Raw genomic sequence first — 40,481 nt, 5'->3', positions numbered from 1 at the left:
CGCTCAATGTGGCAGTTACTGAAAAAGGTCCGCCATTTTATGGAAACCGCCAGCCCATTCCCCGGAGGAAAACATGGCCAGGCAAAAGTGTAGCGGTATTAGGCGCAGCTATTTAATCTTCGCGAATATGACTATTCGTCACAGCGTTAAATTAAACATTTCAATTAATGAAAAATACCTGCAAATCCTTTTAATGCTCCTGGCTAATTCTTATTGGGATCCAGGAAAAGTCTGGGTAAAAATGAGGTAAAGACACCATAATCAGACGTAACAGACTGGTTTACGGTGCATTAACCTTGAAAACACCAAGGTGATGAGTTGTTTCATTGACGTTAAATTTAATTAGCATGATCATGAGTTATGTGAACGGTCTCAGCGTCTGAACCGACCCTGCCCGCTGACCGCGTTCCCCGCAATCGCACGTAAAAACGCAAACGAAAACTGACAGCACGTTCTGCTTCTGACAAAATAGTGACATCCCCTTCGATTTAACGTAACAGACGGAATCCTCTCTCTGATGGCAGCAAAGATTATTGACGGTAAAACGATTGCGCAGCAGGTGCGCTCTGAGGTTGCTCAAAAAGTTCAGGCGCGTTTAGCGGCTGGATTACGCGCCCCAGGCCTGGCTGTTGTGCTGGTAGGTAGCAACCCGGCTTCGCAGATTTATGTCGCGAGTAAACGCAAAGCCTGTGATGAAGTGGGGTTTGTCTCCCGCTCTTATGACCTGCCTGAAACCACCAGCGAGGCGGAGCTTCTTGAGCTGATCGATACGCTCAATGCAGATACCACCATCGACGGTATCCTGGTACAACTGCCATTACCGGCAGGTATCGACAACGTTAAAGTGCTGGAGCGTATTGCACCGGATAAAGACGTAGACGGTTTCCACCCGTATAACGTTGGTCGTCTGTGTCAACGCGCGCCGCGTCTGCGTCCATGTACTCCGCGCGGGATTGTCACTCTGCTTGAGCGTTATAACATCGATACCTATGGTCTGAATGCCGTAGTGATTGGCGCCTCAAATATTGTCGGACGCCCGATGAGCATGGAGCTGCTGCTGGCTGGCTGCACCACCACGGTCACCCACCGATTCACCAAAGATCTGCGTCGCCACGTAGAACATGCGGACCTGCTGATTGTTGCTGTCGGCAAACCGGGCTTTATTCCCGGCGAGTGGATCAAAGAAGGTGCGATTGTGATTGATGTCGGCATCAACCGTCTGGAGAATGGTAAGGTTGTTGGCGATGTGGTCTTTGAAGATGCTGCCGCGCGTGCGTCATATATCACGCCGGTACCGGGCGGCGTAGGCCCAATGACTGTCGCCACACTTATCGAAAACACGCTACAGGCGTGTGTTGAATATCATGATGTAAAGGACGTTTAAGATGGCCACATTTTCACTGGGTAAACACCCTCACGTTGAACTCTGCGATTTGCTGAAGCTGGAAGGCTGGAGCGAAAGCGGCGCCCAGGCAAAGATTGCTATTGGCGAAGGTTTAGTGAAGGTCGATGGCGCTGTTGAAACGCGCAAACGCTGTAAAATCGTTGCCGGACAGACCGTCAGCTTTGAAGGCCACAGCATTAACGTCGTGGCGTGATCCCGAGTGCCGGATGAGGTTAACGACGCATCCGGCCTACCGATCATTCCATCGTAGGCCGGATAAGGCGTTAGACGCCATCCGGCAATAGAGAGTTACTTACGACGCCAGGTGGTGCCCTGCGGGCCATCTTCCAACACGATGCCCATCTCGTTGAGACGGTCACGCGCGGCGTCAGCTGCCGCCCAGTCTTTGGCCTTACGCGCGTCCAGACGCTGCTGAATTAACGCTTCAATTTCGGCGACTTCACCGTCATCCGCCTGCGCGCCGCTTTGCAGGAACGCTTCCGGATCCTGTTCCAGCAGGCCCAGCACGCTGGAGAGCTTGCGCAGATGCGCAGCCATACCGTTAGCCGCCACCATATCTTCACCCTTCAGGCGGTTAACTTCACGCGCCATATCAAACAGCACGGAGTAAGCTTCCGGCGTGTTGAAGTCATCGTCCATCGCTTCAATGAAACGCGCTTCAAAGTCCTTGCCACCCGCAGGGGCAACGGATTTGTCGGTACCACGCAGCGCGGTGTACAGACGTTCCAGCGCGGAACGCGCTTGTTTCAGGTTCTCTTCGCTGTAGTTCAACTGGCTACGGTAATGACCCGACATCAGGAAGTAGCGAATGGTTTCGGCGTCGTAGTATTTCAGCACGTCGCGTACGGTAAAGAAGTTGCCCAGCGATTTGGACATTTTCTCGCGATCAACCATCACCATCCCGGAGTGCATCCAGTAGTTCACGTATTCGCCATCGTGCGCACAGGTGGACTGCGCGATTTCGTTTTCATGGTGCGGGAACATCAGGTCCGAGCCACCGCCATGAATATCGAAATGATTGCCCAGCTGTTTGCAGTTCATCGCCGAACACTCGATGTGCCAACCCGGACGACCTGCGCCCCATGGAGACGGCCAGCTCGGTTCGCCCTCTTTGGACATTTTCCACAGCACGAAGTCCATCGGGTTGCGCTTCACGTCAACCACGTCAACGCGAGCGCCCGCCTGCAGCTGATCCAGATCCTGGCGTGACAGCTGACCGTAGTTCGGGTCAGTCGGAACGTCGAACATCACGTCGCCGTTATCGGCAACATAAGCGTGACCTTTGGCAATCAGCTGTTCGGTGATCTCAATAATCTCGGCGATATGGTGCGTAGCGCGAGGTTCCAGATCCGGGCGCAGAATATTCAGCGCATCGAAATCGCTATGCATTTCCGCAATCATACGATCAACCAACGCGACAAAGCTCTCGCCGTTTTCATTTGCGCGCTTGATGATTTTGTCGTCGATATCGGTAATGTTACGCACATATTTCAGCTTATAGCCGAGGAAGCGCAGATAACGCGCAACGACATCGAAAGAAACGAAAGTACGTCCGTGGCCAATATGACAGAGATCGTAAACGGTAATACCACACACGTACATGCCGACTTCCCCGGCATGAATAGGTTTGAATTCCTCTTTTTGGCGCGTCAGTGTATTAAAGATTTTTAACATCGAAGATTCCGTGTAGACGTGTGTGGATAGTAAAGTCTGTATAATACCCATAATTTAGACCGGAAGCAGCACACTTTGCGAGGTGATCGCAGCTTGCGGTTATGCTATAACACACCCCTAACTCTGACCCTTGACAGGGTCGAAGCACCAATCTATCGGAACAGGATGCAAAAATGGTTACTTTCCACACTAATCACGGCGATATCGTAATCAAAACGTTTGATGATAAAGCGCCTGAAACAGTTAAAAACTTCCTGGACTACTGCCGCGAAGGTTTTTATAACAACACCATTTTCCACCGTGTTATTAACGGTTTCATGATCCAGGGCGGTGGTTTCGAGCCAGGCATGAAGCAAAAAGCCACGAAAGAAGCGATCAAAAACGAAGCGAACAACGGTCTGAAAAACACCCGCGGTACGCTGGCAATGGCGCGTACTCAGGCTCCGCACTCCGCAACCGCACAGTTCTTCATCAACGTTGCTGACAATGACTTCCTGAACTTCTCCGGCGAAAGCATGCAGGGTTGGGGTTACTGCGTGTTTGCTGAAGTTGTTGAAGGCATGGACGTGGTTGATAAAATCAAAGGCGTTTCCACTGGTCGCAGCGGTATGCATCAGGATGTGCCTAAAGAAGACGTCATCATCGAAAACGTGACCGTCAGCGAGTAATCGTGGCGACACTGTTTATTGCAGATCTTCACCTCTGCACAGAAGAACCGGCGATCACCGCCGGTTTTCTGCGTTTTTTAGCCGGTGATGCGCGACAAGCCGATGCGCTGTACATTCTCGGCGACCTGTTCGAAGCCTGGATTGGCGACGACGGCCCTAATCCGCTGCATCATCAAATAGCCGCAGCGATAAAAGCACTGGTTGATTCCGGCGTTCCCTGCTTTTTTATTCACGGCAACCGTGATTTTCTGCTCGGCAAACGTTTTGCCCGTGAGAGCGGCATGACCTTACTGCCCGAAGAGAAAGTGCTCGACCTGTATGGTCGCAAGGTACTGATCATGCATGGCGACACGTTATGCACCGATGACGCCGGCTATCAGGCGTTTCGCGCAAAAGTGCATCAATCCTGGTTACAAAAACTATTCCTCGCCCTGCCATTATTCATTCGCCAACGTATTGCCGCGAAAATGCGCGCCAACAGCAAAGCAGCCAACAGCAGTAAGTCGCTGGAGATCATGGATGTGAATCAGCAGGCCGTTATTGCCGAGCTGGAAAATCATCAGGTCCAGTGGTTAATTCACGGTCATACCCACCGTCCGGCAGTACACGAACTTACGGCCAATGGGCAACCCGCCTTCCGCGTAGTATTAGGCGCCTGGCACAGCGAAGGTTCGATGATCAAAGTCACACCACACGACGTTGAACTGATCGCATTTCCATTTTAACTCCCCCGTCAAAACGCTTGCTACACAGGCTACGCAATCGTTTTCCTTGACGGTGAATTATGCTATTCTCTGTGGCCTCAAAAGTCGAGTGTAGTGCACCACAGGAGTTTTCAGACGCATGTCTTCCCGCAATAATCCGGCGCGTGTCGCCATCGTGATGGGGTCCAAAAGCGACTGGGCTACCATGCAGTTCGCCGCCGAAATCTTCGAAATGCTGGACGTTCCACATCATGTTGAGGTCGTCTCTGCTCACCGTACCCCAGACAAACTGTTCAGTTTCGCCGAAGGCGCTGAAGAGAACGGTTATCAGGTGATTATCGCCGGTGCCGGTGGTGCTGCACATTTGCCTGGTATGATTGCGGCGAAAACGCTGGTGCCTGTTTTAGGCGTTCCGGTACAAAGCGCAGCGTTGAGCGGCGTAGACAGTCTCTACTCCATCGTACAGATGCCTCGCGGTATTCCGGTGGGCACGTTGGCGATCGGCAAAGCGGGCGCGGCCAATGCGGCCCTGCTGGCCGCGCAAATTCTGGCAACACACGACAAAGAATTGCATCAGCGTCTGGCTGAGTGGCGTAAAGCGCAAACCGACGAGGTGCTGGAGAACCCGGACCCGCGAGGTGTCGCATGAAGCAGGTCTGCGTACTCGGCAATGGTCAGCTAGGACGCATGTTGCGTCAGGCCGGTGAGCCGCTGGGGATTGCGGTCTGGCCCGTCGGGCTGGACGCCGAACCCGCTGCCGTTCCTTTTCAACAAAGCGTGATCACCGCTGAGATTGAGCGCTGGCCGGAAACGGCGCTCACCCGCGAACTGGCGCGTCATCCGGCGTTTGTTAACCGCGACGTCTTCCCGATTATTGCTGACCGTCTGACGCAAAAACAGCTTTTTGACAAACTCAACCTGGCGACTGCGCCATGGCAACTGCTGGCGGATAAAAGCGAATGGTCTGCGGTGTTCGACAAACTCGGCGAGTTGGCGATTGTGAAGCGTCGCGTCGGCGGCTACGACGGTCGTGGACAGTGGCGTTTACGCGCAAATGAAACCGCACAACTGCCAGACGACTGCTACGGCGAGTGCATTGTCGAGCGAGGAATCAACTTCTCCGGTGAAGTCTCGCTGGTTGGCGCGCGTGCGCACGACGGCAGCACCGTCTTCTATCCGTTGACCCATAACCTGCATCAGGACGGCATTCTGCGCACCAGCGTGGTATTTCCGCAGGCTAACGCTAAACAACAGGCGCAGGCCGAAGCGATGCTCTCTGCCATCATGCAGGAGCTGGGCTATGTCGGTGTGATGGCGATGGAGTGTTTCATCACCCCGGAAGGTCTGCTGATTAATGAACTGGCTCCGCGCGTGCACAACAGCGGGCACTGGACGCAAAACGGCGCCAGCATCAGCCAGTTTGAACTGCATCTGCGCGCCATTACCGGCCTGCCGCTGCCGACGCCGGTGGTGAACAATTCTTCGGTGATGGTAAACCTGATCGGCAGCGACCTGAACTACGACTGGCTGAAGCTGCCGCTGGTGCATCTGCACTGGTATGACAAAGAGGTACGCGAAGGGCGTAAGGTGGGACACCTGAACCTGAGCGACAGCGATACCGCGCGCCTTAGCGCCACGCTGGAAGCGCTCATTCCCCTGCTGCCGCCGGAATATGCCAGCGGTATCATCTGGGCGCAGTCAAAGCTGAAATAAGCCATTAATGCCGGGGAGTTGATTTTATCCTTCCCCGGCCCCTCTTCTGGCGCGTAAAATCCCCTCCATTGCTGTTTTGTATTCTCAGGATCAAATATGAACGATGGAACGGACTATCGCGCGATTCTGCTCGCCGGTACGCCTATTATCGATGTACGCGCCCCCGTCGAATTTCAACAAGGCGCGATGCCGGGCGCAGTCAATCTCCCCTTAATGAACGATGACGAACGCGCCGCCGTCGGTACCTGTTATAAACGTCAGGGGCCTGAGGCTGCCCTGGAATTGGGCCATCAACTGGTCTCGGGTGAAACCCGCCAACAGCGCATGTACGCCTGGCAGGATGCCTGTCGTCAACACCCAAAAGGATATTTATGCTGCGCGCGCGGCGGTCAGCGTTCGCATATTGTGCAGCAGTGGCTGCACGAGTCCGGCATTGACTATCCGCTGATACAGGGCGGTTATAAGGCTCTGCGCCAGGCGGTCATACGGATAACGGAAGAATTGGTGCAAAAACCGATCGTCTTAATTGGCGGCTGTACCGGGAACGGTAAAACGCAATTGGTACAACAGCAGCCGAACGGTGTGGATCTCGAAGGACTGGCGCACCATCGTGGTTCCTCGTTTGGACGTACCGTGGAACCGCAGCTGAGCCAGGCGAGTTTTGAAAACCTGCTGGCGGTCGAAATGCTCAAAACGGACAGCCGACAGGATTTGCGCCAGTGGGTGCTGGAAGATGAAGGCCGGATGATCGGTGCTAACCATCTGCCCGAATGCCTGCGCGAGCGCATGACCGAGGCATCCATTGCGGTAGTGGACGATCCTTTTGAGCTGCGTCTGGAGCGCCTGCGCGAGGAATATTTCGTGCGCATGCACCACGATTTTACCCACGCTTATGGTGAGAGCCAGGGCTGGCAGGAATACAGTGAGTATCTGCACCACGGCCTGTTCGCTATTCGCCGTCGTCTGGGGTTACAGCGTTTTGCCGAGCTGACCGCCCTGCTTGACGTGGCTCTGCGCGAACAGCAGTCGACGGGCTGTACCGACGCTCACATGGGCTGGCTGGTGCCGTTACTCAACGAGTATTATGACCCGATGTATCGCTATCAACTGGAAAAGAAAGCCGCGAAAATCGTCTTTCGCGGCACATGGCAGGACGTGGCCGGATGGCTTAACGCGCAGTGATCAGTGTCTGTCGCGCTTATCCGCGCGTTTTGCCAGCCAGTCGCCCAGCACCTGGACAACCTGCACCAGAATAATCAGCGCGACAACGGTGACGATCATGACCTGGGTTTCATAGCGGTAATAACCAAAGCGAATCGCCAGGTCACCTACCCCGCCGCCGCCGACAATCCCGGCCATCGCCGAGTAACCGATCAGGCTCACCAGCGTGATCGTCAGCCCACGCAGCAGTCCCGCGCTCGCCTCAGGTAACAGAACGGTGCAAATGATGCGCATCGGGCTGGCACCAAAAGCTTCCGCCGCCTCAATAATGCCTTTATCCACTTCACGTAGCGCGCTATCCACCAGCCGGGCATAAAAAGCAATCGCCGCCACCGACAGCGGGACCGATGCCGCAATCGGCCCGATGGTGTTCCCGAGCAAAAACTGGGTGAGCGGTAGCAGCAGCACCAGCAGGATCACAAACGGTACCGAGCGGATAATATTCACCAGCACGGAGCTGAGCAGATACACAAAACGGTTCTGCCAGAATAAATGCCGGTCGGTGACGAAAATAAGAAAACCGAGCGGCAAACCGCCAATAATCGCCAGCACCGTTGAGATGCTCAACATCTGGAAGGTTTCATTAAACGCCAGCGTCAAATCAGGCAATAAATCATCCACGAATCACCTCCACTTGAGCAGTACGTTGACGAATATGTTCCACGGCGACATCCACCGCAGAAGGGTTATGCGGCGCGGTCAGTTGCACCACCAGAATCCCCAGCGCGCGTTCGCCGATATATTCAATTTTGCCGTGCAGAATGTTCACCGCCACGCCAAATTTAACGGCAACTTCTGACAGCACAGGCTGTTCCGCCGAATCGCCGATAAAAAGAATTTTTAGCAACTGGCCGGGAAGATGCTGGCGCAGACGTTCAGGTAACGTCAGATTGAGGGTATGCGACACCAGTTGCTGGGTGAAGGCATGCTGCGGGTGAGCAAAAACGTCAAACACCTCACCGGACTCCACCACCTTGCCGCCTGACATCACCGCCACGCGATCGCAAATCGATTTGATCACGTTCATCTCGTGAGTGATCAGCACGATCGTGATCCCCAACTGTTGGTTGATCTGCTTAAGCAACGCCAGAATCGTGGCCGAGGTTTCGAGATCTAACGCGGAAGTGGGTTCATCACACAGTAACACATCCGGGTGATTGGCAATCGCACGGGCAATGCCCACGCGCTGCTTCTGACCACCGCTGAGCTGAACCGGAAAACGGTTCGCCTTATCAGACAGTCCGACCAGCGCCAGAATCTCCGTGACGCGTGGAGCAATCTTGCTGCGTTCCCATCCGGCAGCCTTCAGGCTAAAGGCAACGTTTTGCGCCACGGTGCGAGTATGCATCAGATTAAAGTGCTGAAAAATCATGCCAATGCGCTGACGCGCTTTACGTAACTGCGTTCCTTCCAGCGCAGAAATTTCTACGCCGTTTACCTTCACGCTTCCCTGGCTCGGACGCGTTAAAGCGTTCAAGGTGCGTAGTAGCGTACTTTTCCCCGCGCCGCTGGTTCCGACAATACCAAATATCTCGCCCGCGCCAATGTGCAAGCTGACATCATCAACCGCCCGGGTTGAGGGTCCACGGCCTGCGGTAAAATCCACGCAAACCTTTTCTATCTCAATCATATCCACCTCAGAAATGCGAAAAGGGCAGTCGCCGCTGCCCCTGTTAACCCTTGCATGCAGCGATTATTGGGCTGCCGACATCCATTCCGGTTTCTGGAAGGCGCTGTAGATGTTTTGCGGATCGTCGATCACCGCGCGATACGCCGGGGACTTCACCGCTTCAACAATATCTTTCGCGAACGGTTTATCCGCATCTTCACTGCGTACCGCAATGATATTTTTCAGATTTTCGTCCAGATGCTCTTGCTTGATGGCGCTGGAAAGATCCAGTTTTGCCGCCACGGCAAAGTTACCGTTGACCAGCGCGCCGGTCACACCGTCCAAAGTGCGCGGTAGTTGTGCCGCTTCCAGGGGTTTAAACACCAGCCCTTTCGGGTTGCTGGCGATATCACGCTCGGAGGCTTTCGTGGGATCGATATTGTCTTTGATGGTGATAAGACCAATGGATTGCAGGAAACGCAGACCGCGGGCCAGGTTGGTCGGATCGTTGGACAGCGTGATCACATCCCCTTTTTTTAACTCATCCAGGCTTTTGATTTTGTGCGAGTAAAACCCCATCCCAGCCGTCGGGACCACAATCAGCTTGCTCAGCTTTAGCCCTTTATCGGCGGTGAATTTGTCAAAATAGAGCGAGTGCTGGAACAGGTTGGCATCAATGCTGCCGTTGGAAAGCGCCATATTCGGCTGCACGTAGTCGCTGAATTCGCGCACCACCACCTTGTAACCTTTCTCTTTCAGCGTAGGGGCAATGGCCTGTTTCACCATATCGCCGTACGGCCCAGGCGCGACGCCAAACACGATGGTATGCGGGTCACTGTTCGCATGAGCAAATTGTAAGCCGCAGGCCAGTAACAGCGCCCCGGTCGCGACGCGTAAACTCTGACGCAATCCCATATTTTCTCCATTTTAACGTTGTGGTGTCATGTCTCACGCCGTTCATGCGGCGTTGTTCTCGTTGGCCTGATAACAGGCAGATTTCTAACATGACACAGATCACAACCCGCTGTCCTTGAAATTATTTCATGATGTTGCGAAGTATGTCGTTGAATGTGCAAGGAAGGTGCTTATGCGTTTTTCGGCAAGGGAGAGTAAAAAACCGGATAACGCCCTGGTTACCCGGCTTTGGAAGGAAAATTGACTTAGAAGTCGTAACGCAAACGCACCAGGTTCATATCGCCCAGGTTGTCGGTGCTGGAGGTAAAGACGTGTTCGTAATCCACACGGAAACCGTAATCCAGCTGGAAGCTGATACCCACACCGTTGTCGGTACGCAGATAGTTACGACCATTCACGTACTCGATACGATCGCCCATAAAGTAAGGCTGAACAGATTTCAGCGCATACTGACCAACCGGGAAGGTGTAACCTGCGAAGTATTCCAGACCCCATGCATCACCGGCAAAGTAGTCGTTAACCGAAACTTTTTTGGTGGTCATGAAGTTTTGATACCAGCCGCCGCCCATTGAGAAGGTCCAGTTGTCCGGTTTCCAGCTCAGTGCGGTACCGACGATGTTTTGATCGTAGGTTTTGTTGCCGTCGCCGCGCATTTCCGCACGGGTATAGTTCCACGCGGTGCCCCAGGTCAGGTCATCGGTGATGTGATAATCCACACCCAACGAGCCGCCGCCTTTACGCTTGTAGCGCAGGCCGTTGTTCGGGTTGTAATCATCGCTGAACAAATAAGATGCATAGAGATCAACATCACCCACCGTTTTCTTATACTTCAGCGATTTACGTGTACGATAGGAACCGTCATAGTCGCCATTGATACCGTTACCTGGCGCCTGACCGATCATATCGTAGTCCCAGATATCCGTTTTCGCCCCGACCACGTCATAGTAAATGCTGTTCTGTTGACCGAAGGTCAGCGTACCCCAGGTCGCGCTCTTCAGACCGGTGTACAGCATACGACGCGTGGTGTCGTTGGCGCCGTCAGCGTAGTGATTATCCCAGTTGAACATGGCCGGGAAGTTAACGCCCAGCTCGTAGTAGCTCACCCAACTGATGTCATCAAACAGATAGTAGTCTGCGGCGAAGCGGAAACGGGTCCCGCCGTCGAAACCATTACGTTTGTAGCCATTCTTACCATCGTCACCGGCCATATTCTGGAACTGCGGACGAATACTACCGCCGACGGTGAAGTTAAGACGGCTTAGCGGATCGCCCGCCTGCGGATCTTGTTTCAGGACCGTGATTTCCGCCTGGGAAGCGAAAGTCGTTAATGCCACTGCTGCGCCGATCGATACCGCCAGCGCCGTTTTTTTTATAGTCATTATTTGTACCTTGATAGATAGCCTGCCAATTATTCAGCATACAAATATTAACGTTTATTAATACACTCGTGTTGTCGGGTTTTTATTGTTCTGTGCTGTTAAATATCAAGGAGTTATCAATTTGTGCTACATAGATAAAAAAACGCACCGATTTAAAAACCGGTGCGTAATCATCACTGACAGGAATTAACTACTGAACTGACGGAACAGCGCTTTACCTTTTAGCAGACGTGAACCGAGCCATCCGCCGCATAGAGAGAGGAGCAATGCCCCACAAAGCGGCAACACAACCCACAGCCGCCAGTCTGGCTCCCACGGGAAATCAAATACGCGGGTTTGCAATACCGCCAGCGCGGTTTCCGCACCGATGGCCGCCACCAGCCCGGCGACCATCCCGAGCATGGCGAACTCGCACCACAGCGTAGTACGCAGCAATTTCTTGCCTGCTCCCAGCGTGCGCCAGACCACCAGTTCCTGATGACGTTGACGCATCCCCACCTGAACCTGTGCCAACAGCAACAACATGCCACAGGCGGTAACCAGCACCACCATCACCTCCAGCGCCCTACTTACCTGCTCCAGCACCTGGCCCACCTGTTTGAGGATGGCGCCTATATCCAGCAGGCTGATGGTCGGGAATTCGCGGTTAAGCTGCGTCAACATGCCGTTGCCGTTCTCCCAACGAAAGCTGGTTAACCAGCTCTGGGGCTGATCGTCCAGCGCCCCGGAAGGGAAAATAAAGAAGAAGTTAGGCCGCAGGCTTTCCCAGTCCACTTTACGCAGGCTGCTGACCGTGGCGCTGAAATCCTGGGTATCGCCCATAAAGGTCACCCGATCGCCGAGCTTCACGTTTAACCGCTTCGCCAACCCTTCTTCCATCGATACTTCACCCGCTTTTGGCGGCCAGCTTCCGGCAGTTATCGGGTTATGATCTGGTCGGGTATCCTGCCAGGTCAGATTAAGCTCACGGTTAAGCGCCTCATCCTGATTGCCTTCGGTCGGCTTATCGTTAATGGCTGTCAGACGCGCCCGTACAATCGGATAGAACGATTCCGGGATCACCTGATGTTCCGACAAGAATGACTTCAGCGGTACAACCTGCTCACTGGCAATGTTGATCAAGAAATAATTGGGACTTTCTGGCGGCATTTGCTGCTGCCAACGGTCAAGCAGATCGCCACGCAGCACCAGCAGCAACGCCAGCAGCATAAAGGAAAGTGAAAATGCCGACAGCTGGCTGAGCGTTGACCACGGCTGGCGCAACAGTCGACTGACCGCCAAACGCAACGGCAGCGAGGTGAGCGTCAGACCACGCAGCACATTGAGCAGCATCCAGCCGAGCACGCCGCACACCAGCGCCAGTACCACCGCCCCGGCCAGCACGGCCCATAACAGCAGGCTTCCCCCCATCAGTCCAGCGAGCAGGACGACCACAACGACCAATACTACCGGCAAATAAAACTTCAGCGGCCAGACGTTTGCCACCACGTCACGGCGTAACACACGTAGCGGCTGCGTCGCCAGCAGTAGCCGATAAGGACGCAACCCGACCAACAGCGAAATTACCGTCATGGTGCCTAAGGCCCACAGCCACGGCCAGGGGCTGGCGGGCGGCAGCTCGCCGGGCAGGACCGGCTTGAGTAACACCACCAGTGCGTGCTCAAACAACAGCCCAAAAAGCCCACCGGTAACACCAGACAGCGCCAGCACCATCATCCATTGACCAACAATCAGCCTACGCAGTTGCGCTCTGCCCGCGCCGAGGGTTTTCAGTATAGCCACCAGATCGTAACGGCTGCGGCAATAATGGCTCATCGCCACAGCAACCGCGGCGACCGCCAGCAGCAGCGTTAACAGCGCCGACAACAGCAGGAACTGTTGCGAACGCTCCAGAGATTTCCCCAGCGCGCCTTCATCCTGCTCCAGCCCGTACCAGCGCTGTTCAGGCTTTAGCTGCGGCAACAGCCATTTTTCGTACGCGTCCAGTTGCTGCGGCGTTCCGCCAAATTTATAGCGCCAGGTCACGCGGCTTCCCGGCTGGACCGCCGCCGTTTTTTCGACATCCGCCATGCTCATCATCAGGCGCGGTGCTATCTGGAACGGATTAAAACCGGAGTCCGGCTCCTGCACCACTTCTCCAGCGATGCGCAGCGTGGCATCACCGACGTCAATAGAATCACCGATTTTTAGATTGAGCAGCGCCATCAGGCGCGGGGCCAGCAACACCATGCCCGGCTGTGGTTTCAACCCCGGTGGATTAGTTTGTAACGTGCCGTACATCGGATACACGTCATCTACCGCTTTGACGTTCGCCAGTTGCGGCGTGTCATGGGCAAAAGTCATGGTCGCAAAAGTCAGTTGCTCGCCGACTTTCAAACCCCGCTGCCGCGCCTCGTCAATCCATGCTTTCGGCACGGTGCGTGAACTTTGCAGCGCACGATCTCCCGCCATAAACTCGCGGCTTTGCTGGCTCAACCCTTTTTCCATACGGTCGCTGATATTCCCCAGCGCCAGAACGCAGGCCACCGCCAGGCTCAGCGCCAGCCAGACAATCAGTAGTGAAGGCGAGCGCCATTCGCGCCAGAACCAGCGTGCAATCATGCCTCCTCCTGCAACTGTCCATTCACCAGACGTAAGCGCCTGTCGCAACGCGCCGCCAACTGCGGGTCATGCGTCACCAGAATCAGGGTGGTGCCGTGTTCCCGGTTCAGAGAAAACAACAGGTCGGCTATTTTGTCTCCGGTCTGGCGATCGAGGTTGCCTGTCGGCTCATCGGCAAACAGCACATCCGGACGCCCGTTAAATGCCCGCGCCAGCGCCACGCGCTGCTGTTCCCCGCCGGAAAGCTGGGCCGGAAGATGATCCAGACGTTTTCCCAGCCCAAGTTGCTCGAGCAACGTTTTTGCCCCGTCGCGGCTTTTTCCGCTGTTTTCACCACGCAACAGCGCGGGCAGTTCGACGTTTTCCAGTGCGTTCAGGGTCGGGATTAACATGAATGACTGGAAAACGAATCCCACATGTTTTGCCCGCAGCTGCGCCCGGGCTTCTTCATCCATGGTATGTAGCGCCAGCCCCACCAGACTCACTTCACCGCTGGAACCATCGTCCAGCCCGGCGAGGATCGCCAGCAACGTGGATTTTCCCGATCCCGACTCGCCAATCAGCGCAATGGTCTCGGCGCGTTTGACAACCAGTTCAACTCCGGTAAGGATGGATAGCTCATGATCACCCTGACCGACGGATTTCTTAAGATGATGAACTTCAACAATGTTTTCCGCTGGCATTGGCCTTTCCTGTTCCTGGTCCTGTTAACTTTCCGCGCCGCCGCTGCGGACACGTTATTAATTCTGGGTGACAGCCTGAGCGCCGGATACCGTATGTCCGCCAGCGCCGCGTGGCCTGCGCTACTTAATGATAAATGGCAAACCAAAACGCCAGTGGTGAATGCCAGCATTAGCGGCGACACCTCGCAGCAGGGCCTGGCCCGTCTGCCTGCATTACTCAAGCAGCACCAGCCGCGTTGGGTACTGGTCGAACTTGGCGGCAACGATGGCCTGCGGGGCTTTGCGCCTGCGCAAACCGAACAAACCCTGCGCACGATTTTGCAGGACGTGAAAGCGGCAAATGCCGAACCGCTATTAATGCAAATTCGTCTGCCGGCAAACTACGGTCGCCGTTATAATGAAACCTTTAGCGCGATTTATCCAAAGCTCGCCAAGGAGTTTGATATCCCTCTGCTGCCCTTTTTTATGGAAGAGGTGTATCTGAAACCCCAGTGGATGCAGGATGATGGTATTCATCCTAATCGTGACGCCCAGCCGTTTATTGCCGACTGGATGGCGCAACATCTCACTCCTCTAGTTAATCACGACTCGTAATTCAACGGAGATCCCGACAGGTAAAGTTATGCAAAAATCGGTCTTAATAACAGGATGTTCCAGCGGAATCGGCCTGGAAAGCGCGCTTGAGCTAAAGCGCCAGGGTTTTCAAATTCTGGCTGGCTGCCGCAAACCTGACGATGTCGCGCGTATGAACAGCATGGGATTCACCGGCGTATTGCTGGATCTGGATTCACCCGAAAGCGTGGATCGCGCCGCCGATGAGGTGATCGCCCTGACCGATAATCGTTTATATGGGATCTTTAACAACGCCGGATACGGCGTCTACGGCCCACTGCCCACGATTAGCCGTGAGCAGATGGAGCAGCAGTTTTCCGCCAACTTCTTTGGCGCACATCAGCTTACCATGCGCCTGTTGCCCGCCATGCAACCTCACGGCGAAGGGCGCATCGTGATGACCTCCTCGGTAATGGGATTGATCTCAACGCCGGGACGTGGTGCCTATGCCGCCAGTAAATATGCGCTGGAAGCCTGGTCCGACGCGCTGCGTATGGAGCTGCGTCACAGTGGGATTAAGGTCAGCCTGATTGAACCAGGCCCCATCCGCACCCGCTTTACCGAAAACGTTAACCAGACGCAGAGCGATGCCCCCGTCGAAAACCCCGGCATTGCCGCGCGGTTTACGCTGGAACCACAAGCGGTTGTCGCCAAAGTGCGTCACGCATTTGAGAGCGACAAACCGAAGCTACGTTATCCGGTTACGCTGGTGACCTGGGCAGTTATGCTGCTTAAACGCCTGCTGCCAGGCCGCATAATGGACAAAATTTTACAGGGTTGAGTTGAAGCTCGCGCGTCAGCCCCCATGTAACAAGAAATCGACAAAAGAGAGTAACTCCATGTCCACACAGAATATTGTTAATATTAATGAATCGAACCTGCAGCAGACCCTTGAACAGTCGATGACCACGCCGGTCCTGTTCTATTTTTGGTCTGAGCGCAGCCAGCATTGTCTGCAATTAACGCCGGTGCTGGAGAGCCTTGCCGCCCAGTATAATGGTCAGTTTATTCTCGCTAAACTCGACTGCGACGCCGAACAGATGATCGCCTCCCAGTTTGGTCTGCGCGCGATCCCTACGGTTTATCTGTTCCAGAACGGTCAGCCGGTAGATGGTTTCCAGGGTCCGCAGCCGGAAGAGGTTATTCGTGCGCTGCTGGAGAAAGTGCTGCCGAGCGAAGAAGAGCTGAAAGCACGCCAGGCTATCGAGTTTATCGAAGCCGGTAATCACGCGGATGCGTTGCCGCTGCTGAAAGAAGCCTGGCAACTCTCCAACCAGAGCAGCGAAATCGGCCTGCTGCTGGCGGAAACGCAAATCGCCCTCAATCGTTCTGACGATGCCGAAGCGGTGCTGAAAACAATTCCATTGCAGGATCAGGATACCCGTTATCAGGGGCTGGTCGCACAGATTGAACTGCTGAAGCAGGCGGCGGATACGCCGGAAATCCAACAGTTGCAGCAACAGGTTGCCAGCAACCCGCAGGATGCCGCGCTGGCCACGCAATTAGCCATCCAACTCCATCAGGTCGGACGTAACGAAGAATCGCTGGAATTGCTGTTCAGCCACCTGAAGAAAGATCTTACGGCTGCCGACGGTCAGGCGCGTAAGACCTTCCAGGAGATCCTTGCCGCACTGGGAACCGGCGATGCGCTGGCTTCGAAATACCGCCGCCAGCTGTACGCGCTGCTGTACTAATCCGTTTGATTTGGCCCGATGGTGCTTGCGCTTATCGGGCCTGGAAATTCAACAAATACCGCTCCCTCCGGCATCACATCACGTCTTCTTCAAATGCGTTACGACTAATTGGTGGCGTGAATTATAGAACTTCCGATAGGTCAGGTAGCAGGCAATAATGGTTGACAGGCTGGCGGTCGAAAGCAGCATAAACGTCACCATAATCTGATACTTAATCGCTTTTACCGGGTCAATACCGGCAAAAATCAACCCAGACATCATCCCCGGTAAACTCACCAATCCCACGGTCTTGGCAGAATCGATCGTCGGGATCAGCGAGGCGCGAATGCTGTCGCGAATCAGCGGCGCGGAGGCCACCTTCGGCGTCGCGCCGAGGCTGAGCTTTTCCTGGATTTGCTGCTGTTCACTGTTAAATCGCTGCCCCAGATTGTTGTAACACAGCCCCACCGCCACCATCGCATTACCTGCAATCATCCCGGAAATTGGAATAACCTGCATCGGCGTGAACTCAATAGAGCCGGACAACACCAGTACCGACAGCGTCAACCCCGCCCCAACCGTAATGGCAATAAACGACGAGAGAAAAGCGTTATCAATATATTTACTGCGTTTTTGCGCGTTATAGGCGGCGTTAAAACAGATAAACAGCACCATCAATAAGGTCAGAATGCTGTGATTGACGCCGAAAATATATTTCAGTACATAGCCGACGATAATAAGCTGAACCACAGCCCGGCAAACGCTCCAGAGAATATCTTTTTCCAGCGCCAGTTTTTCTTTGTTACTGATCAGTATGGCGACCACCACCAGCATCATCGCTAACGCCAGTGATTCATTGGTAATATTATGCTCGTTCATTGCTGACTTCCTGCATTTCTCCGGCGTGCGGTTGAAGAGTGATGACATTATCCGCGTGATTAATCTCATCTTTATCGTGCGTCACCCACAGCACGGCAATATTCTTGTCGCGAACATAGTGGTGAATTAATTCATTCACGTTACGTTTGTTGGACTCATCCAGTGCGCTGGTGATTTCATCAAGCAGCAGGATTTTGGGCAGAAACTGTAAATTACGAATTAACGAGACGCGCTGCTTTTCGCCGCCGGACAGTTCATTGATCCCTTTTTTGAGAATACTTTCGGGCAACTCAAAACGGGCCAGGTCTTCCAGAAACACATCCGGTTCCGGGCGTTTATCGCGGATTTGCCAGGGAAAAATGAGGTTGTCGTAGACGGTGTCACCAAACAAAGCGGGCGTTTGCGCGCAATAAGAGACCTGCTGGCGATAAGCTTCAGGCTTAAGCGTTGATATCTCCTTACCCTCAAAAAGGATTTCACCGGAACTCGGACTAATTAACGACGCCACAATTTTCAGTAACGTACTTTTACCGCAGCCGGACTGACCGGTAATCAGCTTAAATTCTCCGGCATCGAGATTAAAACAGATGTTATTGAGAACCTGCGTCGCCCCCGCCTGCCAGGCGACATTTTTCAACTGAAGCAAAATGCTGCTTTCTTCCATTATCGATCCTTTTTTACCTCTTTCGTGCAGACAGTCTATACCCAAAATAATTCGAGTTGCATGAAGGCGGCAAGTGAGTAAATCCCCAGTCACATAGCTAGCTATGTGACTGGAGTGAACGAACGTAGCTAACGCACATGCAGCTTGAAGTATGAAGGGTATATTCCTGTAATTTATTATAGGGGAGCCACCTTGATTAATCGGGTATAATTTGACTAATGAGGCAGTAAAGGACAGCACAACAGGAGGTTTCATCAATGCTCATTTTTATTCCTATTCTTATTTTTGTCGCGCTGGTCATCGTCGGCGCAGGCGTCAAAATCGTCCCTCAGGGATACCAGTGGACGGTGGAGCGTTTCGGGCGTTACACCAAAACTCTGCAACCTGGGTTAAGCCTTGTTGTGCCTTTCATGGATCGTATTGGTCGTAAGATCAACATGATGGAACAAGTGCTTGATATCCCTTCTCAGGAAGTCATCTCCAAAGATAACGCCAACGTCTCGATTGATGCTGTGTGTTTTATTCAGGTGATCGACGCGCCGAAAGCGGCATATGAAGTCAGTAACCTCGAACTGGCAATCATCAACCTGACCATGACCAACATTCGTACCGTTCTCGGTTCAATGGAGCTTGATGAAATGCTCTCCCAGCGTGACAACATCAACACGCGCCTGCTGCATATTGTTGATGAGGCCACCAATCCCTGGGGCATCAAAATCACCCGTATTGAGATTCGTGACGTGCGTCCACCGGCGGAACTGATTGAGGCCATGAACGCGCAGATGAAAGCCGAACGTACCAAGCGCGCCTACATTCTGGAAGCCGAAGGCATCCGCCAGGCGGAAATCGTCAAGGCCGAGGGTGAGAAGCAGTCGAAAATCCTGATAGCGGAAGGTGAACGCCAGTCCGCGTTTTTACAGGCTGAAGCGCGTGAACGTTCCGCAGAAGCAGAAGCCCGCGCAACGCAGATGGTTTCTGAAGCCATTGCCGCCGGGGATATCCAGGCCGTGAACTACTTCGTGGCGCAGAAATACACCGAAGCGTTGCAGCATATCGGTTCGTCGAATAACAGCAAAGTGGTGATGATGCCGCTGGATGCCAGCAGCCTGATGGGTTCCATTGCCGGGATCGCCGAACTGGTTAAGGACAGCGCCAGCGAGCGGAAAAAATCATGATAGCGATGATTCTGGTCCATCCGCACATCTTCTGGCTCAGCCTCGGCGGTCTGTTGCTCGCCGCCGAGATGCTGGGCGGTAACGGTTATTTGCTATGGAGCGGCATGGCAGCGGTAATAACCGGACTGGTGGTTTGGCTCCTCCCGCTCGACTGGGCGTGGCAGGGAGCGATGTTCGCTGTACTCACGCTGCTGGCGGCCTGGCTGTGGTGGAAGTGGCTGGCAAAACGCGTGAAAGAGCAGAAACCCGCCGACAGCCATCTTAACCAGCGCGGTCAGCAGTTGGTTGGCCGTCGATTTATTCTGGAAAGCGCCCTGGTCAATGGTCGCGGACATATGCGCGTCGGCGACAGTTCGTGGCCCGTCAGCGCCCGCGACGATTTGAGCGCGGGAACGCAGGTTGAAGTCATTGCCGTTGAGGGAATTACCCTGATTATCAAAGCGGTACCACACTAAAACAGACAGGAATTCAGACTATGATCAGGAAGACGTCTCTCGCCGTTGCCCTTTATTCTTTGCTGGCTGGCGCGCCTCAGGCTTTCGCCTCCTTCGATATGGAAGACTGCAAATGGAGCGACGACAGCTGCCTGCTGAAAGGTACGCCGACCTTTAACCCGGCAAACGACAGCCGCGACAACCTGCTGCGGCTGCTGAGCCAGGAAAAAGCATTTGATCTGCCCGTGCAGTCGATGCCTGAAGATATCACCCGCTCCCGCGATTTCTATTTTGCATATCACCCGCAGTGGGATGAAACAGCCCCGCAGCCAGCCTCTGCCCCGGCATCCGCTGAAGATAGCCCCCTCTCCCGACAGATGGCCGAGCTGAACATTAATGCGGATGAAGCCAACCTCAACGACGCCGAGCATGAGAACCGTTATGTTTCGAATAATACCGCCAGCGTCAGCCAGTTTTTTGCTGCACTGCTGGCCGATACCGCGTTAACAGCAGAGCAACGCCAGGCCTTAGCGCAAGCGCGTATGGGGCTGTTCTCTGACGCGACCCGAGAACAGATTGAGTCATCTCTCGCCACTCTCCCAACGGATTCGCCAGCTCAACAGTACAAAAGTTACCTCGCGGCAGCCGCCAGCTTCTATGCGGGTGATTATGCCAGCGCCGAACGGGATTTCACTCAGCTCGCTAAAAGCGATCGCCCGTGGCTGGCGGAGACCGCGCAATACATGCTGATGCGTACGGCGCTGAACAAGAGCAGTCAGAACAGCGTGGGCGAATATGGCGATTTTGATATCGCTAAAATTAACCGCGAGGACGCCTCTCAGGCTCAGATTCTGGCGCAAGCCTATCTGCAACGCTTTCCGCAGGGGCAATACGCCGCCTCCACGCGCGGCATGTTGCGCCGAATTAACTGGTATTTACAGGCGTGGCCGCAGCTGGCCGGGTTGTATGAGCAGACGCTCCAGCAGTCGGCTGACGCACAGCAACTGCGTGAAACCGTCATCGAATACGATAATGTCTACGGCATGGCGTTCTACGATCAATCCGTGCTGGAAGCCTTCCCCGATGCGCCGCGAGTCAGCTACATCGAACTGCTACGCGCGTTACGTCTGGATAGCAATAACAACCCCACGCTGACCCAGGCGCAACTCGATGCCAGCAAGCCGGTGTTTGAGCAAAGCCAAAAAATGCCACTGTGGCACGATCTGCAACTGAATTTGTGGATGGCGACAGGCAACTATGCGGCGATTATCCAGGCGGTAACGCCAGCGCATAAACTTGCACCGCGCGATACGCTGGCTTTCAGCGAACAGGTGCTGTACGGCGAAGCGCTGATGGGCCAGAAGAATTGGACCGCGGCACGCGATTTCTGGCAGCAGTTGCTGAAACTCAGCCAGGACAACGAACAGCGGCAGTATGTGCAGGCTAAGCTCGCCGCAACGCTGGTTTATAGCGGTGACGTGGCTGCGGTTTTCGCTCCGGATAGCGCGGTGACTAACCTGCGTTTTCGTTCGCAGGTGCTGAAAACACAGGCCACACTTGAACAACTGCGTCAGCAGGCCATCCATGGACCGAATAACGAAGAACGTACCATCGCCCTGCATACGCTGCTGGTACGGGATCTTACCGAGAATCGTTTTGGCGACTGGTTGAAAGATAAAAAGCTTGTCAGCGAAATCGCACCGCCGGTCATTGGCGAGGCGTTTAATGACGTGAACCTGAGCACTTTTGACTGGAACGGCGATACGGCTCAGGCCGGATATACCTGCCGCAGCCTCAATGAAACGGTAACGGTATTGAGTAAAAAAGCGGATGATGCCCACGCGCTGAACTGTTTAGGCGAATTTTTCCGTACCACGCAAACGCATGTTGATCTGTGGAAAAACAGCGCTGGCAACGACGTGCTTGAAGCAGCCATTTCTCGTAAGGAGCCGTTTGGCCAGTTCGACAGACAAAGCTACTATCAGCAGGTAATCACCTCGCCCACCGCCGAAGTCGAAGATAAGAGCTTCGCGCTGTACCGCGCCATCATGTGCTATGCGCCTTCAGGCTCTAACGAATGCGGCGGTGAGGACGTGGATAAAGTGCAGCGTAAGGGCTGGTTCACCCAACTGAAAACGCAGTATCCGGGAAGTCCGTGGGCGCAAAAACTCAAATATTACTGGTAACCGCGCTACTGATGGGCCAGGCACAGGCGGCGGATGTTGTTGCCGCTCGTGAACATCCGGCTTTCTGGCTGTGGTCTGGAGTAAAGGCCAGTGACGAGCTGAAAAACGCGCAAACGGTCTATCTGCATCAGGGCGAGGTGCTGGTTCGGTCGGGTAACGTGGTTTTCCAGCGCTTGGGACTGCCGGTCAGTCGACTGACTTTTCCCTCAATCTGGCTGACCGTACGCTTTACCACGCTCGACGTACCGGAGGTGATTCCTGCCCGTATCATACGGCTGATGCAACGCTGGCAGAACGCTGGTAACCACGTCGTCGGCCTGCAGGTTGATTTTGACGCGGCGACCCACCAGCTAACCGATTACGCCCGTTTTCTACAGCAGCTACGCCAACAGCTACCGGCCGAGTTTGCGCTTGGCGTGACCGGACTACTGGATTGGGCAAAAACAGGCGATGTCGCCACACTGAACACGCTGGCGGTTGATGAACTGGTGGTGCAGAGCTATCAGGGGCGGCGCACGGTAACGAATTACCAGGCGTATCTGCCCGCACTCAGCCGCCTGCGTATTCCATTTAAGCTGGGACTGGTGCAAAACGGCAGCCGGGATCTGCAGGCAGAAGCGCAGCTGGAGAAATCCCCGTGGTACCGCGGCACGGTGGTGTTTATGCTTAATCCCTCTCGCCGTTAAGCCTTCGCTTTGTGATGACAGCAGCCAGAAAGATTATCCATGATCGGGCATTCGGCGCTGTCATCGCCGGGGCAACTCTCCGCCAGCGCCAGCAAATGCAACCGCATGGCCTGCAGCTCGCTGATATGCCGCTCAATGTCCGCTACTTTCTCTAATGTGCGTTTTTTTACGTCCGCGCTGTGACGCGCCGGATCGTTAAACAGATTTACCAGCTCACCGCACTCTTCCAGATTAAAACCAACCTGCCGCGCCTGGCGCAGCAGCGTCAGTTCATTCAGATGCTGTTGGTTGTATGTACGATAGCCATTTTCGCTACGCAGCGGCGGCGTCACTAGCCCTTTTTCTTCATAAAAGCGTATCGCTTTGCTGGTTAAACCGGTTTTTTTCGCTACATCGCTAATATTCACATTTCCCCCATCAGATCATTGAAGAGCCGAATCTCATTATAACGCACATCCTTCTCTCTTATAGATCCGAAACGATCCAGATCCACCACGCAGCAGGAAAGCCACTGGAGAACGGGGCGATAAATAAAGAAATACTCAAACCCGCTCCCCGGTTTTAGCAACATCAATATCTTATATTTTCTTCTCGAGCAGATGGGTGCGCATCAGTTCTGAAGCCATTTGAGCATCACCTTTTCTAATGTATGACAGGATTTCCCTTTGTTTTGTCGCGGTATCCAGGAAATATTGGCGATCATTTGCCGGTAACGACTCTCTTGTTTTCTCAAAATAAGTAATTAACACATCAGAGAAAACCTGCAGAACACGGTTGCCGCTTGCCTGCAGCAGGAGCAGATGAAAATCCCGATCGTGTTGATCGGCTTCTTGCGGATTGTCTGCGTTTTCTTCTATAAGCCTCAGTTCATTTTCGAGTTTCGAGAGCATGGCCGGAAAGATTCGCCGGGTTGCCAGGGGAATGATCGCACATTCAATCAGGATCCTGGCCTCTGTAAATTCCGTAATGTCAAAACCAGACAGATCGAACTGCATCAGCAGTTGGTTGTTAATGCTGCTTTGTCCCATATTTTTCAACACGCTGCCTCGGCGAGGGGCGCGTTCAAGCATCCCCATCTGTACCAGAGTGCTGAGCGCCTGACGGACTTTATAGCGAGATGTATTAAAACGAGCCGCGAGTTCAGTTTCTGTTTCAATACGTCCGTCGGCTTTACGGTTAGCATCATCAAGTAGATAATCTTTAATACTTTCAAACAGTTCGTTTTTTTTATCCATAACGTTCTCTGATTACAGTATGGCTGCATTCATAAGTATAAATAATATAATAAATTAGGTTACTTTATATACCATCGTGATAAAATTATAACCCATCATTATTAGAATAATATTAAAATATTTGTTAACAAAAAGGAATTAATTATGGTGTTATTCGTAATTGAGTTTGCGATAGTTCTTACATGTATTGGTATAGGGGGGCGCTTTGGGGGAATTGGCTTAGGCGCCGCAGGCGGATTAGGGCTCGCTATTCTGACCTTTGGCTTTGGCCTCCCTCCTGACTCTCCCCCTATTACGGTCATTTCTATTATTCTTGCAGTTATCACTTGTATCACTATCCTTCAGACGGCAGGTGGTCTGGATCTCTTCGTTACGATGGCTGAAAGAATTCTGAGAAAGTGGCCTGGGGCAATCACTTTTCTGGGGCCAGCAGTCGCTTATCTTTTTACAGCTATATGCGGAACAGGATATGTTGCCTTTTCCGTTTACCCGGTGATTGCAGAAATAGCAGCAGATGCCAGAGTACGGCCGGAACGAGCAATGTCGATGTCAGTTATTGCCGCCAATTTTGGACTCATTGCCAGCCCGGTGAGTGCCGTCGTAACAGGAACAATTGCCGTCCTTGCCGGGTTACATATTTCTGCTTTAGATATTTTATTAGTGACCGTTCCCGGAACGTTTCTTGGCTGCCTGGTTGGCTGTCTTTTTGTCTTTAAAAGAGGCCATGAGCTTGAAAATGATCCAGAATTTCAACGCCGGGTTGCTGAAGGTGAATTTGAGTCAGTAAAAGCTGAAGATCGTACAGCAAACATCGTGACCAAAGAAGCGAAGAGAGGATTGCTGATTTTTCTTACCGGCATCATTTTGGTTGTTGTTATGGGATCTATTCCTCAATTACGACCAGTATGGAACACTGGTTCCGGCATAGAGCGCATGAGCATCCCAACCGCGCTGCAAATAATCATGCTAACAACGGCGTGTATTATTATGATGGTGTGTCGAATTTCTCCTTCGAAACTTGATTCAGGTTCCGTTTTTAAAGCGGGCCTGGTCGGTGTCGTTGCCATATTTGGTCTGTCATGGATGATGAACTCTTTCTTTGAAGCCTGGCACGAATTATTTAATACGGCTTTTCATGGTTTTCACAACCCCGTGCTATTCGGCATAATTGTGTTTGGTCTTTCCGCCGTGATTTATAGCCCTGCAGCAACTGCGGTGGCGTTATTACCTGCTGGCGTATTAATGGGATACCCGGCTGAAACGCTGATAGCATTACTTCCGGTCACGTGTGGATCGTTTATTATTCCAGGTGGGGCACAGATTGGATGCGTGGCGTTTGACAGGACCGGAACAACCCGTATTGGTAAGTATGTGGTAAATCATAGTTATATGTTACCAGGTCTGGTCACCGTTGTGGCGTCGACCCTTTTCTGCTTCCTCTTTGCCAAAATCATATAGTGCCGAAATATTATCCTTACGACATCCCCTGCTGCATAAAACAGAGGGGATGCCGCTCATTTAGGTCAAAGCACAATCACTGTATCTCTCTTCACCTGCAACTAAAGAACAACCTGCGCAATCAGGTAGGCAAAAATGACCTGTGAGATAACCATGACGAAACCAGGACGAATATAGCTATGGTTAACCACAAAACGTCCAATTTTGGTTGTGCCCGTTCTGTCAAACGCCACGCAACCAATCTGATTCGCCCCAGGGATAATAAAATCACCGCAGGTACAGGCAAATATAGCGATGAGATACGGAGCAGGAATACCCAGTGTGACGCCTAAGGGCATGATTGCCGCTACCGTCGCAGCCGGACTCATGATGACCAGGGAGAACAGGAATACCACAATACCAAACAGCATTGGCGCACCATTCACGAGACCACCAAAAACGTTGATCAGTTCTGACTGGTAAGCATCAAAAAAAGTTGCTGTCATCCAGGACACACCGAGTATTGCCACGACCCCCATCAAACCGGCACGGAATACCGAACCACTATTCAGAGTACTGCTGGGAACCCTGCCGACAATCATGATGAATAATGCAGCGGTTAGCATGATCATCTGAATAACCATTGGGGTTGAAAGTCGCTTTCCATCCCAGGAAGGAAGTAGTTCTGTAAAAGATCCCAAAATGAGTACCAGCACGACCCCGATTGCAAAGATGGCCACACCTTTTTTGGCGCCAGGTGACGCAACATATTCCTGTTTCTGCTCGGAATGCATGAACTCATACTCACCAGCTGCAACACGCCGCTGAAATTCAGGATCGTCTTCCAGCTCTTTCCCACGCTTGTAGACTGAAAAGCTGGTGACGATTGCCGCCATAAAAAATGAAGGGAGGGCGATGGATAATATTTGTCCCAGTGTGATCCCAGCATATTCATGCAGGATAGCCAGCATCCCGGCGGTTGCCGCGCTCATTGGGCTGGCAGCAACCGCAACGCTGGCCGCGATGACCGTTGCGGATAATGCTCGTTCGGGACGGACTTTGGCTTCAGCGGCAACCTCTGCGATAACAGGATACAGGGAAAACGCAACATAAGTGGTTCCGCAGAATAACGTAAATACCGACGTTAATATTGGCGCAAAAAACGTAATCGCCTGCGGTTTTTTACGAAGTAACTTTTCAGCTACTCTGACCAGATAATCTAACCCACCGGCAGCCTGCAATATACTAACAGCGCCAATAACACAAATAATAATTAACATTGCCGTAATGGATGGTGAGGAGGGTTTGAGCCCAAAACCCAAAACGAGTATTGCGACCCCTAATCCCCCACCAGCACCAAGCCCCATTCCGCCATACCTTCCACCAATTCCAATACAGGCGAGTACAATAAATAATTGTATAAAGAATAAAACGTCCATTTTTTTCACCTTAAAGAAGCTCCCGGACATTGCATCCGGGAGATATTGATTATTATATTCAGAATTATTTTAAATATTTTCTGGCTATATCAATCTGTTTTCTAACAGCATCCGGTCCGGTTCCACCATAGGACATTCTGGCTTTAATACATGCCTCCAAAGAAATATTCTCATAGATGTCATTTTCAATTTTATTATCAAATGAGCGGAACTCATCCATAGAAAGTTCTTCTAACATTTTTTTGTGTTTAATACAGTAATTAACCGCACTACCTACTACATGGTGCGCCTCTCTGAAAGGAATACCTTTACGCACAAGGTAATCGGCCATATCAGTCGCATTCGAGAACCCTCTGGCCGCCGCGCCACGGGTATTCTCTGCAAGAATGACCATTTTATCGAGCATCGGGGCCATAATTTTCAGACTGGCCTGTAACGTATCCATTGAATCATAGACCTGCTCTTTATCCTCGCTCATATCCGTATTATAAGCGAGCGGTATTCCTTTCATGATAGTCAGCATGGCCATTAGATTTCCGTACATACGCCCCCCCTTTCCGCGCATTTTTTCAGCTACATCGGGGTTTTTCTTTTGCGGCATAATGCTGGAGCCCGTACAGAAATCATCAGAAAGCTCAATAAATTTAAAATCCTGGCTGGAGAATAAAACCAGTTCCTCTGAAAGACGAGTGAGGTGCATAAAGCACATCGCTGCAGCTGCGGTGAATTCAACCATATGATCACGATCGCTGACAGAATCAATACTGTTTTCAGTCGGTTTATCAAAACCAAGCTCTCGGGCAGTGAAGTCACGGTCAATAGGAAAAGTTGTTCCTGCGAGAGCTGCCGCGCCTAAAGGACACTCTCCCATACGGTGATACAGGTCTTCAAATCGGGTCCAGTCACGACGTAACATCCAGTAATAAGCCATAATCCAGTGCGATAAAAGAATGGGCTGACCGGTTTGTAAATGCGTATAGCCCGGCATTATCGCATCAATATTATTTTCTGCTTTATTTACTATAATTTCTTGTAGATTAACAATGTCCTGTTGAATTTCGCGAATAGTGGTTCGCATATGCATTTTAGAATCTACGGTGGTCTGATCATTACGGCTGCGACCGGTATGTAGTTTCCCCCCGACAGGGCCAATGATTTCAGTCATTCTTCTTTCAATAGCCATATGAATATCTTCATCGACAGTATCGAAAATGAATTGACCTGCTTCAATTTCTTTATTTACCTGTGTTAATCCGCCAATAATGGCATTTGCTTCATCTTGCGTAATAATCCCCTGACGCCCCAACATGGTGGCATGAGCAATACTTCCCTTAATATCAAAAGGACATAAACGTTGCTCCAACATAATAGTTGCATTATAGGATTCAACTAATTTATTTGTTGGCATATCAAAACGCCCGCCCCATAACTTTGTAGACATAAAGCCTCCAGCTTAATTGTTACAGAATAGTCAAATTGCCAGATAATCGGTTTGAGTTCAGTTTCAGAGTACAAAATCGCACCTTTAATTGTCAACAAATGAAGCCATTAAATCGACTTATACAAAAATTAATTACATTTATTAAATCATTATGCTTACTAATACTTTAAGCCAAATAAAGAGACCTTCATCACATTTAAAAGGCCATCTGAAGAGAAATACATTCAGCATATTTAGAGGTGTCAAAATACAGTCAGCTAACCAGAAGAAAACAGCGACAATTATTTGATAAAAATCAAGAAACATTCATCAGTACGGTGAATGGCTTGAGATCCCATATACAAATGCGGATTCCGGGCTTGACCTTCCCCCAGATGGAAGGTTTACCCTTTATCACAGTCAGTAAATCCTGCAATAAAGGAGTTGGTTATGTCTCAAACAATCGATCTAACCCTGGACGGCCTGTCCTGTGGTCACTGCGTAAAACGCGTTAAAGAGAGTCTGGAACAACGCCCGGACGTTGAACAAGCGGATGTCACCGTGACTGAAGCGCACATCACCGGGAGCGCCAGTGCTGAAGCACTGATTGAAACCATCAAACAAGCCGGTTACGGCGCGGAGTTAAGCCACCCAAAGGCTAAACCGCTGACGGAGTCATCAATCCCGTCGGAAGCACTGGCAGCGGTCCCTTCCGAGCTTCCGGCAGCTACGGCTGATGATGACAGCCAACAGTTGCTGTTAAACGGCATGAGCTGCGCCAGCTGTGTAACCCGCGTACAAAATGCCCTGCAAAGCGTACCGGGCGTCACTCAGGCACGGGTAAACCTGGCGGAACGCACTGCGCTGGTAATGGGCAGTGCGTCCGCCGCAGATTTAGTGCAGGCGGTAGAAAAAGCGGGCTACGGTGCTGAAGCCATAGAAGATGATGCGAAGCGCCGCGAGCGCCAGCAGGAAACCGCCGTCGCGACCATGAAACGTTTTCGCTGGCAGGCAGCCGTCGCGCTGCTGCTGGGTATACCGGTCATGGTGTGGGGAATGATTGGCGATAACATGATGGTGAGTGACGACAACCGTAGCCTGTGGCTGGCGATTGGTCTGGCAACGCTTGCCGTGATGGTTTTCGCGGGCGGTCACTTTTACCGCAATGCGTGGAAAAGCCTGATGAATGGCACCGCGACCATGGATACGCTGGTGGCGCTGGGTACGGGGGTGGCATGGCTCTATTCCATGAGCGTCAACCTCTGGCCGCAATGGTTCCCAATGGAAGCACGACACCTTTATTATGAAGCCAGCGCGATGATTATCGGTTTGATTAACCTCGGACATATGCTGGAAGCGCGGGCTCGCCAACGCTCGTCCAAAGCGCTGGAAAAACTGCTCGATCTGACGCCACCAACCGCACGTGTCGTCACCGATGAAGGTGAAAAAAATGTGCCGCTGGCAGATGTTCAGGCAGGAATGTTGCTGCGCCTGACCACCGGCGACCGCGTTCCGGTCGATGGCGAAATCACTCAGGGCGAAGCCTGGCTGGATGAAGCCATGCTAACCGGGGAGCCGATTCCGCAACAAAAAGGCGAAGGCGATAGTGTCCACGCCGGTACGGTCGTACAGGACGGCAGCGTGCTGTTCCGCGCCAGCGCCGTAGGCAGCCATACCACGCTGTCGCGCATTATTCGTATGGTGCGCCAGGCGCAAAGCAGTAAACCGGAGATTGGCAAACTGGCTGACCGCATCTCCTCGGTATTCGTTCCGGTAGTGGTCGTTATTGCGCTGGTTAGCGCAGCTATCTGGTATTTCTTCGGACCGGCGCCACAAATTGTCTATACGCTGGTGATTGCCACCACTGTTCTGATTATTGCTTGCCCTTGTGCACTGGGCCTGGCGACGCCGATGTCGATTATTTCCGGTGTTGGTCGCGCCGCTGAGTTTGGGGTACTGGTACGCGATGCCGATGCGCTGCAGCGCGCCAGTACGCTCGATACCATTGTGTTTGATAAAACCGGGACGCTGACTGAAGGTAAGCCACAGGTTGTCGCCATCAAAACGTTTGGCAATACCGATGAAGCGCTGGCGATTCGTCTGGCTGCGGCCCTTGAACAGGGTTCCAGCCACCCGCTGGCCAGGGCGATTCTGGACAAAGCCGGTGATGTCACGCTGCCGCAGGTCAACGGGTTCCGTACGCTGCGCGGTTTGGGCGTCAGTGGTGAAACGGAAGGCCATACGCTGTTGCTGGGAAACCAGGCGCTGCTCAATGAACAGCAGGTAGATACCACTCAAATGGAAGCTGAGATTACCGCTCAAGCCTCTCAAGGGACAACTCCAGTCCTGCTGGCGATTGACGGTAAAGCCGCGGCCCTGTTAGCAGTGCGCGATCCATTGCGTAGTGACAGCGTGGCGGCCCTGCAGCGTCTGCATCGCGCCGGGTATCGTCTGGTGATGCTCACCGGTGATAACCCAACGACCGCCAACGCCATTGCTAAAGAGGCTGGTATTGATGAGGTGATTGCGGGCGTTCTGCCGGACGGTAAAGCCGAGGCGATTAAGCGTCTGCAAAGCCAGGGACGTCAGGTTGCCATGGTTGGTGACGGTATCAACGATGCGCCTGCGCTGGCGCAGGCCGATGTAGGGATTGCCATGGGTGGCGGCAGCGATGTGGCGATTGAAACCGCCGCGATTACGCTGATGCGTCATAGCCTGATGGGCGTTGCGGATGCGCTGTCTATCTCACGGGCAACGCTGCGCAATATGAAGCAGAACCTGCTCGGCGCATTTATCTATAACAGCATCGGTATTCCTGTTGCTGCCGGGATCCTGTGGCCGTTCACCGGAACGCTGCTCAACCCGGTGGTTGCCGGCGCGGCGATGGCGCTCTCCTCCATTACCGTGGTAAGCAACGCTAACCGTCTGCTGCGCTTCAAACCGAAAGAGTAAACCTTTGCCGGATGGCGCCATCAACCGCGCTATCCGGCAATTCACGCATTGCACCTTCCCGGGCCACACGCTAGCATGGAAGTCCACTTAGGGAGGTCGTATGGATTTGTTGTACCGGGTAAAAACATTATGGTCTGCACTGCGCGGCAACCACTATACCTGGCCCGCCATTGATATCTCTTTACCCGGCAACCGCCATTTTCATCTGATTGGCAGTATTCACATGGGTAGCCGCGATATGGCGCCTCTGCCTGCCAAATTACTCAAAAAGCTCAACCGTGCCGATGCGCTGATTGTCGAAGCCGATGTTTCCGGCGATGATGCGCCATTTGCTAATCTTCCGACATTTGCTGCCCTGGAAGAACGCATCAGTGAAGAGCAATTAGATAATCTGCGTAAAGTCACCGATGAATTGGGCATTTCCCCTTCTCTGTTATCGACACAACCTTTGTGGCAAATAGCCATGGTATTACAGGCGACACAGGCACAACAGCTGGGATTGCGGGCGGAATACGGGATTGATTACCAACTGCTGAAAGCGGCAAAACAAGCACACAAACCGGTGATCGAGCTGGAAGGTTCATCCAGTCAAATCGAGCTGCTATGTCAGTTACCCGATAATGGTCAGGCTCTTCTGGACGATACCCTGACGCACTGGCATACCAACGCCAGGTTGCTACAACAAATGATGGGCTGGTGGCTTAAAACGCCGCCGCGCGATAGCGAATTGACGCTTCCTAATACTTTCAGCCAGTCGTTATATGACGTATTGATGCATCAGCGCAATGTAGCCTGGCGCGATCGACTCAGGGCGATGCCAGCTGGCCATTATGTGGTGGCCGTAGGCGCACTGCATCTGTACGGAGAAGGTAATTTGCCGGAGATGTTACGGTAAAAAAATGGCCAATATTTCTATTGGCCCGTCAAAGAGGAATTTCATCATTATTATAATCCCGATGCTTAAAGCATCGGTGTAGGTCGATTGTCGCTCAAAGTCATCATCCTGCCAATACTATTGCGCAAGATGGTACTATTTTTTAGACCGCCATCAGGCGTATGCTTGTGTCGTATTTTGTCTGGGCCAGGAAAAATTGCTATGACACCCGCCGTTAAATTACTCGAAAAAAACAAGATTTCTTTCCAGATCCACACCTACGATCACGATCCGTCCGAAACAAACTTTGGTGATGAAGTGGTGCGCAAGTTAGGTCTGAATGCGGACCAGGTTTATAAAACGCTGCTGGTTGCCGTGAATGGCGATATGAAGCAGTTGGCCGTTGCCGTCACGCCGGTGGCGGGTCAATTGGATCTTAAAAAAGTCGCCAAAGCGTTAGGGGCCAAAAAGGTTGATATGGCCGATCCGCTGGTTGCGCAGCGAACGACGGGGTATCTGGTGGGCGGTATCAGCCCGCTGGGACAGAAAAAAAGATTGCCGACGCTAATTGACGCCCCCGCCCAGACGTTTGACACCATTTATGTATCCGGTGGCAAACGCGGGCTGGATATCGAACTGGCAGCCGGCGATCTGGCGAAAATTCTGGATGCGAAGTTCGCCGACATCGCCCGCCGGGATTAAGCGGTTTTAGAATGTAGGCCTGATGGCGCGCAGCTTTAAGGCCTACAAACCGCACTGATCTGTAGGCCGGATAAGGTGCCAGCACCGCCATCCGGCACTCCGCCCTGTTACTGCCAGCTCACCTCGCCCTTCGGCTCATACGCACTGGCATCCAACGGTGAGTTTTTCTGCACGTACTCTTTCAGCACTTCCGCATCGATAAACCCGGTATTCACATAACCTGGCTTGTTATCAATTCGCGGATAGCCATCGCCGCCGGTGGCGTTGAAGCTCAGCGTTGCCATGCGATAGGTTTTAGACGGGTCAACCGGTTCGCCTTTGATTTTCAGATCGTTAAGTTTACCGTCTTTCGCCACAAAGCTGACGTTGGCAAACTGCGGATAGGCCCCGGAGTCCGGCTTCATTTGCGCCACGGCGGTCAGGTAGTCAATCACCTCTTTCCCGCTCATGTCGGCATACACCACAATATTGCCGAACGGCTGCACCTTCAGCACGCTCTTATAGGTAATATCACCGCCTTCAATGGAATCACGAATACCGCCACCGCTCATCACGCCAAAGTCAGCGCTGGTCCGCGCCATTTGCGCAGCCAACAGCAGGTGTCCCATATTGGTCTGTACGAAACGAACTTTGCTGCGGTCACCTTCGAGGCGCGCATTGACGCTACCAATCTTCACGTCCAGTTGCGCTTTACCTTTATTCTGGAATGGCGTCAGCAGCGAGAGCATTTGCTGATTCTCAGCAATTTCCGGGGTGTAGAGTACGCGCTCACTTTTCCCGTTGTCCCAGGTCACTTTTTTCTTCAGGTTGACGGGGATAAGCTGGTAGTTAACCATTTTCATTTCGCCGTTACGGAACTCAAAGTCCGCCCGGCCCACGTATTTCCCCCACTCATGCGCTTGCACAATCCAGATGCCATTTTGCTTATCTGGCGCGCACGGCGTACCCGGTACGTAATCAACCTGCTTCTTGTTTTCCGAGGCCATACACACCGGATCCTGTGAGTGACCACCCACAATCATTGCCAGCGAACCCGCCGGCAGGCTACGCGCCATTTCTACGTCGCCAGGCGCGTTCGAACCGTGATTGCCATTGTCATAATGCCCCATATGGGTGGTCGCAATAATGATGTCTGGCTTTTCACCCATATTGAGTTCCTGGATGACCAGTTTGGCTTCATCGGCAGGTTTACGGAATTCGATATCGGTGAAGAACTCCGGGTTACCAATTTTCGCCGTATCGTCAGTGGTTAAACCAAGTACGGCAATTTTTAAATCCTGACGCTTAAAGATGGCCCACGGCTTAAACAAACGATCGCCAGTGCTTTTCTGGTAGATATTGGCTGAGAGAAACGGGAATTTGGACCATTTTTCCTGCTGGCGCAGCACGGTTAGCGGGTTATCAAATTCGTGATTGCCAACCGCCATCGCGTCATAGCCAATCAGGTTCATGCCGCGAAAATCAGGTTCCGCATCCTGAAGATCGGATTCTGGGACGCCGGTGTTAATATCGCCGCCGGAAAGCAGCAGTACGCTTCCCCCTTCTTCCGCCACCTCTTTACGAATACCGTCCACCAGCGTTTTTTGCGCCGCCAGCCCGTATTCCCCATATTCGCTGCGCCAGAAATGACCGTGATGATCGTTGGTATGCAGAATGGTAATTTTGTAGGTTTTATCTTTTTCGTACGCCTGCGCAGGCTGAGCTGCCAGCGCAAAAGCGGTGAATAACGCCAGCGCCACGCCCCGTTTTAAAAACTTCATATTTCTCTCCCTGAGCCAAAATCAACGACTGAAATTACAATGATATGAAATAATAGTCGAAAATGTTTTCAGAAATGAGACTTCCTTCAAACACCTTCCGCAGGTATGTTAGTCAGGTAATAATAACAAAATAGACTACCCTCATAATCGCAACCCAAACAGAAGTGACTTTCTATGGCAATAAGTGAACCAACCCCGCCAGTGGCTGGCGCGTCAGCGTCGGTTGCTAAAGCGCGCACCTCATTTGGCATTTTAGGGGCGATCAGTCTCTCTCATCTGCTAAACGATATGATCCAGTCGCTGATCCTGGCGATTTATCCGCTCTTGCAGTCAGAGTTCTCTCTGACGTTTATGCAGATCGGGATGATTACGCTAACCTTCCAGCTCGCCTCCTCGCTGCTTCAGCCAGTCGTCGGCTACTGGACGGACAAATATCCGATGCCGTGGTCGCTGCCCATTGGTATGTGCTTCACGCTAAGCGGGCTAGTGCTGCTGGCCATGGCAGGCAGTTTCCATATGGTATTACTCGCGGCGGCGCTGGTCGGTACGGGCTCATCGGTGTTTCACCCGGAGTCATCCCGCGTGGCGCGTATGGCTTCCGGCGGTCGTCATGGCCTCGCCCAGTCAATTTTCCAGGTTGGCGGCAACTTCGGCAGCTCTCTCGGGCCCTTGCTGGCGGCTGTCATCATCGCGCCATATGGTAAAGGTAATGTGGCCTGGTTTGTGTTGGCCGCGTTATTAGCGATTGTGGTTCTGGCACAAATCAGTCGTTGGTATGCTGCGCAGCATCGGATGAGCAAAGGAAAACCGAAAGTCACGATCGTTAATCCATTACCGCGTAATAAAGTGGTACTGGCGGTTAGCATTCTGCTGGTGCTGATTTTCTCCAAATACTTCTATATGGCGAGTATCAGCAGCTATTACACCTTTTATCTGATGCAAAAATTCGGATTATCGGTACAAAACGCCCAGTTTCACCTGTTTGCCTTCCTGTTTGCCGTTGCGGCCGGGACCGTAATTGGTGGACCGTTAGGTGATAAGATTGGCAGAAAATATGTTATTTGGGGCTCTATCCTCGGTGTAGCGCCATTTACCCTCGTTTTACCCTATGCAACACTGGAATGGACCGGGATTTTAACCGTGATAATTGGTTTTATCCTCGCATCTGCCTTTTCTGCCATTCTGGTCTACGCGCAGGAGCTGCTTCCGGGTCGTATCGGCATGGTTTCTGGGCTATTTTTCGGGTTTGCCTTTGGCATGGGCGGCTTGGGAGCCGCGGTATTAGGGCTGATTGCTGACCATACCAGTATTGATTTGGTCTATAAAATATGTGCTTTCCTGCCACTTCTGGGGATACTCACTATATTCTTACCTGATAACCGACATAAAGCCTGATTTTCTGACGGCCAAAAGTAAACTTTGGCCGTCTTCAGTTACAGAGACCATCAGCCTTTACTCCCCGCATACCCCTGTAGTTTTCCGATCCGTGCTTTTTTACGCCTAAAATCCCGTTTTCATCAAAATTCAATAATTATTCATAAACATAAACATTAAAATTGTCATAAACTATTACTCGGAATTTAGGTTTTCAGGATCATCACAGCAACCAAAGGAGACGGAATGCATCACGCCACCCCGCTTATCACCACCATTGTCGGCGGCCTTGTGCTCGCTTTTATATTAGGCATGATTGCCAATAAACTACGTATTTCTCCTCTGGTGGGATATCTGTTAGCGGGCGTTCTGGCCGGTCCATTTACACCTGGTTTTGTTGCTGATACCAAACTCGCGCCCGAACTGGCGGAGCTTGGCGTAATCCTGCTGATGTTCGGCGTGGGGCTGCACTTTTCCTTGAAGGATTTGATGGCGGTAAAGTCCATCGCCATTCCCGGCGCGATTGCCCAGATAGCTGTGGCGACGCTACTGGGTATGGCGCTTTCAGCGGTGATGGGCTGGTCGCTAATGGTGGGTATCGTCTTTGGACTGTGTCTTTCAACCGCCAGTACCGTTGTGCTACTGCGTGCGCTTGAAGAACGGCAGCTTATTGACAGCCAGCGCGGGCAAATCGCGATAGGCTGGCTGATTGTTGAAGATCTGATGATGGTGCTGACGCTGGTTCTCCTGCCCGCCGTCGCCGGCATGCTGGAAAAAGAAGATGTCGGCTTTGCCTCGCTGGCCGTCGATATGGGCATTACCATCGGTAAAGTGGTGGCGTTTATCGCCATTATGATGCTGGTTGGCCGTCGCCTGGTGCCGTGGATCATGGCGCGTAGCGCCGCCACCGGTTCACGAGAGCTGTTTACTCTGTCAGTCCTTGCCCTGGCATTAGGTATCGCGTTTGGCGCAGTGGAATTATTCGATGTCTCCTTTGCTCTGGGCGCGTTCTTCGCTGGCATGGTGCTGAATGAATCCGAACTGAGCCACCGTGCGGCGCATGACACCCTGCCGCTGCGCGATGCGTTCGCCGTATTGTTCTTTGTATCTGTTGGTATGCTGTTTGATCCGTTAATTTTGATCCAGCAGCCGCTGGCGGTACTGGGTACGCTGGCGATAATCGTCTTTGGTAAATCTGTTGCCGCCTATTTCCTCGTGCGCCTGTTTGGTCACTCCCAACGTACAGCGCTCACCATTGCCACCAGCCTGGCGCAGATTGGTGAGTTTGCCTTCATCCTGGCGGGTCTGGGAATGGCGCTAAACCTGCTACCGCAGGCCGGGCAAAATCTGGTGCTGGCGGGGGCTATTCTGTCGATTATGCTCAATCCGGTACTGTTCGCGGTGTTAGAAAAATATCTCGCGAAAACCGAAACGCTGGAAGAACAGACGCTGGAAGAAGCCATCGAAGAAGAGAAACAAATTCCGGTGGATATCTGCAATCACGCTCTGCTGGTAGGCTTTGGCCGCGTCGGTAGTCTGCTGGGTGAAAAATTGATGGCTGCCGGGATTCCGCTGGTGGTTATCGAAACCTCACGTACGCGGGTGGATGAACTGCGTGAGCGCGGGATCCGCGCGGTGCTGGGAAATGCCGCCAACGAAGAGATTATGAATCTGGCGCATCTGGATTGCGCACGCTGGCTGCTACTGACGATTCCAAATGGCTATGAAGCCGGTGAAATCGTCGCTTCCGCTCGCGAAAAGTGCCCGTCGATTGAGATTATCGCCCGCGCGCATTATGACGATGAAGTGGAATATATTACCGACCGCGGTGCCAATCAGGTCGTCATGGGCGAGCGTGAAATCGCCCGCACTATGCTGGAGCTGATTGAAACGCCACCTGCCGGTGACGTTGCTACTGCCAGTTAATATTACGTGCCGGATGGCGCTACGCCATCCGACCTACGTATTCCCACACCAGAGTAGGCCCGATAAGCGCAGCACCATCGGGCAAGAACTCAGCGGTCCCAGTACGACTCTTCGAGACTATCTTCACGTTCTGGCAAACCGCGCGTCAGGCGTGGTGAATGTTGATTCAGCACCTGATAACTCACGCGATTAGCATATTTACACACCTGGGCTAACGATGAATAGGTCAGCCAGGTGAACTTGTGCTTGCTGGAGTTAGGCACGTTGCTGCGGTGGTAGCTGTTGGCGGTAATATCATGCAGCAATGCCGCCAGCGCACCGTCGCCAGCGCCGTTGGTGTTCATGATCTTTTCAGGCCCGCCCATATACGGTGCGATGTGCGAATACACGCGTAGCGGATTAGTACAGTCTTTATGGCGCATGGCGCGGCTGAATTCGTACTGGTTGAATTCGGCAATAGCCCCCGGCAGCAGCGGATGTTGAGTTTTACGTTTGGCTTCTTCTTCCGTAAAGCCCGCCATATACAGACCCGCCGGACCCGCAGTGCACAGCACCAGATCCACCCAATCCAGCGCTTTGTCGGAGGCCAGCAGCGGATCGCTCTCGCCGGTCAGCGCTTCGGCCTCTTCTTCATTCATCGCCAGAATAGAGACATGCTCTTTCAGGAATGCCTGCCACCACTGCGGGTTATCGGCAATAACGAATTTGGTACCCAGCGTCAGAACCACCGGCACATTGTGTTTTTTGGCATATTCGATCGCCTTCATGGTCGCTTCCGGCATCGGCTCGCCCGGTTCGCAACGCACCAGATAGGAGGTCAGCACCAGCGCGGAGGCCCCGGCAATAACTGCCTCGGGGATGCTCTCCGCCCGCAGCTTATTCATATGTCCGGGGCTGATAGCGAACGTGCGCTCACCGGATTCGCCAATCAGCGTAAAGCAGCGGCCAATCGGTCCATTAACACCCTGCAGGTAGTTCAGATCGGTACGGCTGGAGGTATTACATAAATAACGGTACGCGTAGCTACCAATCTCGATATTGCTGCACATCACGCCCAGCAGCACCGAACGGTCATCCGCCAGCACGGAGTAATTGTGCATCGTGTTACCGATAGTTCCACCGGCAAACTGATGGGTGATCAAATTGTCACGTACCAGCTCCTGGTAGAGCGCTTCGGCGACATCGTCTGCAATCACCAGAGAGTGCCCGGCGCTTAATCCATAACGTTTTACAAAGTCATCATCAACTTTGGCTTCAATATCTACCAGCGTCTGGTCGATACCCACCACCCAGGCTGCGCTGGTTTCATTTTCAGGCTGAATCTGTTGCAGCAATGGATCGCGCGCGCTGACAGGAAAATAGTGTTTGGATTTACGTTTACCGGGAAATTTCATGGTCGATTTTACGGGTGATTAGCTGAGCGGTGCATGGTAGCACATTCCCTGCTTTGCATGCGATGCGGCGCTGAGTTTCAATATCGGACGGTGGGATCGCAGTTTATACGGGGGTAATTTCTACAATAAATCACCTTCACAAGGAGCGTTTATGAAGCCGGAAAATAAGATCCCCGTACTCGACAGAATTTCAGACGAAATGAAAACCGTGGTGAATTTTCATCGCGACGATCTGCCGCCCTGGCCCGCCGCCGATGACATCGTGGCCCAACGCCAACACTATATCCACGAACGACAATTGTGGAATGCCGATGCCCCGCAGATGAACACCCGGGAATGCGTCATTTCTACCGCGCGCGGCCCCGTTGCCACGCGAATTTATTCTCCGCAACCCCATAGTCAGGCCACGCTGTATTATCTGCACGGCGGCGGTTTCATTCTTGGTAATCTGGATACTCACGATCGCATTATGCGCTTACTGGCGCTTTACACGCAGTGCACGGTAATTGGCATCGACTATTCGCTCTCGCCGGAGGCTCGTTTCCCGCAAGCCATCGAGGAGATTGTCGCCGTCTGTCAGTATTATCACCAGCACGCGGGCGACTATTCTCTGAATGTGGATCATATTGGTTTTGCCGGTGATTCCGCTGGCGCGATGCTGGCGCTTGCCAGCGCGTTGTGGCTGCGGGACAAACAGATTGCCTGCGGCAAGGTCGCAGGCGTACTGCTGTGGTATGGACTTTACGGCCTGCAGGATTCGCCCAGCCGACGGCTGATGGGCGGAGCATGGGATGGTTTATCGCGGGAGGATCTGCAGATGTACGAAAACGCGTACCTGCGTAGCGCCGACGATCGCGAGTCGCCGTATTATTGCTTATTCAATAACGACCTGACGCGCGACGTGCCGCCATGTTTTATCGCCGGCGCGGAGTTCGATCCGTTGATTGACGACAGCCGCTTATTATTTCAGACGTTACAGACGCATCAGCAGCCCTGCCAGTACAAAATGTACCCCGGCACGCTGCACGCCTTCCTGCACTACTCGCGGATGATGAAAACCGCCGACGATGCGTTGCGGGAGGGCGCG

37 protein-coding genes (1 of these 37 only partly in view) are annotated in these 40,481 nt (G+C 52.7%); 22 read left to right on the top strand and 15 right to left on the bottom strand.

Annotated features, from left to right (window positions below; all coding sequences use genetic code 11):
- From FHD02_RS24415 to ybcJ, 3 genes are all read left to right on the top strand, one after another.
- Positions 1-93 (top strand): hypothetical protein (locus tag FHD02_RS24415; RefSeq protein ID WP_225623018.1); only part of this gene is annotated, 93 nt, incomplete at its 5' end.
- A 424-nt stretch (positions 94-517) separates the two neighbouring features.
- On the top strand, positions 518-1,384 hold the full coding sequence (gene folD / locus FHD02_RS14880) for a bifunctional methylenetetrahydrofolate dehydrogenase/methenyltetrahydrofolate cyclohydrolase FolD (protein ID WP_003021887.1): 867 nt from the start codon (positions 518-520) through the stop codon (positions 1,382-1,384).
- Position 1,385: 1 nt separating this feature from the next.
- Entirely contained in the window at positions 1,386-1,598 is a 213-nt protein-coding gene (gene ybcJ, locus FHD02_RS14875; protein WP_016152124.1) for a ribosome-associated protein YbcJ, read from the top strand.
- 95 nt (positions 1,599-1,693) lie between these two features.
- Here the strand turns inward: ybcJ and cysS are convergent, their stop codons facing one another.
- Positions 1,694-3,079 (bottom strand): cysteine--tRNA ligase, encoded by a 1,386-nt coding sequence (gene cysS / locus FHD02_RS14870; protein ID WP_220394030.1) that lies wholly within the window; start codon positions 3,077-3,079, stop codon positions 1,694-1,696.
- Positions 3,080-3,252: 173 nt separating this feature from the next.
- On the opposite strand from cysS, the gene ppiB reads away from it, so the two are divergent.
- The 5 genes from ppiB (at position 3,253) to mnmH (ending at position 7,346) form a co-directional block, all read left to right on the top strand.
- A complete protein-coding gene (gene ppiB / locus FHD02_RS14865; RefSeq protein ID WP_003021875.1) occupies positions 3,253-3,747 on the top strand; it encodes a peptidylprolyl isomerase B in 495 nt (164 codons plus the stop codon).
- 2 nt (positions 3,748-3,749) lie between these two features.
- Positions 3,750-4,472 (top strand): UDP-2,3-diacylglucosamine diphosphatase, encoded by a 723-nt coding sequence (gene lpxH, locus FHD02_RS14860; RefSeq protein WP_220394029.1) that lies wholly within the window; start codon positions 3,750-3,752, stop codon positions 4,470-4,472.
- 118 nt (positions 4,473-4,590) lie between these two features.
- The gene (gene purE, locus FHD02_RS14855; protein ID WP_042309959.1) at positions 4,591-5,100 is read left to right on the top strand and encodes a 5-(carboxyamino)imidazole ribonucleotide mutase; all 510 of its coding nucleotides are present in this window, start codon (positions 4,591-4,593) and stop codon (positions 5,098-5,100) included.
- Positions 5,097-6,164, top strand: coding sequence for a 5-(carboxyamino)imidazole ribonucleotide synthase (purK, locus tag FHD02_RS14850; RefSeq protein ID WP_137360439.1), 1,068 nt, complete (start codon positions 5,097-5,099; stop codon positions 6,162-6,164). Before purE ends, purK begins: the two co-directional genes overlap by 4 nt.
- A 96-nt stretch (positions 6,165-6,260) precedes the next feature.
- The gene (gene mnmH, locus FHD02_RS14845; RefSeq protein WP_137360438.1) at positions 6,261-7,346 is read left to right on the top strand and encodes a tRNA 2-selenouridine(34) synthase MnmH; all 1,086 of its coding nucleotides are present in this window, start codon (positions 6,261-6,263) and stop codon (positions 7,344-7,346) included.
- On the opposite strand, the gene FHD02_RS14840 is transcribed toward mnmH, so the two are convergent.
- The 6 genes from FHD02_RS14840 to ybbA form a co-directional block, all read right to left on the bottom strand.
- On the bottom strand, positions 7,347-8,006 hold the full coding sequence (locus FHD02_RS14840) for a methionine ABC transporter permease (RefSeq protein WP_003831085.1): 660 nt from the start codon (positions 8,004-8,006) through the stop codon (positions 7,347-7,349).
- Positions 7,999-9,015 (bottom strand): virulence-associated ABC transporter ATP-binding protein SfbB, encoded by a 1,017-nt coding sequence (gene sfbB / locus FHD02_RS14835; protein ID WP_079225152.1) that lies wholly within the window; start codon positions 9,013-9,015, stop codon positions 7,999-8,001. The genes FHD02_RS14840 and sfbB overlap by 8 nt, the downstream gene beginning before the upstream one ends.
- Before the next feature lie 63 nt (positions 9,016-9,078).
- Positions 9,079-9,909, bottom strand: coding sequence for a MetQ/NlpA family ABC transporter substrate-binding protein (locus tag FHD02_RS14830; protein WP_038638419.1), 831 nt, complete (start codon positions 9,907-9,909; stop codon positions 9,079-9,081).
- Between the two features lie 245 nt (positions 9,910-10,154).
- Complete coding sequence (locus FHD02_RS14825; RefSeq protein WP_042310002.1) at positions 10,155-11,288, bottom strand: porin; 1,134 nt, start codon at positions 11,286-11,288, stop codon at positions 10,155-10,157.
- A 186-nt stretch (positions 11,289-11,474) separates the two neighbouring features.
- Positions 11,475-13,889, bottom strand: a complete 2,415-nt coding sequence (gene ybbP / locus FHD02_RS14820; RefSeq protein ID WP_137370910.1) for a putative ABC transporter permease subunit YbbP — start codon at positions 13,887-13,889, stop codon at positions 11,475-11,477.
- A complete protein-coding gene (gene ybbA, locus FHD02_RS14815; RefSeq protein ID WP_137370911.1) occupies positions 13,886-14,572 on the bottom strand; it encodes a putative ABC transporter ATP-binding protein YbbA in 687 nt (228 codons plus the stop codon). Before ybbA ends, ybbP begins: the two co-directional genes overlap by 4 nt.
- On the opposite strand from ybbA, the gene tesA reads away from it, so the two are divergent.
- The 3 genes from tesA to FHD02_RS14800 are packed head-to-tail and all read left to right on the top strand — an operon-like array spanning position 14,540 to position 16,878.
- Positions 14,540-15,166 carry a multifunctional acyl-CoA thioesterase I/protease I/lysophospholipase L1 gene (gene tesA / locus FHD02_RS14810; protein ID WP_003021850.1) on the top strand — a complete coding sequence of 209 codons (627 nt, stop codon included), beginning with the start codon at positions 14,540-14,542 and terminating at the stop codon, positions 15,164-15,166. The two genes, ybbA and tesA, sit on opposite strands and share 33 nt — an antisense overlap.
- Before the next feature lie 28 nt (positions 15,167-15,194).
- Positions 15,195-15,965, top strand: coding sequence for an SDR family oxidoreductase (locus tag FHD02_RS14805; protein ID WP_042310009.1), 771 nt, complete (start codon positions 15,195-15,197; stop codon positions 15,963-15,965).
- A gap of 58 nt (positions 15,966-16,023) precedes the next feature.
- Positions 16,024-16,878, top strand: coding sequence for a co-chaperone YbbN (locus tag FHD02_RS14800; protein ID WP_042310010.1), 855 nt, complete (start codon positions 16,024-16,026; stop codon positions 16,876-16,878).
- A 78-nt stretch (positions 16,879-16,956) separates the two neighbouring features.
- Here the strand turns inward: FHD02_RS14800 and fetB are convergent, their stop codons facing one another.
- A complete protein-coding gene (gene fetB, locus FHD02_RS14795; RefSeq protein ID WP_038638405.1) occupies positions 16,957-17,736 on the bottom strand; it encodes an iron efflux ABC transporter permease subunit FetB in 780 nt (259 codons plus the stop codon).
- Complete coding sequence (gene fetA, locus FHD02_RS14790; protein ID WP_137370912.1) at positions 17,723-18,400, bottom strand: iron efflux ABC transporter ATP-binding subunit FetA; 678 nt, start codon at positions 18,398-18,400, stop codon at positions 17,723-17,725. Before fetA ends, fetB begins: the two co-directional genes overlap by 14 nt.
- Before the next feature lie 257 nt (positions 18,401-18,657).
- On the opposite strand from fetA, the gene FHD02_RS14785 reads away from it, so the two are divergent.
- From FHD02_RS14785 to FHD02_RS14770, 4 genes are read left to right on the top strand one after another with little or no spacing between them, the layout of a single operon-like run.
- A complete protein-coding gene (locus tag FHD02_RS14785; RefSeq protein ID WP_220394028.1) occupies positions 18,658-19,575 on the top strand; it encodes an SPFH domain-containing protein in 918 nt (305 codons plus the stop codon).
- Entirely contained in the window at positions 19,572-20,030 is a 459-nt protein-coding gene (locus FHD02_RS14780) for an NfeD family protein (protein ID WP_220394027.1), read from the top strand. The genes FHD02_RS14785 and FHD02_RS14780 overlap by 4 nt, the downstream gene beginning before the upstream one ends.
- Positions 20,031-20,050: 20 nt before the next feature.
- A complete protein-coding gene (locus FHD02_RS14775; RefSeq protein WP_220394026.1) occupies positions 20,051-22,195 on the top strand; it encodes a hypothetical protein in 2,145 nt (714 codons plus the stop codon).
- On the top strand, positions 22,165-22,881 hold the full coding sequence (locus FHD02_RS14770) for a DUF3142 domain-containing protein (RefSeq protein ID WP_137370915.1): 717 nt from the start codon (positions 22,165-22,167) through the stop codon (positions 22,879-22,881). The genes FHD02_RS14775 and FHD02_RS14770 overlap by 31 nt, the downstream gene beginning before the upstream one ends.
- Here the strand turns inward: FHD02_RS14770 and cueR are convergent.
- Positions 22,878-23,288 (bottom strand): Cu(I)-responsive transcriptional regulator, encoded by a 411-nt coding sequence (cueR, locus tag FHD02_RS14765; RefSeq protein ID WP_006685661.1) that lies wholly within the window; start codon positions 23,286-23,288, stop codon positions 22,878-22,880. The two genes, FHD02_RS14770 and cueR, sit on opposite strands and share 4 nt — an antisense overlap.
- 171 nt (positions 23,289-23,459) lie before the next feature.
- On the bottom strand, positions 23,460-24,116 hold the full coding sequence (locus FHD02_RS14760; RefSeq protein ID WP_042310019.1) for a FadR/GntR family transcriptional regulator: 657 nt from the start codon (positions 24,114-24,116) through the stop codon (positions 23,460-23,462).
- A gap of 144 nt (positions 24,117-24,260) precedes the next feature.
- Between FHD02_RS14760 and FHD02_RS14755 the strand changes: the two genes are divergently transcribed.
- On the top strand, positions 24,261-25,574 hold the full coding sequence (locus FHD02_RS14755; RefSeq protein ID WP_220394025.1) for an anaerobic C4-dicarboxylate transporter family protein: 1,314 nt from the start codon (positions 24,261-24,263) through the stop codon (positions 25,572-25,574).
- A gap of 101 nt (positions 25,575-25,675) precedes the next feature.
- Here the strand turns inward: FHD02_RS14755 and FHD02_RS14750 are convergent, their stop codons facing one another.
- Complete coding sequence (locus FHD02_RS14750; RefSeq protein WP_137360431.1) at positions 25,676-26,992, bottom strand: anaerobic C4-dicarboxylate transporter family protein; 1,317 nt, start codon at positions 26,990-26,992, stop codon at positions 25,676-25,678.
- A 64-nt stretch (positions 26,993-27,056) separates the two neighbouring features.
- Positions 27,057-28,433 (bottom strand): argininosuccinate lyase, encoded by a 1,377-nt coding sequence (gene argH / locus FHD02_RS14745; RefSeq protein WP_220394024.1) that lies wholly within the window; start codon positions 28,431-28,433, stop codon positions 27,057-27,059.
- 429 nt (positions 28,434-28,862) lie between these two features.
- Between argH and copA the strand changes: the two genes are divergently transcribed.
- The 3 genes from copA to ybaK all read left to right on the top strand — a co-directional run bounded on the left by copA (position 28,863) and on the right by ybaK (position 32,940).
- Positions 28,863-31,364, top strand: coding sequence for a copper-exporting P-type ATPase CopA (copA, locus tag FHD02_RS14740; protein ID WP_137370916.1), 2,502 nt, complete (start codon positions 28,863-28,865; stop codon positions 31,362-31,364).
- A gap of 100 nt (positions 31,365-31,464) precedes the next feature.
- Entirely contained in the window at positions 31,465-32,259 is a 795-nt protein-coding gene (locus FHD02_RS14735) for a TraB/GumN family protein (RefSeq protein ID WP_137360429.1), read from the top strand.
- A 201-nt stretch (positions 32,260-32,460) separates the two neighbouring features.
- Entirely contained in the window at positions 32,461-32,940 is a 480-nt protein-coding gene (ybaK, locus tag FHD02_RS14730) for a Cys-tRNA(Pro)/Cys-tRNA(Cys) deacylase YbaK (protein WP_042310028.1), read from the top strand.
- Positions 32,941-33,047: 107 nt separating this feature from the next.
- On the opposite strand, the gene ushA is transcribed toward ybaK, so the two are convergent.
- Positions 33,048-34,700 carry a bifunctional UDP-sugar hydrolase/5'-nucleotidase UshA gene (gene ushA, locus FHD02_RS14725; protein ID WP_137360428.1) on the bottom strand — a complete coding sequence of 551 codons (1,653 nt, stop codon included), beginning with the start codon at positions 34,698-34,700 and terminating at the stop codon, positions 33,048-33,050.
- A 174-nt stretch (positions 34,701-34,874) separates the two neighbouring features.
- On the opposite strand from ushA, the gene fsr reads away from it, so the two are divergent.
- Both fsr and ybaL read left to right on the top strand, forming a co-directional pair.
- A complete protein-coding gene (fsr, locus tag FHD02_RS14720) occupies positions 34,875-36,095 on the top strand; it encodes a fosmidomycin MFS transporter (RefSeq protein WP_042310030.1) in 1,221 nt (406 codons plus the stop codon).
- Between the two features lie 225 nt (positions 36,096-36,320).
- Entirely contained in the window at positions 36,321-38,000 is a 1,680-nt protein-coding gene (gene ybaL / locus FHD02_RS14715; RefSeq protein WP_042310032.1) for a YbaL family putative K(+) efflux transporter, read from the top strand.
- Between the two features lie 89 nt (positions 38,001-38,089).
- On the opposite strand, the gene gsk is transcribed toward ybaL, so the two are convergent.
- A complete protein-coding gene (gene gsk, locus FHD02_RS14710) occupies positions 38,090-39,394 on the bottom strand; it encodes an inosine/guanosine kinase (protein ID WP_220394023.1) in 1,305 nt (434 codons plus the stop codon).
- 151 nt (positions 39,395-39,545) lie between these two features.
- On the opposite strand from gsk, the gene aes reads away from it, so the two are divergent.
- Positions 39,546-40,481, top strand: partial view of an acetyl esterase gene (aes, locus tag FHD02_RS14705; RefSeq protein WP_137370918.1) — the 5' portion only. Its footprint extends 24 nt past the window's final position; 936 of the gene's 960 nt are visible here — the first part of the coding sequence; it begins with the start codon at positions 39,546-39,548; its stop codon lies beyond the right edge, outside the window.

This window comes from Citrobacter sp. EC_71 (genome assembly GCF_019584005.1).
Lineage (GTDB): Bacteria > Pseudomonadota > Gammaproteobacteria > Enterobacterales > Enterobacteriaceae > Citrobacter > Citrobacter werkmanii.
The sequence above is the reverse complement of the archived record's forward strand: the minus strand, read 5'-3'. Positions and strand labels throughout refer to the sequence as shown.

Bases quoted from the DNA above. Each gene is read 5' to 3' on its own strand.
- folD (WP_003021887.1), top strand. From the start codon at position 518: ATGGCAGCAAAGATTATTGACGGTAAAACGATTGCGCAGCAGGTGCGC.
- ybcJ (WP_016152124.1), top strand. From the start codon at position 1,386: ATGGCCACATTTTCACTGGGTAAACACCCTCACGTTGAACTCTGCGAT.
- cysS (WP_220394030.1), bottom strand. From the start codon at position 3,079: ATGTTAAAAATCTTTAATACACTGACGCGCCAAAAAGAGGAATTCAAA.
- ppiB (WP_003021875.1), top strand. From the start codon at position 3,253: ATGGTTACTTTCCACACTAATCACGGCGATATCGTAATCAAAACGTTT.
- purE (WP_042309959.1), top strand. From the start codon at position 4,591: ATGTCTTCCCGCAATAATCCGGCGCGTGTCGCCATCGTGATGGGGTCC.
- purK (WP_137360439.1), top strand. From the start codon at position 5,097: ATGAAGCAGGTCTGCGTACTCGGCAATGGTCAGCTAGGACGCATGTTG.
- mnmH (WP_137360438.1), top strand. From the start codon at position 6,261: ATGAACGATGGAACGGACTATCGCGCGATTCTGCTCGCCGGTACGCCT.
- sfbB (WP_079225152.1), bottom strand. From the start codon at position 9,015: ATGATTGAGATAGAAAAGGTTTGCGTGGATTTTACCGCAGGCCGTGGA.
- FHD02_RS14830 (WP_038638419.1), bottom strand. From the start codon at position 9,909: ATGGGATTGCGTCAGAGTTTACGCGTCGCGACCGGGGCGCTGTTACTG.
- FHD02_RS14825 (WP_042310002.1), bottom strand. From the start codon at position 11,288: ATGACTATAAAAAAAACGGCGCTGGCGGTATCGATCGGCGCAGCAGTG.
- ybbP (WP_137370910.1), bottom strand. From the start codon at position 13,889: ATGATTGCACGCTGGTTCTGGCGCGAATGGCGCTCGCCTTCACTACTG.
- tesA (WP_003021850.1), top strand. From the start codon at position 14,540: ATGATGAACTTCAACAATGTTTTCCGCTGGCATTGGCCTTTCCTGTTC.
- ybbA (WP_137370911.1), bottom strand. From the start codon at position 14,572: ATGCCAGCGGAAAACATTGTTGAAGTTCATCATCTTAAGAAATCCGTC.
- FHD02_RS14805 (WP_042310009.1), top strand. From the start codon at position 15,195: ATGCAAAAATCGGTCTTAATAACAGGATGTTCCAGCGGAATCGGCCTG.
- FHD02_RS14800 (WP_042310010.1), top strand. From the start codon at position 16,024: ATGTCCACACAGAATATTGTTAATATTAATGAATCGAACCTGCAGCAG.
- fetB (WP_038638405.1), bottom strand. From the start codon at position 17,736: ATGAACGAGCATAATATTACCAATGAATCACTGGCGTTAGCGATGATG.
- fetA (WP_137370912.1), bottom strand. From the start codon at position 18,400: ATGGAAGAAAGCAGCATTTTGCTTCAGTTGAAAAATGTCGCCTGGCAG.
- FHD02_RS14785 (WP_220394028.1), top strand. From the start codon at position 18,658: ATGCTCATTTTTATTCCTATTCTTATTTTTGTCGCGCTGGTCATCGTC.
- FHD02_RS14780 (WP_220394027.1), top strand. From the start codon at position 19,572: ATGATAGCGATGATTCTGGTCCATCCGCACATCTTCTGGCTCAGCCTC.
- FHD02_RS14775 (WP_220394026.1), top strand. From the start codon at position 20,051: ATGATCAGGAAGACGTCTCTCGCCGTTGCCCTTTATTCTTTGCTGGCT.
- FHD02_RS14760 (WP_042310019.1), bottom strand. From the start codon at position 24,116: ATGGATAAAAAAAACGAACTGTTTGAAAGTATTAAAGATTATCTACTT.
- FHD02_RS14755 (WP_220394025.1), top strand. From the start codon at position 24,261: ATGGTGTTATTCGTAATTGAGTTTGCGATAGTTCTTACATGTATTGGT.
- FHD02_RS14750 (WP_137360431.1), bottom strand. From the start codon at position 26,992: ATGGACGTTTTATTCTTTATACAATTATTTATTGTACTCGCCTGTATT.
- argH (WP_220394024.1), bottom strand. From the start codon at position 28,433: ATGTCTACAAAGTTATGGGGCGGGCGTTTTGATATGCCAACAAATAAA.
- copA (WP_137370916.1), top strand. From the start codon at position 28,863: ATGTCTCAAACAATCGATCTAACCCTGGACGGCCTGTCCTGTGGTCAC.
- FHD02_RS14735 (WP_137360429.1), top strand. From the start codon at position 31,465: ATGGATTTGTTGTACCGGGTAAAAACATTATGGTCTGCACTGCGCGGC.
- ybaK (WP_042310028.1), top strand. From the start codon at position 32,461: ATGACACCCGCCGTTAAATTACTCGAAAAAAACAAGATTTCTTTCCAG.
- ushA (WP_137360428.1), bottom strand. From the start codon at position 34,700: ATGAAGTTTTTAAAACGGGGCGTGGCGCTGGCGTTATTCACCGCTTTT.
- fsr (WP_042310030.1), top strand. From the start codon at position 34,875: ATGGCAATAAGTGAACCAACCCCGCCAGTGGCTGGCGCGTCAGCGTCG.
- ybaL (WP_042310032.1), top strand. From the start codon at position 36,321: ATGCATCACGCCACCCCGCTTATCACCACCATTGTCGGCGGCCTTGTG.
- gsk (WP_220394023.1), bottom strand. From the start codon at position 39,394: ATGAAATTTCCCGGTAAACGTAAATCCAAACACTATTTTCCTGTCAGC.